General features: G+C 67.7%; 59 protein-coding genes and 1 riboswitch (1 of these 60 only partly in view). Of the genes, 37 read left to right on the top strand and 22 right to left on the bottom strand.

Going from position 1 to position 45,530, the window contains the following annotated elements; translation table 11 throughout:
* Positions 1-476 precede the first annotated feature (476 nt).
* Positions 477-752, top strand: coding sequence for a BrnT family toxin (locus tag WG902_RS16810; RefSeq protein ID WP_340061286.1), 276 nt, complete (start codon positions 477-479; stop codon positions 750-752).
* Complete coding sequence (locus WG902_RS16805; RefSeq protein WP_340061285.1) at positions 709-984, top strand: BrnA antitoxin family protein; 276 nt, start codon at positions 709-711, stop codon at positions 982-984. The genes WG902_RS16810 and WG902_RS16805 overlap by 44 nt, the downstream gene beginning before the upstream one ends.
* A 283-nt stretch (positions 985-1,267) precedes the next feature.
* Here WG902_RS16805 and WG902_RS16800 read toward each other — a convergent pair whose 3' ends face one another.
* Entirely contained in the window at positions 1,268-2,320 is a 1,053-nt protein-coding gene (locus WG902_RS16800; RefSeq protein ID WP_340061284.1) for an IS110 family transposase, read from the bottom strand.
* 235 nt (positions 2,321-2,555) lie between these two features.
* Between WG902_RS16800 and WG902_RS16795 the strand changes: the two genes are divergently transcribed.
* The 18 genes from WG902_RS16795 to WG902_RS16715 all read left to right on the top strand — a co-directional run bounded on the left by WG902_RS16795 (position 2,556) and on the right by WG902_RS16715 (position 12,693).
* On the top strand, positions 2,556-2,789 hold the full coding sequence (locus tag WG902_RS16795; protein WP_340061283.1) for an addiction module protein: 234 nt from the start codon (positions 2,556-2,558) through the stop codon (positions 2,787-2,789).
* Positions 2,786-3,088: a type II toxin-antitoxin system RelE/ParE family toxin gene (locus WG902_RS22505; protein WP_445263699.1), complete on the top strand. Its 303-nt coding sequence runs from the start codon at positions 2,786-2,788 to the stop codon at positions 3,086-3,088. Before WG902_RS16795 ends, WG902_RS22505 begins: the two co-directional genes overlap by 4 nt.
* A gap of 158 nt (positions 3,089-3,246) precedes the next feature.
* The gene (locus WG902_RS16790) at positions 3,247-3,522 is read left to right on the top strand and encodes a BrnT family toxin (protein WP_340061282.1); all 276 of its coding nucleotides are present in this window, start codon (positions 3,247-3,249) and stop codon (positions 3,520-3,522) included.
* Complete coding sequence (locus tag WG902_RS16785) at positions 3,440-3,754, top strand: BrnA antitoxin family protein (RefSeq protein ID WP_340061281.1); 315 nt, start codon at positions 3,440-3,442, stop codon at positions 3,752-3,754. The genes WG902_RS16790 and WG902_RS16785 overlap by 83 nt, the downstream gene beginning before the upstream one ends.
* Before the next feature lie 137 nt (positions 3,755-3,891).
* Complete coding sequence (locus tag WG902_RS16780) at positions 3,892-4,203, top strand: type II toxin-antitoxin system RelE/ParE family toxin (protein ID WP_340061280.1); 312 nt, start codon at positions 3,892-3,894, stop codon at positions 4,201-4,203.
* Positions 4,187-4,501 carry a helix-turn-helix domain-containing protein gene (locus WG902_RS16775; protein WP_340061279.1) on the top strand — a complete coding sequence of 105 codons (315 nt, stop codon included), beginning with the start codon at positions 4,187-4,189 and terminating at the stop codon, positions 4,499-4,501. The genes WG902_RS16780 and WG902_RS16775 overlap by 17 nt, the downstream gene beginning before the upstream one ends.
* A gap of 138 nt (positions 4,502-4,639) precedes the next feature.
* Positions 4,640-5,116, top strand: a complete 477-nt coding sequence (locus tag WG902_RS16770) for a VOC family protein (RefSeq protein ID WP_340061278.1) — start codon at positions 4,640-4,642, stop codon at positions 5,114-5,116.
* Between the two features lie 6 nt (positions 5,117-5,122).
* Positions 5,123-5,662 carry a GNAT family N-acetyltransferase gene (locus WG902_RS16765; RefSeq protein ID WP_340061277.1) on the top strand — a complete coding sequence of 180 codons (540 nt, stop codon included), beginning with the start codon at positions 5,123-5,125 and terminating at the stop codon, positions 5,660-5,662.
* 84 nt (positions 5,663-5,746) lie between these two features.
* The gene (locus WG902_RS16760; RefSeq protein ID WP_340061276.1) at positions 5,747-6,178 is read left to right on the top strand and encodes a hypothetical protein; all 432 of its coding nucleotides are present in this window, start codon (positions 5,747-5,749) and stop codon (positions 6,176-6,178) included.
* A gap of 150 nt (positions 6,179-6,328) precedes the next feature.
* Entirely contained in the window at positions 6,329-8,413 is a 2,085-nt protein-coding gene (locus WG902_RS16755; protein WP_340061275.1) for an MASE1 domain-containing protein, read from the top strand.
* A gap of 135 nt (positions 8,414-8,548) precedes the next feature.
* A complete protein-coding gene (locus tag WG902_RS16750) occupies positions 8,549-8,725 on the top strand; it encodes a hypothetical protein (protein ID WP_340061274.1) in 177 nt (58 codons plus the stop codon).
* A 104-nt stretch (positions 8,726-8,829) separates the two neighbouring features.
* On the top strand, positions 8,830-9,015 hold the full coding sequence (locus tag WG902_RS16745; protein ID WP_340061273.1) for a hypothetical protein: 186 nt from the start codon (positions 8,830-8,832) through the stop codon (positions 9,013-9,015).
* Positions 9,016-9,081: 66 nt separating this feature from the next.
* A complete protein-coding gene (locus WG902_RS16740) occupies positions 9,082-9,369 on the top strand; it encodes a hypothetical protein (protein WP_340061272.1) in 288 nt (95 codons plus the stop codon).
* A 9-nt stretch (positions 9,370-9,378) separates the two neighbouring features.
* The gene (locus WG902_RS16735) at positions 9,379-9,936 is read left to right on the top strand and encodes a dihydrofolate reductase family protein (RefSeq protein ID WP_340061271.1); all 558 of its coding nucleotides are present in this window, start codon (positions 9,379-9,381) and stop codon (positions 9,934-9,936) included.
* Between the two features lie 21 nt (positions 9,937-9,957).
* On the top strand, positions 9,958-10,305 hold the full coding sequence (locus tag WG902_RS16730) for a GFA family protein (RefSeq protein WP_340061270.1): 348 nt from the start codon (positions 9,958-9,960) through the stop codon (positions 10,303-10,305).
* Between the two features lie 163 nt (positions 10,306-10,468).
* On the top strand, positions 10,469-11,656 hold the full coding sequence (locus WG902_RS16725; RefSeq protein WP_340061269.1) for a methyl-accepting chemotaxis protein: 1,188 nt from the start codon (positions 10,469-10,471) through the stop codon (positions 11,654-11,656).
* 49 nt (positions 11,657-11,705) lie between these two features.
* The gene (locus tag WG902_RS16720) at positions 11,706-12,251 is read left to right on the top strand and encodes a DUF4256 domain-containing protein (RefSeq protein ID WP_340061268.1); all 546 of its coding nucleotides are present in this window, start codon (positions 11,706-11,708) and stop codon (positions 12,249-12,251) included.
* 16 nt (positions 12,252-12,267) lie between these two features.
* A complete protein-coding gene (locus tag WG902_RS16715) occupies positions 12,268-12,693 on the top strand; it encodes a hypothetical protein (RefSeq protein ID WP_340061267.1) in 426 nt (141 codons plus the stop codon).
* A 19-nt stretch (positions 12,694-12,712) separates the two neighbouring features.
* Here the strand turns inward: WG902_RS16715 and WG902_RS16710 are convergent, their stop codons facing one another.
* Complete coding sequence (locus tag WG902_RS16710; RefSeq protein WP_340061266.1) at positions 12,713-13,756, bottom strand: VWA domain-containing protein; 1,044 nt, start codon at positions 13,754-13,756, stop codon at positions 12,713-12,715.
* A 56-nt stretch (positions 13,757-13,812) separates the two neighbouring features.
* Entirely contained in the window at positions 13,813-14,415 is a 603-nt protein-coding gene (locus tag WG902_RS16705; RefSeq protein WP_340061265.1) for a M15 family metallopeptidase, read from the bottom strand.
* Positions 14,416-14,517: 102 nt separating this feature from the next.
* Here WG902_RS16705 and WG902_RS16700 point away from each other — a divergent pair, with 102 nt between their 5' ends.
* Complete coding sequence (locus WG902_RS16700; RefSeq protein ID WP_340061264.1) at positions 14,518-15,723, top strand: MFS transporter; 1,206 nt, start codon at positions 14,518-14,520, stop codon at positions 15,721-15,723.
* Positions 15,724-15,747: 24 nt separating this feature from the next.
* Positions 15,748-16,689 carry an acetamidase/formamidase family protein gene (locus tag WG902_RS16695; RefSeq protein ID WP_340061263.1) on the top strand — a complete coding sequence of 314 codons (942 nt, stop codon included), beginning with the start codon at positions 15,748-15,750 and terminating at the stop codon, positions 16,687-16,689.
* A gap of 5 nt (positions 16,690-16,694) precedes the next feature.
* Here the strand turns inward: WG902_RS16695 and WG902_RS16690 are convergent, their stop codons facing one another.
* From WG902_RS16690 to yghU, 3 genes are read right to left on the bottom strand one after another with little or no spacing between them, the layout of a single operon-like run.
* A complete protein-coding gene (locus WG902_RS16690) occupies positions 16,695-17,525 on the bottom strand; it encodes an aldo/keto reductase (protein WP_340061262.1) in 831 nt (276 codons plus the stop codon).
* Positions 17,526-17,537: 12 nt separating this feature from the next.
* A complete protein-coding gene (locus WG902_RS16685) occupies positions 17,538-18,170 on the bottom strand; it encodes a glutathione S-transferase family protein (RefSeq protein WP_340061261.1) in 633 nt (210 codons plus the stop codon).
* Complete coding sequence (gene yghU / locus WG902_RS16680; protein ID WP_340061260.1) at positions 18,167-19,033, bottom strand: glutathione-dependent disulfide-bond oxidoreductase; 867 nt, start codon at positions 19,031-19,033, stop codon at positions 18,167-18,169. Before yghU ends, WG902_RS16685 begins: the two co-directional genes overlap by 4 nt.
* Before the next feature lie 72 nt (positions 19,034-19,105).
* Here yghU and WG902_RS16675 point away from each other — a divergent pair, with 72 nt between their 5' ends.
* The 3 genes from WG902_RS16675 to WG902_RS16665 are packed head-to-tail and all read left to right on the top strand — an operon-like array spanning position 19,106 to position 21,706.
* Positions 19,106-20,119, top strand: coding sequence for a serine hydrolase domain-containing protein (locus WG902_RS16675; protein ID WP_340061259.1), 1,014 nt, complete (start codon positions 19,106-19,108; stop codon positions 20,117-20,119).
* On the top strand, positions 20,116-20,850 hold the full coding sequence (locus WG902_RS16670; RefSeq protein ID WP_340061258.1) for an RNA pseudouridine synthase: 735 nt from the start codon (positions 20,116-20,118) through the stop codon (positions 20,848-20,850). The genes WG902_RS16675 and WG902_RS16670 overlap by 4 nt, the downstream gene beginning before the upstream one ends.
* Before the next feature lie 16 nt (positions 20,851-20,866).
* Positions 20,867-21,706: a 5'-3' exonuclease gene (locus WG902_RS16665; protein ID WP_340061257.1), complete on the top strand. Its 840-nt coding sequence runs from the start codon at positions 20,867-20,869 to the stop codon at positions 21,704-21,706.
* A gap of 8 nt (positions 21,707-21,714) precedes the next feature.
* Here WG902_RS16665 and WG902_RS16660 read toward each other — a convergent pair whose 3' ends face one another.
* The 3 genes from WG902_RS16660 to WG902_RS16650 form a co-directional block, all read right to left on the bottom strand.
* The gene (locus WG902_RS16660) at positions 21,715-22,158 is read right to left on the bottom strand and encodes a hemerythrin domain-containing protein (protein WP_340061256.1); all 444 of its coding nucleotides are present in this window, start codon (positions 22,156-22,158) and stop codon (positions 21,715-21,717) included.
* Positions 22,159-22,253: 95 nt separating this feature from the next.
* Positions 22,254-23,219, bottom strand: coding sequence for a threo-3-hydroxy-L-aspartate ammonia-lyase (locus WG902_RS16655; protein ID WP_340061255.1), 966 nt, complete (start codon positions 23,217-23,219; stop codon positions 22,254-22,256).
* Between the two features lie 54 nt (positions 23,220-23,273).
* Complete coding sequence (locus tag WG902_RS16650) at positions 23,274-24,170, bottom strand: LysR family transcriptional regulator (RefSeq protein ID WP_340061254.1); 897 nt, start codon at positions 24,168-24,170, stop codon at positions 23,274-23,276.
* A 54-nt stretch (positions 24,171-24,224) separates the two neighbouring features.
* Between WG902_RS16650 and WG902_RS16645 the strand changes: the two genes are divergently transcribed.
* The 3 genes from WG902_RS16645 to WG902_RS16635 all read left to right on the top strand — a co-directional run bounded on the left by WG902_RS16645 (position 24,225) and on the right by WG902_RS16635 (position 25,745).
* Positions 24,225-24,566: a hypothetical protein gene (locus WG902_RS16645; protein ID WP_340061253.1), complete on the top strand. Its 342-nt coding sequence runs from the start codon at positions 24,225-24,227 to the stop codon at positions 24,564-24,566.
* 1 nt (position 24,567) lies between these two features.
* On the top strand, positions 24,568-25,299 hold the full coding sequence (locus tag WG902_RS16640) for an ABC transporter substrate-binding protein (protein ID WP_340061252.1): 732 nt from the start codon (positions 24,568-24,570) through the stop codon (positions 25,297-25,299).
* A gap of 152 nt (positions 25,300-25,451) precedes the next feature.
* Positions 25,452-25,745, top strand: a complete 294-nt coding sequence (locus WG902_RS16635) for a GYD domain-containing protein (protein WP_340061251.1) — start codon at positions 25,452-25,454, stop codon at positions 25,743-25,745.
* A 109-nt stretch (positions 25,746-25,854) separates the two neighbouring features.
* Here the strand turns inward: WG902_RS16635 and WG902_RS16630 are convergent, their stop codons facing one another.
* A complete protein-coding gene (locus WG902_RS16630) occupies positions 25,855-26,514 on the bottom strand; it encodes a VWA domain-containing protein (RefSeq protein WP_340061250.1) in 660 nt (219 codons plus the stop codon).
* Between the two features lie 10 nt (positions 26,515-26,524).
* Positions 26,525-27,970: a hypothetical protein gene (locus WG902_RS16625; protein ID WP_340061249.1), complete on the bottom strand. Its 1,446-nt coding sequence runs from the start codon at positions 27,968-27,970 to the stop codon at positions 26,525-26,527.
* 221 nt (positions 27,971-28,191) lie between these two features.
* Between WG902_RS16625 and WG902_RS16620 the strand changes: the two genes are divergently transcribed.
* The 5 genes from WG902_RS16620 to WG902_RS16600 all read left to right on the top strand — a co-directional run bounded on the left by WG902_RS16620 (position 28,192) and on the right by WG902_RS16600 (position 31,293).
* The gene (locus tag WG902_RS16620) at positions 28,192-28,866 is read left to right on the top strand and encodes a dihydrofolate reductase family protein (RefSeq protein ID WP_340061248.1); all 675 of its coding nucleotides are present in this window, start codon (positions 28,192-28,194) and stop codon (positions 28,864-28,866) included.
* Between the two features lie 23 nt (positions 28,867-28,889).
* Positions 28,890-29,351 carry a hypothetical protein gene (locus tag WG902_RS16615; RefSeq protein ID WP_340061247.1) on the top strand — a complete coding sequence of 154 codons (462 nt, stop codon included), beginning with the start codon at positions 28,890-28,892 and terminating at the stop codon, positions 29,349-29,351.
* A gap of 12 nt (positions 29,352-29,363) precedes the next feature.
* The gene (locus tag WG902_RS16610; protein WP_340061246.1) at positions 29,364-29,810 is read left to right on the top strand and encodes a VOC family protein; all 447 of its coding nucleotides are present in this window, start codon (positions 29,364-29,366) and stop codon (positions 29,808-29,810) included.
* A 4-nt stretch (positions 29,811-29,814) separates the two neighbouring features.
* A complete protein-coding gene (locus WG902_RS16605; protein ID WP_340061245.1) occupies positions 29,815-31,008 on the top strand; it encodes an FAD binding domain-containing protein in 1,194 nt (397 codons plus the stop codon).
* 108 nt (positions 31,009-31,116) lie between these two features.
* Positions 31,117-31,293, top strand: coding sequence for a hypothetical protein (locus WG902_RS16600; protein ID WP_340061244.1), 177 nt, complete (start codon positions 31,117-31,119; stop codon positions 31,291-31,293).
* A gap of 7 nt (positions 31,294-31,300) precedes the next feature.
* Here WG902_RS16600 and WG902_RS16595 read toward each other — a convergent pair whose 3' ends face one another.
* The 5 genes from WG902_RS16595 to WG902_RS16575 all read right to left on the bottom strand — a co-directional run bounded on the left by WG902_RS16595 (position 31,301) and on the right by WG902_RS16575 (position 37,448).
* On the bottom strand, positions 31,301-31,741 hold the full coding sequence (locus WG902_RS16595) for a DUF7673 family protein (protein WP_340061243.1): 441 nt from the start codon (positions 31,739-31,741) through the stop codon (positions 31,301-31,303).
* 32 nt (positions 31,742-31,773) lie between these two features.
* Positions 31,774-32,892 carry a patatin-like phospholipase family protein gene (locus tag WG902_RS16590; protein WP_340061242.1) on the bottom strand — a complete coding sequence of 373 codons (1,119 nt, stop codon included), beginning with the start codon at positions 32,890-32,892 and terminating at the stop codon, positions 31,774-31,776.
* Between the two features lie 110 nt (positions 32,893-33,002).
* On the bottom strand, positions 33,003-33,791 hold the full coding sequence (locus WG902_RS16585) for an SAM-dependent methyltransferase (RefSeq protein WP_340061241.1): 789 nt from the start codon (positions 33,789-33,791) through the stop codon (positions 33,003-33,005).
* A gap of 35 nt (positions 33,792-33,826) precedes the next feature.
* On the bottom strand, positions 33,827-34,732 hold the full coding sequence (locus WG902_RS16580) for an alpha/beta fold hydrolase (RefSeq protein ID WP_340061240.1): 906 nt from the start codon (positions 34,730-34,732) through the stop codon (positions 33,827-33,829).
* A 7-nt stretch (positions 34,733-34,739) separates the two neighbouring features.
* Complete coding sequence (locus WG902_RS16575) at positions 34,740-37,448, bottom strand: response regulator (RefSeq protein WP_340061239.1); 2,709 nt, start codon at positions 37,446-37,448, stop codon at positions 34,740-34,742.
* A 129-nt stretch (positions 37,449-37,577) separates the two neighbouring features.
* Here WG902_RS16575 and WG902_RS16570 point away from each other — a divergent pair, with 129 nt between their 5' ends.
* The 3 genes from WG902_RS16570 to WG902_RS16560 all read left to right on the top strand — a co-directional run bounded on the left by WG902_RS16570 (position 37,578) and on the right by WG902_RS16560 (position 41,085).
* Positions 37,578-38,057, top strand: coding sequence for a hypothetical protein (locus tag WG902_RS16570; RefSeq protein WP_340061238.1), 480 nt, complete (start codon positions 37,578-37,580; stop codon positions 38,055-38,057).
* Positions 38,058-38,106: 49 nt separating this feature from the next.
* Positions 38,107-39,516 (top strand): serine hydrolase domain-containing protein, encoded by a 1,410-nt coding sequence (locus WG902_RS16565; RefSeq protein ID WP_340061237.1) that lies wholly within the window; start codon positions 38,107-38,109, stop codon positions 39,514-39,516.
* A 117-nt stretch (positions 39,517-39,633) separates the two neighbouring features.
* Positions 39,634-41,085, top strand: a complete 1,452-nt coding sequence (locus tag WG902_RS16560; RefSeq protein WP_340061236.1) for an RNB domain-containing ribonuclease — start codon at positions 39,634-39,636, stop codon at positions 41,083-41,085.
* Here the strand turns inward: WG902_RS16560 and WG902_RS16555 are convergent.
* The 6 genes from WG902_RS16555 to WG902_RS16530 form a co-directional block, all read right to left on the bottom strand.
* A complete protein-coding gene (locus WG902_RS16555) occupies positions 41,063-41,359 on the bottom strand; it encodes a hypothetical protein (RefSeq protein WP_340061235.1) in 297 nt (98 codons plus the stop codon). The two genes, WG902_RS16560 and WG902_RS16555, sit on opposite strands and share 23 nt — an antisense overlap.
* Before the next feature lie 73 nt (positions 41,360-41,432).
* Positions 41,433-42,113: a M23 family metallopeptidase gene (locus tag WG902_RS16550; protein ID WP_340061234.1), complete on the bottom strand. Its 681-nt coding sequence runs from the start codon at positions 42,111-42,113 to the stop codon at positions 41,433-41,435.
* Between the two features lie 98 nt (positions 42,114-42,211).
* Entirely contained in the window at positions 42,212-42,982 is a 771-nt protein-coding gene (xth, locus tag WG902_RS16545; protein ID WP_340061233.1) for an exodeoxyribonuclease III, read from the bottom strand.
* A 3-nt stretch (positions 42,983-42,985) separates the two neighbouring features.
* Positions 42,986-43,762 carry a thiazole synthase gene (locus WG902_RS16540; RefSeq protein ID WP_340061232.1) on the bottom strand — a complete coding sequence of 259 codons (777 nt, stop codon included), beginning with the start codon at positions 43,760-43,762 and terminating at the stop codon, positions 42,986-42,988.
* Between the two features lie 5 nt (positions 43,763-43,767).
* Entirely contained in the window at positions 43,768-43,974 is a 207-nt protein-coding gene (gene thiS, locus WG902_RS16535) for a sulfur carrier protein ThiS (RefSeq protein WP_340061231.1), read from the bottom strand.
* Positions 43,971-44,987: an FAD-dependent oxidoreductase gene (locus WG902_RS16530; RefSeq protein ID WP_340061230.1), complete on the bottom strand. Its 1,017-nt coding sequence runs from the start codon at positions 44,985-44,987 to the stop codon at positions 43,971-43,973. The genes thiS and WG902_RS16530 overlap by 4 nt, the downstream gene beginning before the upstream one ends.
* 31 nt (positions 44,988-45,018) lie before the next feature.
* Positions 45,019-45,129, bottom strand: a riboswitch (TPP riboswitch).
* A gap of 49 nt (positions 45,130-45,178) precedes the next feature.
* On the opposite strand from WG902_RS16530, the gene WG902_RS16525 reads away from it, so the two are divergent.
* On the top strand, positions 45,179-45,530 hold the 5' portion of the coding sequence (locus WG902_RS16525; protein WP_340061229.1) for a (2Fe-2S)-binding protein. 125 nt of this gene lie beyond the right edge of the window; only the first 352 of its 477 coding nucleotides appear in the window; the start codon lies at positions 45,179-45,181; the stop codon falls past the right edge of the window.

Raw genomic sequence — 45,530 nt, 5'->3', positions numbered from 1 at the left:
GCCCCAGGGCGTCCGCGCCTCCGGCGCTCCTGTTCCTCGGTCGCCGCTCACCTCCAACGTTAGACCGCATGAGGGACAGGCCCGTGTTCGGGTTACGCACCCTCCACCACTTCGATTCGCCCGTCCTCCCCAGTCACGCAACGCTCGCGGGCGGGCTTGGTCACTTCTCTGGGGGCCGGTGGTCGGTAAGCCAAGAGCACGCGCCCGTTGGGCGCAGCCTGCATTTGCGCGATTCCACCCGATGTGGGGTTGGCAAGCCACGACCGGAACGCTAAGGTTGAGTCCTATGCCGCCCTCTGCGCACCACCATTCCGTGAGTTCCACCAGGGCTTGGTCTAACTGGTCGTTCGACACGGACGCCCAACGGCGGTCCTTCGCTTCGCTCCGTCCCTCTCCGTCGGTCGCCGGTCAACTCCAACGTTAAGTCTCACCGAACAGCCGCCCTTGACGCGCGAGTTGTTGTAGCTACAATAACCATGCGCGTGACCTACGATCCCGAGAAACGCGAGCGCACCCTTCGAGAGCGCGGATTGGATTTCGAAGACGCTGCAATCGTGTTCGCCGGCGTGACGCTTGAGGTCGAGGACACACGGAAGGACTATGGGGAAGAACGGATCATCTGCTTCGGCCTGCTGGCAGGCCGGATGGTGGTGGTCGGCTATACACCGCGTGGCGCGGATCGTCACGTCTTTAGCATGAGGAAAGCGAATGCCCGCGAGCAAGCCCGCATCGCGCCACTCTTTGAAGTCTGATCTGGCGCGCGTAGATGCGCACCGAATCAAAAAGACCGAGTACGAGGAACTCCCCGAACTCACCGACGACATGTTGGCGCGCGCCAAGATCAGCAAGGGAGGTCGGCCTCCTTCGGAGAACCCGCGCAAGCAACTGACGCTTCGGCTGCCCGCCGATGTGATCGAGCGTTGGAAGGCAACCGGCCCAGGTTGGCAGACTCGCATGGCCGATCGTCTGAGCAAGGTGCGGTGAGACTTAACAGGTCTACAAGGACTTCCCGTTAGTTCAAACTCTTCACTTCCTCAGCGCGCGTGGATGCAGGTTCGAACGAAGGTCAGACCGCACATCTACAAACGGCCTTGTTGCACGGAGTGCGGGCCCAGATACCAACCGCTCAGCGGGGCTCCATTCGATCGGCGCGGTCGCGGTGCCGCTGCCTGTTAGCCGAGTTCACCCGCTGCCGGTCTAACCTGTTTGGTGCATCTTCGCTTGCGCGTCTGAAGTGAAGAAACGATCAACCTATATGTCGAATGCCTCAACCCGACGCAACGCGTGCGCTGACGTGGTGCGGGTCAAAGGGCCTGCCACGCACCAGGACAGCCCAGATGATCCGGGCGTTCTTGTTGGCTACGGCCACCAGCGTGCGCTGCCAGCCGATGCGCTGCTGCAGCTGCAGGATCCATCGTGACACCGCGTCGCCATGGCGCGCCGCGTTGGACACCACCGAGCGCGCTCCCTGGATCAGCAGCGTGCGCAGGTAGTCATCGCCTCGTTTGGTGATTCCGCCCAACGAAGTCTTGCCTCCGCTGGAGTTCTGCCGGGGTACGAGGCCCAGCCAAGCGGCGAACTGCCCGGCACTGCGGAACTGGCGCAAATCGCCTACCGACGCGATCAACGCACTCGCACTGACGGGCCCGATGCCAGGGATCGGCTGGAGCTGCCTCGCCTGGCCATCTTCCTTGGCGTGCATTGCGATCTGGGCGTCGCACCAGGCGACTTCTTCATCGAGAGCCCGCCAGTGCGTGAACGCTCGATCAAGCACCAGCCGCGCCGAGCCGGGCAGCTCGTTGGAAGCATCTTCCAGCGTCGCGCTCAAATGTGTCCGCAGCGCTGCTGGGCCCTTGGGAAACACCAGGCCGAACTCACTCAAGAGCCCACGGATGCGGTTGATGCAACCCGTGCGCTCCTCCTTGTACGCCTCGCGGAGTCGGTGGACGCACACCACACCTTGCTGGGCGCAGCTCTTGACTGGAACGAAAGCGCATCTTGGGTCGTGAGGCTGCTTCGCAGATCGCAGAAGCATCGGTCGCATCGTTCTTGCCACCTTTGCCTTCCATGCGGTAAGGCGTGACGAAATGCGGTGCGACCGCGGCTGCAGGCCCAGCGCCATGAGTCTTCGCGCCCAATGGTGGGCGCCGGAGCAGGCCTCCATGGCCACCACGCAGCCGGCCGGAAGCTGGGCGCACCAGGCGGCAAACTTTTGGCGGCTCATCCCGCGGGCGATCACCACCCGCTCCGTTGCATCCACGCCGTGCACCGGGATGACATGCTTTGCCAAGTCGACGCCCACTCGTGTAATCTCGCTCATGGACTTCCCCTTTCGAAGGTTCAGATTGACTTCCACACACTTCAATCTTGGCACTCCGATGCCGTTTCTTCGATTGCGGGAAGTCCCTTCGTATTCGTTCGACTCGGACGCCCCGGTGCGCCCGTGCTCTTCGCGCACACGCGTGCCGGTCGCCGGTCAACTCCGACGTTATACGTCGCTCAAAGCGCTTGCGAGCGGCACCGAGTAAACTGTGCCGAAGCATGTGGAGGTCGCAATGTCCACCCTAGTCGACGAACTTTCAGCCCGAGCCAAAGCCTTGTCGGCTGAGGATCGCGCCCGCCTCGCAGAAGAGCTCCTTGAGTCTCTGCAAGGCGAGGCTGATGCCGATTCTGATGCCGCCTGGGATCGAGAGATTGACCGCCGGGTTGCTGAGATCGAGTCGGGCGCGGTTCGCCTCATTCCTGCCGAAGAAGTCCACACTGAAGCCCGCCGTTTGATCCGGCGGTGAGGTCCGTCCGCTACCACCCAGAAGCCAGTGCAGAGTTTCTGCATGAAGTCGAGTACTACGCCGCCATCAGCACTCGGCTTGCGGAACGCTACGACAGGGCGGTTCATGCTGCCGAAACGCAGGCGGCGGCTACTCCCGAGGCTTGGCCGAAATACGGGCGGCAGACGCGCCGAGTCATTGATCGTAGATTCAACTTCTCGCTGGTGTATCTGCACAGCGAGGATGAAATCTATGTGGTCGCAATTGCGCCTACGAATCGAAGGCCAGGCTACTGGAAAAGGCGGGTCCGTGACGTATAACAGGTCGTTCGACTCGGACACGCAGCGGCATTGGGCCGCGAAGCGTGCTGGTGAGATTACGCCTCGCGGCCCAATGTCGCTGCGTGCCGGTCAACTCCGACGTTATACCGCTGGGCCAGGCCGTTGACGCCACTACGTCGTGTATATACACTGAGGTCATGGAGTTCACCTGGTCCGAGGCGAAGCGCGCAGCGAACCTCAAGGTACACGGGCTCGACTTTGTTGATGCACCCTTGATGTTTGAGGGCGTGACGTTCACGTTCGAAGACGATCGGTTCTCCTACGGCGAGCAGCGCTTTGTGACGCTGGGCCTACTTGCCGGCATTCCCGTCTCAGTAGTTCACACGGAGAGTGAAAGTGAAATCCGCATCATCTCGTTCCGACAAGCCACAAAGCGCGAAGCGCAAATCTACTTCAGTGAAATCCAAAACTGACTGGGAGCGCCTGAAGGCCACTAAACCGGCCGCTTCTCCGGAGCATCCGGAGGCAGACGTTAAACACATCGTCCGGGGAGTGGTGAGGCGCGGCTTGCAACCGCTTCCTTCGAAGGCGTCCATCTCATTGCGCGTGGACCAAGACGTTCTTGAGTGGTTCAAGGCGCAAGGCCCTGGTTACCAAACTCGCATCAACAGTGTGTTGAGGGCGTTTCGGGATGCATCGGTATAACTGGTCGTTCGACACGGACACCCAGGTGCTTCCGTGCGCTTTGCGCACGCGCCTCCCGGTCGCCGGTCAGCTCCAATGTTATGCCTCAGCTAAACCGGCGACTGGACAGCTATGCGCCTTAGGCGTATAGTTGATGCATGCTCACGGTCGTCGAGACCCTTCTCTTTCAGAAGCAATGGCCTCTTTACTGGAGTGAGGAGGACGGGGCGAGTTCGCCGCGTTCATCGCGGAGCGCCCTGAGGCCGGAGATGTGGTTTCCCGGTTCTGGTGGCATACGTAAAGTGCGCTGGAGCCGGGCTGGTACGGGCAAATCCGGTGGCGTGAGAGTCATCTCCTACGTTCGCACCGCGCAGGAAGACCTCGTTCTCCTAACGCGGTACGCGAAGTCGAAGACCGACAACCTCACCGGCGCGAAATTGAAGGAGATCCGCCGTGCCCTCGAAGAGTAAACCCCTGACCGATGCGCAGTTGCGCGCATACGAATCCAAGCGCGACCTGGCAGCCGAGTTGCTCGAGTCAGTGCAGCAGATGAAGGCCGGAAAGACCCAGGTGGTTTCTTCGCCCGCCATCGAGGCACGTGAGCGCACCGGGCTCTCACAGTCGCAATTCGCCAAGCTCCTTGGAGTCTCTGTGCGCACCCTTCAGGGCTGGGAGCAAGGTCGCAAGCAGCCGAGCGGGGCTGCTCGCACTCTACTCGCCATCGCCCGCAAGAATCCCAAGGCGTTGCTGGCGGTCGCTGGCGAGTAGCGGGCGTGAGGCATAACAGGTCGTTCGACGCGGACACGCACCGGCAAGGCGCCGCGAGCCGGGCGCGCGAGCATACGGCTCGCGGTGCCTTGCCGGTGCGTGCCGGTCAATTCCGACGTTAGACGCCAAGGAGGCATCATGACCGTCAAGCGTATGGACAACGTCGGCATCGTGGTGGAGGACATCGATGCCGCCATTGAATTCTTTACCGAACTCGGCCTTACCCTCGAAGGCCGCATGCCCATCGAAGGCGAATGGGCTGGCCGCGTCACCGGAGTCCGCGGTCAGCGCGTCGAGATCGCAATGATGCGCACCCCCGACGGCCACAGTCGCCTCGAGCTCTCGCGCTTCGACGCCCCCGCCATCGCCTCCGATCACCGCGCAGCCCCCGTAAACTCGCTGGGATACTTGCGCGTCATGTTCACCGTCGAAGACATCGACGACACGCTCGCCCGGCTCAGCAAGCTTGGTGCGAGGGTGGTCGATGAAGTCGTCAATTACCAGGACGTCTACCGGCTCTGCTATATCCGGGGTCCCGAAGGCATTCTCATCGGGCTCGCCCAACAACTCGGGCAGCAGACCTCCCGAGCGAATCCCGTGGAGCGTAAGCGTTGAGACCGCATGACCTCACTTCCGTCGCTCTCCTGCCGTGAGGTATCGGCCGCAGATGATCTTGCTGCCCTCACGCACTTGATCCGCTCCGCATATGCCCCGCATGCGGCCAGCGGATTGCGCTATTGGGCCACCCATCAGTCCATGGAAGATACCGCCAGGCGCCTTGCATCAGGCCGTGGCTTCGTAGGCGAACTCAATGGAAGGGTGGTAGCAACGGTCACCCTCAAGCGAGCAGAGCCTGACTCTCCGGTCGAACTTTTGCGCGAGCCTCACACGTGGTCCTTTGGGCAGTTTGCCGTCGCGGCGGAGCACAAAGGCAAGGGCTTCGGCAAGCAAATCCATGACTTCGCCCTCGGCTATGCCGCCGCGCATGGCTGCACCAAGATGGCGCTGCACACGGCACAACCTGCAGCAGCCTTGATCGCCATGTACCAGTCTTGGGGTTACGCATTGGTGGGCACCTGTGACTGGCGGCCCCATACAAACTTCCTGAGCGTACTGATGTCCAAACCACTTGCGGCAACGCCCAGTACAAATGCGGCCTAATCCCTCCATCGAGCGGACGTTTCCAAGGCCGCTTCGCGCCCTTTGGCCCGCCGCTCGTGTCGAACGTTAGGCTCCACTCAACATATGAGTGCCCTCACTACTGTCCTGCTCGCGCTGGCGTTGTTCGTCAGTGCTGGGCTTGCCTGGAACCACTTTTTCGGCGGTTTCGCGCCGGCTCCCTTCGGAAGTCGCTCGTGCCAGGGGACTGCATGGAAACGGGCATTCCCGGCCGCTTCGAAAGAGCAGATTCGCGGCTTTCTGTCCACGTTCACCGATAGCTTTGCGTTCCGGGCCAGCGAGCGGCTCCAGTTTGCGCCGGACGATCGCATCATGTCCGTGTATCGGGCCATGTACCCGGACAGCGGCGGCATGGATGCCTTGGAACTGGAGACGCTCGCCATGCTGACCGAGCGCCGATACGGAGTACGACTTGCGGAACTCTGGTCCGATCGACTTACCTTCGGTGAGCTGTTTGCCGCCTGTGCAGGATCGAACTCGCGAGGAAGTGATGCCTGACACACGGAGTCGCCGACGTTAGGGGCGGATCGTCGGCATTCGCCAGCGCCGCCAGCTTGCGCTGGGGCTTCAGGCATTTCTTCAGCAGTTCAATCCGCGGATTCCGCCCGGTATCACAATACGGCACCTCGACATTGGGTGACGGGCGTGATGGGCAGGAACACGATTTCTCACTGGGACGGCAAGCCGGAAGTCCGCGCTGGCGCCTGGCCTGGCGGGCAGGCCGCGTTGTCCCTGCGCTGGGCATTCTGGCTCCTGGCCACAGGGGCGTGCTACTACCTGGCCACTCGCATCGCCTGGACGCTCACTTTCCCAGGCAGCAAGGTATCCCTTCTCTTCCCGCCGCACGCGGTCCTGGTTTCCATCCTGCTGCTGGTTCCCACCCGGCAGTGGTGGGCCTATGCGCTGGCCGCCGCCGGCAGCCACTTCTTCGCCACGCAGCAGGAGCAGTGGCCGCTGCTCTATGCACTGCAGAGCGAGGCTTTCGACGTCGCGAAGGGTGTCCTGACGGCCGCGGGCATTCGCCTGTCGATCCAGTCGCCGTTCGATCGCATCAACCTGCGCGAGGCCATTGCCTTCTTCCTGGTCGCGGTGGTCGTCGTTCCCGCCGGGACAGCCTTCTGGGGGGCGGCCATCACTGTTTCCAATCACTCTGGAACCGAGTACTGGACCGAATGGCGCAACCTTTGCATCTCCAACGGAGTGACGGCGATGGTGCTGGTGCCGGCGATCCTGATCGGCGCCCGTCGAATCGTCACGGGGAGATTCAAAGTTACACCGTCGCGCATCCTGGAAGCCGGCGTGCTCGCTGTGGCCGTTGCAGCGGTGGGATGGCTCTCCTTCGACCGCTTGCCCGCGGGGCCGGACACGTCGCCCGCGCTGCTCTATGCGCCGGTTCCCTTGCTTATCTGGGCGGCCCTGCGCTTCGGCCTTGGAGGCATCAGCGCGTCCGTGCTGGTCATCGCGGCCCAGGCGATCTGGGGAACGATGCAGGGACGCGGGCCGTTCCTGACGCAAACCCCCGTGGAAAACGCAGTGGCCCTGCAGCTGTTCCTCCTGATGGTGGCGACTCCCCTGATGTTGCTCGCGGTCGCCATCGAAGAGGAAAGGGGCTCCAAGGAAGCATTGCGCGTCAGCCAGGAACGCATGAGCCTGGCGGTGGACAGCGCGCAGTTGGCGCTATGGGACTGGGACGTGGTGAACGACCGGGTCTGGATGACGGACGAAGGACGTAAGTTTTTCTGCTTCGCGCCGGGCGAGCCCCTCCACTACGCCAGCCTGGCCGGCCGTGTCCATCCCGACGACGCCGCCGTGCGGGCGACGGCGATCCAGCGCGCGCTGGAGATGGGCGGCTCGTATGAGGCGGAATACCGCGTCATCCTGCCGGATGGCTCGGTGCGATGGATCGCTGCGCGCGGCCGCCGAAGCCCCGTCGTCGATGGCGCGCCTGCGCGGATACTGGGCGTCTCGATGGACGTCACGGTCCAGAAGCAGGCTCGCGCGGAGGCGCAGCGGCAGCGGGAAGAACTGGCGCACCTGTCCCGCGTGGGAACATTGAGCGCGCTTTCGGGTTCCCTCGCGCACGAGTTGACCCAACCACTGGCCAGCATCCTCTGGAACGCGCAGGCGGGCCAGCGCTTCACGTCGCAAGACGCGCCGGACATCGGCGAGCTCCGCGCCATCTTCGCGGACATCGACAGCGGGGCCTCGCGCGCCGGAGAGATCATCGGGCGCCTGCGTACCATGCTGCGGCGCGGAGAGGTCAAGCTCCAGCCCGTGAGCGTCAAGGAAAGCCTCCAGGAACTGCTCGACCTCACCCGGGGCGTTCTCGTTGCGCGCGGTGTCTCCGTCTCGAACCTTGCCACCGGCGAGCTTCCGCCGGCGCTGACGGATCGCGTGCAACTCCAGCAGGTCCTCCTCAACCTGATCCTCAACGCGTGCGACGCCATGGAGGCGAATCCACCCGGAGATCGCAACCTCACGCTCACGACGGCCACCGCGCAGAACGAGGTACGCATCGGTGTGCTGGATTGCGGGATCGGCTTGCCGGACGACATCGAGTCGATGTTCCAGCCGTTCCACACCACCAAGGCGGATGGCCTGGGCATGGGCCTGTCGATCTGCCGCACGCTGGTGACCTCGCACGGCGGCAGGGTGTGGGCGGAGCGCGGGGCCGAACGCGGCGCCGCGTTCTATGTCGCGCTGCCCCTGGCGCAGCAGGATGCGCAAGGGTAATGGGGGTCAGACCCCATTGTCGAATCTTTCACGTCAGGGGGCACGCGGTCCCCAGCCATGGATGAGTGGGACTTCAATCGACAGCAGCTTTCGAGCACAATCGCGCTTCCACGTTAGACCAACCGCGGAGGCTCCATGTCAAGACAACTGGCGCTCGGCCTGATTGCGATTGCCTTGCTTGCTCTGGCCAGCACGGTGATCGTGCGTCAAGCCCTGCAAGTTGAAAACCTTCAAGCACGCGTCGCGAACCTTGAGAGCCGTATTGCGGACATCGCTGCGCTGAAGCTCCTTCCCGTGGAGTCGGGTAAGTAGGCGACAGTCGAGAGCGGACCCGCAGTGCGTTCGCGCGAGCCCGATGCCACTGCGTGCCGGCCAACTCCGACGTCAGACCGCTATTGCGTAAACGGAGCCACTCGATGAAGCCATTCACCACCGCCGCCGTCGTGCTCTTGTCTTTGGTTGCCTTGCTTCAATTGCTGCGCGTTGCAATGGGTTGGGAGGTGGTTGTCGGTGGATTGCCTATTCCGCCCTGGGGCAGTGTGGTCGCCTTTATCGTCGCAGGAGGGCTTGCGGTGCTGGTGTGGCGGGAGAATCGCTCGTGAAAATCAGGTGAACGTGACGATCTCACTCGTCTCTCGCGTTGCTCTCGCTTCCACGTTAATCCGCCAATGCGCCTTCCCCGGCCTCTCCTGCTGTCGCTGTTCGTGGTCCTCGCCGCATCCGCGTACTACCTGGTGCTGTTCACGGGCGCTGGCAATCCGTATCGTGGGGGCACCTTCCGCGGCGCGATACTGATGGACGCGGTGGCGGTGCTTGCCGTCTTTGCCGGGGTGGAGATCATCCGGACGGAGCGGGAAATCGCCATACGTGCTCTTGCCGGCGCACTCAGCTTCCCGTTGGCATTGGTCGTCGTTGTCACATTTGGTTTTGGCGTTCAGAGGTACATCGCGGCGTAACAGGTACACATGGGACTCCTCACCTTCAGCATCAACGTCACCCTGGACGGCTGCGTCGACCACCAGGAAGGAATCGCCGACGACGAGACACATGCCTTCTTCACCCGCCTGCTGGACCAGGGCGGGGCGATGCTGTGGGGCCGCGTCACCTACGAGATGATGGAGAACTACTGGCCCGCGGTTGCCCGCGGCGATGTGGAGGCACCCGCGGCGCTACGCGAGTGGGCGGTCAAGCTGGATGCCAAGCCGAAGTACGTGGTGTCCTCGACGCGCAAGGACTTCCGCTGGACCAACAGCCATCACATCGCAGGCGACCTGCGCACCGGCGTCCAGAAGCTCAAGGACGCGACCCCGGACGGGGTGCTCCTCGGGAGCGGCAAGCTCGCGACCGCGCTGGACCGGCTGGACCTGATCGACGAATACATGTTCCTGGTCCACCCAAGGATCGCCGGCCACGGTCCGACCCTGTACGACAGCGGGCTGCCCGGCACGCGCCGGCTCGCATTGATCTCGGCGACGCCGCTTCGCAACGGTGCGGTCGCCATGCACTACCGGCGCGCGCGCTGACCATCGACCAGGAGATCCAGCATGAAATACCGAGGAAGTTGCCACTGCGGCGCAATCGCCTTCGAAGTCGAAGGCGAGATCAAGAGCGCCATGTCCTGCAATTGCTCCATGTGCCAGCGCAAAGGTTCCCTGCTCTGGTTCGTCCCCAGGGCCTCGCTCCAGCTCTCCACCCCGGAGGAGAGTTCGCGCGTCTACACCTTCAACAAGCACCGCCTGAAGCATCACTTCTGCCCCACGTGCGGAATCCACCCGTATGCGGAAGGCCAGGACCCGAAGGGCAACGACATGGCGGCCATCAATATCCGTTGCCTGGAGGACATCGAGCTCTCGTCGATCCCCGTCACCCACTTCGACGGCCGGTCCAAGTGAAGTTCTCGGACCGGGCAGCGAATCGTGGACCGAAAGCTGCCGTGTCCGCCTGAAGGTGTCTCTCGCCGGACGGAAGGCTGTCGCAATTCGTCACATCGCTTGGCACCAACTCTGTGCGCTCGAATAATGGGTACTCACTTCCTATCCATGCGCCGAGGGCGATATGAAACTGATTTTCTGGCCTGCGGTCCTGCTGATGCTGCGGCTTCCCAACGAGAAGAAGCTGCCGCTGATGCTGGTGATCTTCTACCTGCCGCTCGCGCTGTTGTACTTCGAGGTCGGTCACCAGCTCTCGCCGGCCGCCCAGGCCTGGCTCGCAGGCGGCGTCCTGCTCGGGGTCTACGCGATGGTTGCCTTCTACCTGCAGGCCAACGAAGGCTGGACGCGGGTGCTCGGCCCGTTCCGCCGGCTCGCGGATGGCGACCTCACCGGCAAGGTGGACGCCACCGGGCTGGGCGGCCACTTCGGGCTGTTCCTGCGGCTGCTGGGTGACATCAACCGCAACCTGGGCCAGATCGTCACGCAGGTGCGCCACAGCTCCCACGCAGTGGCGCACTCGGCGCAGGAAGTGACCGAGGGGAGCACCGACCTGTCGCGCCGCACCGAGCAACAGGCGGCGACGCTGGAAGAAACGGCGTCCGGGATGGAGGAGCTTGCGGCGACCGTGGAGCAGAACGCCGAGAACTGCCGTGTGGCCTCCCAGCTCGCGCAGCGCGCCGAGACCGTCGCCCGCGACGGGGCGCAGGAGGTGCACGCGGTCGTCCAGGGCATGGGCCGGATCCGGCAAGGCTCGCAACGCATGTCGGACATCATCGGCACGATCGAGGGCATCGCCTTCCAGACCAACATCCTCGCGCTCAACGCCGCCGTTGAAGCCGCGCGGGCGGGCGACCAGGGGCGCGGCTTCGCGGTGGTGGCCACCGAAGTGCGCGCCCTGGCGCAACGCAGCGCCGACGCCGCCAAGGAAATCCGGCAACTCATCGAGCAATCGGCCAGCGAGATCCTCGAGGGCAGCCGGCAGGTCGAAGCCGCGGGCAAGGTCATCGACGAGATCGTGACCAGCGTTCAGCGCGCCAATGAGCTGATCGGCACCATCGCCACGGCCTCCGCCGAGCAGAGCGTCGGTGTCGGCGAGATCAACCGGGCGATCGTGCAGCTGGAAAGTGTCACGCAGGAAAACGCCGGCCTGGTGCAAGCGGCCGCACAAAGTTCCCATTCCTTCCAGGACGAGGCGCAGCGGCTCACCGAGGTGGTGGCGCGCTTCCGCATCGGCGACGAAGCGCCGACCCCGAGGCATCGCGAAAGCCCGTCCGTGACCCTGCCGCGGCTGGCGCAGCGGCCCGCCGCCTGAGGCGGCCGGCGCCCTTTGCGGCGCGCGGGGGTTGCGGCACACTCGCTGCATGAAGACCCCCCGAGGCAATGAACTGGCGGCCGTCCTGAAGGCGCGCTTCGAGAAGAACATGCACCGGCACGCGGGTGTGGCATGGGCGGCCGTCCAGGCAAGGCTGGATGCGAATGCCGCCGCGCTGAAGTCACTTGCCGCCATGGAGGCGTCCGGCGGCGAGCCGGATGTGGTCGGACCCGCGGCGAAGAAAGGCGAGGTCACTTTCGTCGATTGCGCCGCCGAAAGCCCCGCCGGCCGCAGGAGCCTGTGCTACGACCGTGCGGCCCTGGATGCGCGCAAGGAAAACAAGCCGCAGGGCAGCGCCCTCGAGATGGCGGCCGACATGGGCATCGCGTTGTTGACGGAGGAACAGTACCGCGCCCTGCAGGCGCTGGGCGAGTTCGACCTCAAGACCTCCAGCTGGATCCAGACGCCGCCTGCGATCCGATCGCAGGGAGGGTCGCTGTTCTGCGATCGCCGCTACGGCCAGGTCTTCGTTTATCACAATGGGGCGCAGTCTTACTATGCCGCGCGGGGTTTTCGCGGCGCGCTTGTCGTGTGAGCGGCCCGGTCGCGCCATGACGCATTCGCTCATCCCCGCGCTGTTCTTCACGGTGGCGCTTCTCGTCACCACCGCGTACTTCCTGCTCGGCGCCGTGCCCTTGCTCGTGCTGGAGCACGACACGCCGCTCGACGGCCGTTTCGTGCGCGGTTTCTTCAACACCTACTACCTGGCCGTCATGTTCACGGCCAGTGGAGCAGCATTGAGCTATGCGTGGGTCGGCAGGTTCGGCTTCGGCGCCGGCGCGGCCGGCCTCGCGCTGCTGGCCGCCATGCTGCGCAAGAAATTCCTGCCGCGGATGGACCACCTGCGCGCGCGGATCGAGGCAGGGCATGCGGAAGCGATCGCGGGCTTCCGCCGCCTCCACGTGGCCGCGATCCTGATGAACGTCACGCAGCTCGCGCTGATCGTCTGGACGCTGATCGCCTTCTCGCTCAAGTGAGCGGCCTCGGCGGCAAACCTCAGCCGATCCGCCCGAACCACACGACCGACAACCCCGCGGCAGTGATCGCCAGCAGCGCGGCCAGCAGCGCGATCAGCCCGGTCAGCTCCGTCTCGCGTGTCTGCACCTGCACGCTGGAGCCCAGGGTTCCATAGACGTCGCGCAGCTTTTCGGCCGTGCCGGCGTGGTGGTATTCGCCGCCGGTCATGCGCGCCACCTCCTTCAAGGTGGTTTCGTCCAGCTGCATGTAGATCGACATGCCCTCGGGCATTTCGGCGGCGCCGTTCACCACGCCCAGGCCCACCACGTAGATGCGCACACCGCGGTCCGCTGCCATCTTGGCCGCGGCCAGCGTGTCGATGCCCACGGTGCGGCGGCCGTCACTGAGCAGGATGATGGCGGCGGTGTTGTACGAGCCGGGCTTCACGGGGGTGATCTGTTTCGGCTGCCTGGCCTTGTCGTCCAGGCTGCGGCTGGGCCGCCTGCTGCCGCCGCCGCCGAATGTCATGTCGCCGACGTCGATGCCGTGGTCCGGGAACAGCTCCGACAGCGACATCACGATGGCGTTGCCCACCGCGGTGCCCCGCTGCATCTGGAAGCCCTCGATGGCGGCCACCAGCGATGCGCGGTCCAGGGTGGCTTGCTGCGCCACCTGGGTGCTGCCGGCGAAAGTGACGAGCCCGACTTCCACGTTCTTCGGCAGGTCGCGCAGGAACAGCTTGGCCGCCTCCTGCGCGGCCTCCATCCGGGTCGGCTTCACGTCGGCCACGCGCATGCTCAGCGAGACGTCGATGGCCAGCATGATCGTGGTGCGCGCCCAGGGCAGCGGGATCCGCGCCATCGGCCGCGCCGAGGCGAACAGCAGCGCGCCCAGCGCCAGCAGCAACAGCGCCGGCGGCACGTGGCGGCGCCAGTGGCGCCCGGCGGCCGCGGCCGTGACGACGGCGATGTTGCTGTAACGAACGGCGGTCTTGCGCCGGCGGCGCAGCAGCCAGACGTACGCCAGCGGCAACAGCGGCAGCGCCAGCATCAACCAGACGAATTCGGGCCAGAGGAAGAACATGTTGCTTTCGCGTGCATCCATCGTGCCCGGGAAGCACGGCCGCCGCAACCGCCGGGTTATTCCACTCGCGTGAAATGCGCGCGCACGTGCTTGCGGTCCAGCAGATCGAAGTGCCACCATTCATTGGCGATGCCCTGGAAGCCGCCGGCGTCGATCAAGGTCCGCCTGAGCAGCTGGCGATGGGCCTGCTGTGCCGGGGTGAGTTCCCCGCTGGCCAGGAATTGCGCTTCCAGCCGCGGGTGCGAGAGTTCCACCATCTCGTCGAAGCCGCTGCCCATGTCGAGCTCGCGGCCGGCGTCGTCCACCAGCGTCGCATCCAGCGCCATGCCGAAGGAGTGGATCGAGCCGAGCGCCGGGTTGGCCACGTACTGGCGCAGCTCCGTGCCCTCCAGGTGGTCCCACAGCTGGACCTGCACCCGGTGCGGCCGCAGCGCGTCCAGCACCAGCAGGCGGTGCCCGGGCGCCTCGCGGGCGAGCAGCGCCACCGCGCGCTCGACGCCGGCGGCGGCGACGCGGTGCAGCCAGGCGCAATCGAGCGACCCGTACAGGTCGCGGCCGACGAAGTTGTTGGTACCGGCGTAGCGCAGGTCCACCGCGATGCCCTCGATGGTGGACAGGCGCCGGAAATCAGGATGGGAGCCGATGTCTTCGCAATGCATCTGGTACAAAGGATGAGCACATGGCCACAGGATAGCCGCTCGGGACGAGGTGTCCGGATCCGGCCAGCGCACCGCGCGGCGTGCCCGCATCATCCAAACCGAATGTCCTTCCCCGCATCGTTCAACCGTCTCGCGGCCGCCAACCTGGCGGCGCAATCCGCCGAACAGCTCAGCCTGGCCGCCGTGCCGCTGGTGGCGGTGCTCGTGCTCGGCTCTGGGGCCGGAGAGATCGGCTTCCTGGCGGCGGTGCAGACGCTGCCCTTCCTGCTGCTGTCCATCCCGCTCGGCCTGGCGGCCGACCGCCTGCCGCGCCGCACCTTGATGGTGCTGGCGGAGGGCTTGCGCGCGGCGTCGCTGCTCGTGCTGCTGGCGATGGTGCTCACGGGAGCGATGACGATCCCCTGGCTCGCCGTCGTGGGCTTCCTCGGTGCGGTGGGAACCGTGGCCTTCAGCGTGGCCGCGCCCGCGCTGGTGCCCGCCCTGGTGCCGCGAGAATCGCTCGGCCGCGCCAACGGCCGCCTCGAACTCGCGCGCAGTACGGCGTTCGCCGCCGGACCGGCGCTGGCCGGGGCGCTCGTCGCGTGGGTGGGCGGCGCCGCGGTGTTCGTGCTGGGCGCGCTGTTGTCGGCCGCTGCGGTGGCACTGCTGGTGCGCATCGTGGAGCCGGCCCGTCCGGCGCCACCGGATCGCCATCCGCTGCGCGAGATGCACGACGGGGCGCAGTTCGTCTGGCGCCACGAGCACCTGCGCCCGATGGTGCTGGCGGGCGTGGTGTGGAACATCTCCTGGTTCGTGCTGCAGGCCGCCTATGTGCCTTATGCGGTGCGCGCGCTCGGCCTGGGTTCGGGCGCGGTCGGCGTGACGCTGGGTTGCTATGGCGCCGGCATGGTGCTGGGCGCGCTGCTGGCGCCGCGGCTGGTGGGCCGCATGCCCTTCGGGCGCGCCATCCAATTCGGCCCGGTCGTGTCCGTGTTCGCCGCGGCCACCATGGTGATGACCTTGCTGGTTCCCCACGGTGCGCTGGCGGGCCTGTCCTTCTTCCTGTTCGGCGCCGGCCCGATCATCTGGACCATCACCACCACGACGCTGCGGCAGGCCGTCACGCCGCACGGCATGCTGGGCCGCGTCGGCGCGGTGTTCCTCACGCTGAATGCAGGAGCGCGGCCCGTCGGCGCGGCGCTGGGCGGCGTGGTCGGCGCGGCCTGGGGCGAGGCCGCGTGCCTGTGGCTGGCCTTGGGCGGATTCGTCCTGCAGGCCACGATCATCCTGTTGTCGCGCGTGCGCGGGCTGCGGGAACTGCCGGCCTGATGGAGCCGGCGGTATAAAGCCCGCATGCACCACCACCTGCCTTCGTCCCCGGAAACAGTTCATTGGGGTTGGTTCGACGCGGCGCTGCCGCACCTGCTGACGGTCGACAGCGGCGACCGGATCACCATCGACACGGTGTCCGGCGGGCCGGCCAACCTGCCGGGCGAAGGTTTCCACGTCCCGCCGGAGTTGCTGCAGGTGCATGCGAAATCACAGCGTCGCCTGCCCGGCCACATCCTCACCGGCCCGGTGGCCATCCGCGGCGCGGAGCCGGGCGACGTGCTGGAAGTGCGCATCGTGGACGTGCAACTGCGGCAGGACTGGGGCTACACCTTCGTGCGGCCGCTGGCGGGCGCCTTTCCCACGGAGATCACGGCCTTCGAGCAGATCATCACGCGGCTGGACCGCGAGCGGAGCGTCGGCCTTTTGCCCTGGGGACTGGAGATTCCGCTGCGCCCGTTCTTCGGGGTGATGGGCGTGGCGCCGCCGCCCGCCTGGGGCTCCATCTCCACCATCCAGCCGCGCGCGCACGGCGGCAACCTCGACAACAAGGAGCTGGTGCCGGGCGCGACGCTGTACCTGCCGGTGTTCAACCAGGGGGCAGGCTTCTCGGTCGGCGACGGGCATGCCGTGCAGGGTGATGGCGAGGTCTGCACCACGGCGATCGAGACCGCGCTCAGCGGCACCTTCGAGATCCACCTGCGCAAGGACCTGCGCATGGACTACCCGCGCGCCGAGACGCCCTCGCACGAGATCACCATGGGCATGGATCCGGACCTGGACACGGCCGCCAAGGACGCCCTGCGCCGCATGATCGACCGCGTGGTGCACGCGACCGGGTTGTCGCGTGAACGGGCCTTCATGCTGATGAGCCTGCAGGCCGACGTGCGCGTGACGCAACTCGTCAACGACCACAAGGGCATCCACGTGATGATGCCGAAGACCGCGCTGCGCAAGGCGGCTTGACCGGCTTACAACATCGCCAGTGGCGAAGCTCCGCTCGGCGGCGCAAACAGCCGGTCGAGTTCTTCCAGTTCTGGCTGCGTCAGGGGCCGGGCGCGTGCTGCGGCGTTTTCCTCCACGCGCTGCGGACTTCCGGCCTTGGGAATGGCGATCACGCTGTCCTGTGCAAGCAGCCACGCGGTGGCAGCCTGCCCCGGCGTCATCCCATGGTTGCCCGCAAAGGTCTTCAGCGGGCGGGAAGCCAGCAAGCGGCCCTGGTCGAAAGGCGAGTACGCCATGACCGGAACACCGCGCTCGCGTTGCGCGGGCAGCAGGTCCCATTCGATGCCGCGCTCGCCCAGGTTGTAGAGCACCTGGTTGGCCTGCGCCGCGGCGCCGCCCGCGGTCTTCCAGAGTTTGTGCATCGCCCTGGCGTCGAAGTTGCTGACGCCCCAGTGCCGGATCTTGCCGGCACGGCGCAGCGCTTCGAATGCTTCCACCGTCTCGGCCAGCGGCACCGAGCCGGGCCAGTGCAGCAGGTACAGGTCGATCACGTCCACGCCCAAGCGCTTCAGGCTCGCGTCGCAGGATTGCGGCATGGCGCGCCGCGACGCGTTGTGCGGATAGACCTTGCTGACCAGGAACACCTGGTCGCGCAGGCCTGCAATGGCTTCACCCACCAGCAGTTCGGACCGCCCGTCGCCGTACATCTCTGCCGTATCGACCAGGGTGAGGCCCAGCTCGATGCCGCGCCGCAGCGCTGCGAGCTCTTGCCCGCGCAGGCGCGGGTCGTCACCCATGTTCCAGGTGCCTTGGCCGAGCGCCGGCACGCTTTCACCGCAAGGAAGGACGCGTTGCATGAAAGGGTCCGGCTAGAGGGACATCGACGGCCGCAGCGCCATGGCCGCGCGCCAGCGCTGCAGGTTGGCGTGCTGTTCGCCCGGCTTGACCTTGACGGCGCGGGCGAAGTCCACGGCCACCACGGCGGTGATGTCGGCGATGCTGAACGTGCCCGCGGCGATGAACTCCCGTCCCGCCAGGTGCGCATCCAGCGCGTCGAAGAAGTCCTGCACGCGCTGGCGGCCGCGCTGCGCCAGCTCGGGGATCTGCGCGTAGTTGCGCGGCCCCGGCAACGCGCGGTCCACCATGGCGGGCGATCCATTGCGCAAGCCCTCGGCGATGGCGAGAAACCCCTCGAACTCGACGCGCCAGTTCCAGCTCGCGATCTCGGCCTTCTCCATCGGCGTGCGGCCCAGCAACGCAGGCTCGGGTCGCAGCGCTTCCACATAGGCGGCGATCGCCGCGTTGTCCGCCAGCACCTGCCCTTCCTCGGTCGCCAGCGCGGGCACGGTGCATTGCGGATTGATGCGCCGATAGGCATCGCCCATCTGCTCGCCATTCCTCAGGTCCACCTGCACCGTTCGGTGATCGATGCCTTTTTCCGCCAGCAGGATGCGGGCGCGACGCGGGCTGGGCGCGGTGGCACAGTCGTACAGGGTGATCATTGCTGCTTGTCCTGCGTCTTCGTGTCGAAATCGCCGGCATCGTGCCGCTCGTGCAACTGGCTCGCCGGCTCACCCCAGGTGCGGTTCACCATGCGGCCGCGCCGGGCGCCCGGCCGCTGTGCGATCTCGTTGGTCCAGCGCAGCACATGGGTGTACTCCTGCACCTGCAGGAACTCGCCCGCTCCATACAGCTGGCCCTTGGCCATCGCCCCGTACCAGGGCCAGATGGCCATGTCGGCGATGGTGTAGTCGTCGCCGGCGACATAGCGCGTCTCCGCCAGCCGCCGATCGAGCACGTCGAGCTGCCGCTTGACCTCCATCGCATAGCGGTCGATCGCATATTCGATCTTCGTCGGCGCGTACGCGTAGAAATGCCCGAAGCCGCCGCCCAGGAAAGGCGCGCTGCCCATCTGCCAGAACAGCCACGACAGGCATTCGGCGCGTGCCGCGCCTGCCTCGGGCAGGAAGGCCTGGAATTTCTCGGCCAGGTAGAGAAGGATCGCGCCGGACTCGAACACGCGCACCGGCTGCGGCCCGCTGCGGTCCATCAGCGCGGGGATCTTGGAATTGGGGTTGATGGCGACGAAGCCGCTGCCGAATTGCGCGCCTTCGCTGATCGGGATCAGCCAGGCGTCGTACTCCGCGCCGGCGTGGCCGAGTTGCAGCAGCTCCTCCAGCAGCACCGTCACCTTCGCGCCGTTGGGCGTGCCCAGCGAATAAAGCTGCAGCGGATGCCGGCCGACCGGCAGTTCCTTCTCGTGCGTGGCGCCGGCGATCGGCCGGTTGATGCTGGCGAACTTGCCGCCGTTGTCCTTGTTCCAGGCCCACACGGCCGGCGGGGTATAGGCAGGGGAGTCGCTCATGCGATCGAGTATAGGCAGGCAGCGCCGGATGAGGGAACGGCTATAGTGCCGCCTCTTCACACACGGATTGGCATGGGCGCAGGAACGTCGTCGCTGGAGTCGCTCCTGGGCTCGCTGGTGGCCAAGCACGGCATCACTGGCGCGTCGCTCGCGTTCGTGCGCGAAGGCGCGATCGAGCTGGCCGTTGCGGGCGTGAAGGACGCGCGCACCGCGGAGCGCGTCGGCACGCAGACCATCTTCGATGCGGCCTCGCTCACCAAGCCGCTGGTGGCGCACGCCGCACTGCAGCTCGTCGATGCGGGCACGATGCAACTCGACGAACCGCTGGCGCGCTGGACGCCGCCGATCGTGCCGGACGATCCGGCGGCGTCGCTGATCACGCTGCGCCACGTGCTCACCCACACTTGCGGCCTGCAGAACCTGCCGGGCAAGGAGCCGTTGCGCATCTTCTTCGCGCCCGGAAGCCGGTTCAGCTATTCCAGCGTGGGCTTCATGCTGCTGCAGCGGGCGATGGAAGCGGCGACCGGCGAGCCGCTGGAAGTGACGTTGCGGCGCCTGGTCCTCCTTCCCTTCCGGATGCAATCCTCCAGCCTGGAGTGGAACGACCGCTTCCTGCTCGACTTCGCAGTTCCGCACGAAGGCGCCGATCCGCTGGTCAAGCACCGCCCGCCGGCCGCCAACGCGTCCTATTCACTGCAGACCACGGCCGCCGACTACGGCGCATTCATCGCGGCCGTGCTGCGCGGCGACCGGCTGGTGCCCGCGACCTGGCAACAGTGGCAGTCCGCGGCCGTCATGGTGCCGCTGGGCGAGATCGTCTACGTGCAGCCCGAGGCCAGGCCGACGGAGCCCGGCATCGGCTGGACGCTCGGCTGGGGCATCGAGCCGCGTTCGGGCACGCTGTTCCAGTGGGGCAAGGTTCCGGGCGCGCGGGCGTTCGCGATGGTCGACCCTGGGCAACAATCGGGCATGGTCCTCCTCACCAACTCCAACACCGGCCTGCGCCTGATGCAAGGTCTGGCGGATGCGCTCCTGCCCGGCGAACATCCCGCCATCCCGTGGTTGTCGAAGGGCGTCTCCGAATGAATGACGATGCACCGGGCGGCCAGGAGCCGCAGCGACTGTCGAAGGTCGTCGCAGCGCTGGTTCCATGCTCGCGCCGCGAAGCCGAGCAGTACATCGCCGAAGGATGGGTGCGGGTGGATGGGCGCAAGGTGGAGGAACCGCAGTTTCGCGTGACCAGCCAGCAGCGCGTGGAGCTGGACCCGCAGTCGTCGCTGCAGTCGCCGGAACCGGCGACCTTCATCGTCCACAAACCCGCGAGGATGGACACGCAACAGGCGCTGGCCTTGCTCGGCGCTGAAAATCGCTGGTCCGGTGATGTCTCGGGCATCCGCCGCGTCAAGAGCCACGGCGTCGGGCTCATCCCGCTGCTGGCACTGCCCGCGCCCGCAAGCGGCCTCGCCGTCTTCAGCCAGGACCGCCGCATCGTCCGCAAGCTCGACGAGGACGCGAAGGTGATCGAGCAGGAACTGATCGCCGACGTCACCGGGACCGTCGCTCCCAACGGCCTGGCGCGCCTGGGCCGCGGCCTGGTCTACGAAGGAAGGGCGATGCCGCCGGCGCGCGTGAGCTGGCAGAACGAAACGCGTCTGCGCTTTGCAGTGAAGGGCATCGCGCCCGAGTGGGTGCCATGGATGTGCGAGGAGGTCGGCCTGAAGCTGACGGCGCTGCGGCGCATCCGCATCGGCCGCATCGCGATGGCCGGCCTGCCACCCGGCCAGTGGCGCTACCTGTCGCCGGGCGAACGTTTCTAGCGCCGCAAGACGCCGCATGGTCATCGATCTCATCGACGGCACCTACGAGCTGTTCCGGCATTTCTATGGGCTGCGCCGGTTCACCAAGGACAAGGACCGGCCGTACGGGGCGGTGACGGGTGTGCTGAACGGCGTGCTGGAGATGGTGGAGCGCGGCGCCACGCACGTCGGCGTCGCGACGGACCACGTGATCGAGTCGTTCCGCAACCAGCTGTGGGCGGGCTACAAGACCGGCGCGGGCATCGAGCCGGCGTTGCTGGCGCAGTTCCATCCGCTGGAGGAAGCGCTGGCAGCGATGGGGGTCGTGGTGTGGCCGATGGTCGAACTCGAAGCGGACGACGCCCTGGCCTCTGCCGCGCGGCTGGCGGATGCGGACGAACGCGTGCAGAAGGTGCTGATCTGGACACCGGACAAGGACCTTGCGCAGTGCGTGCGTGACGAGCGCGTGCTGCAGGTCGATCGCAAGGGCAAGAAGATCCGCGGGGCCGCCGACATCCGCGAAAAGTTCGGCGTGGAGCCGGCGCTGATTCCGGACTACCTGGCGCTCGTGGGCGATGCAGCCGACGGCTACCCGGGCATCGAGGGCATCGGCCCCGTCGGCGCGCGCCGCCTTCTCAACCAGCACGGACCGATCGAGTCTTTCCCCGCCAAGGTGCTCGGAGAGCACCTGCAGCACGCGCTGCTGTTCAAGCGCCTGGCCACGCTGGACGCCGATGCGCGCCTGTTCGACAACGTGGATACCTTGCGCTGGCGCGGCCCGACCGGTGCATTCGCCGCGTGGGCGGAACGCATGGGTGCGCCCAAGCTGTTGCAGCGGGCGCAGGCTGCGCAGGCGAAAGTCGAGGCCGAGGCGTAGGCCGCGCGTCAGGCGTCCTGGCCTGCCATCAATTCCATCTTGCGCGCCTGCAGCTGCTGGGCCAGCGCCATCAGGTCCATGCCCTGGGTCTTGCGCGCCTTGGGGAACATCTTTTCGCGCTCGTCGTTCACGTGGTGCAGGATGCCGTCTTCCAGCTCCAGCATCAGCCTGGCGTCGACCGGCGCCTGCTCCAGCTTGCGGATCAGCTCGCGCGCTTCCTGGTGTTCTTCCAGGCCGTCCTTCAGGTTCTCCCGGTCGCCGGTCGCCTTGATGTACGCGGGATAGAAGATCTCTTCCTCGATCTGCATGTGGACCAGCAGTTCCTGGCAGATCTGCCGGGCCAGCACCTTCTGCCTGGCCGGGTCCTTGGCGGACTTGTACTGTTCGAACATGCGGATGACTTCGTTGTGGTCTTCGTCGAGCAGGACGGTTGCGTCGTCGTGTTGGGACATGGGTTCTCCTGGTGCGTGGATGCAGCCAAGGTAACGTCGTCCCGCCGCGAAGGCGACCTCCGGTCCTCGGGGGACGCTGTAGTCGGTTGCCTACGTCAGGCGAGCAAGCTGCAGAAGCGCGCGAGGTCGACGTTGCCGCCGCTGAGCAGCACACCGACGCGCTTGCCGCGCAGGTCGGCTTTCATGCGGCGTGCCGCCGCCAGCCCGAGGCTGCCGGTCGGTTCCACCAGCAGCTTCATGCGCGACGCCATGAAGCGCATGCCCTCCACCAGCTCGGCGTCGGTGGCGGTGAGCACGTCGTAGACATCGCGGCGAATGATGGGAAAGGTGATGGCGCCCACATGCTGCGTCTGTGCGCCGTCGGCGATCGTCCTGGGTGTTTCGATGTGGACGATGGAACCCTTGCGAAAGGATTGCTGGCCGTCGTTGCCGGCTTCCGGCTCCACGCCATACAGCTTGCACGCCGGCGACAACGCGCGTGTCGCGAGGGCGCAGCCGGACAACAGGCCGCCGCCGCCGAGCGGGACGAAAAAGGCGTCGAGCGGGCCGACGTCCTCGAACAGCTCCTTGGCCGCGGTGCCTTGGCCGGCCAGCACGTCCGCGTGGTCGAAGGGCGGGATCAGCGTCATCCCGCGCTGTTCCGCCAGGGCGCGGCAGAGCTTTTCGCGGTCGTCCTTGAAGCGGTCGAAGATGACGACCTCGGCGCCGTAGCCTCGGGTGGCGTCGATCTTCGAGGCCGGCGCGTCCTGCGGCATCAGGATGGTGGCCGGGATGCCGAGCAGCCTGGCCGACAAGGCGATGCCCTGCGCGTGGTTGCCCGACGAGAACGCCACCACGCCGGCCTTGCGTTGCTGCGGCGTGAACTTCGCCAGGGCGTTGAAAGCGCCGCGGAACTTGAAGGCCCCCATGCGCTGCAGGTTCTCGCATTTGAGGAACACTTGCGCCCCGATCTCCTCGTCGAGGATGCGCGAGGTCAGCACCGGCGTGCGGTGCGCATGGCCCGCGATCCGGGCCGCCGCGGCAATGACGTCGTCGTAGGTGGGAAGGGCGGTGTCGGCCATGCGAATCTGCGGTGTTCTGGAGGTGAGCCAGTATGCAGCAGCGCTGCGGTGCCCTCAGCCGGTGACCGGCGGCTCGCGCCGCGCCAGTTCCCAGAAGGCACGGGCCGCGGGGGACAGGCGCGCCGAGTCGAGGCAGGCCAGTGCCACCCGGCGCGAGGTGCGCGGCGTGATCGGGCGGAACACCAGGCCCTCGCGCTGCTCGGGCAGGGCCAGCGATGCCAGCACCGACACGCCGTTGCCATGGGCGACGAACTCGAAGATGGAAAGGACTTGCGACAGTTCGTGGGCCACCTTCGGCCGTACGCCGGCGCGCTCGAACATGCGCATCACCATGTCCTGCGAGCCGGCCTGCGTCAGCACCAGCGGGTATTCGGCCAGGTCCTTGATCGCCACCGTCTTGCCGCGCGCCAGGGGGTGGTTCACCGGCAGCACGGCGACCATGTCGTCGGTGGCGAGCGCGAGTGTGTCGAACGAAGGCTGCGGCAGCCGGACGACCCCGATCTCCACGTGCCGGTCCAGCAGGTCGCGTTCGATGTCGGGGTCGGCGCGCTCGGTGACGTTGACCTCCACGCCGGGATAGCGCCGGCGGAACTTGTCCAGCAGCGGCGGCAGCAGCTTCAGCGACGTGCTGGTGCCGATGGAGCCGATCCGCAGCCGGCCGGTGCGCAGGCCTGCCGCGGCGGCCGCGGCCGCCTGCACCTGGTGCAGCGAGGCGAAGACGTCGCGCGCGTGGGGCAGGGCGAGTTCCCCGGCATGCGTCATGGCGACCCCGGCCGCCATGCGGTCCACGAGCGCGCACCCGAGCCTGTCCTCCATGGCGCGCAACGCATGGCTGGTCGCCGACGCACTCATGCCGACGCGGGCGCCCGCCGCCGCCAGGCTGGACGCACCGGGCAATGCCAGCAGCAGCTCCAGTTGGCGCAGCGTGAGAAGGTTTTCGTCCGTCCGCATGTTGAATTCGTCTTCAATTGAATGTGAAGGCTGTTGAATCCTAAACTGTCATCCATGAACACGCAAACCCAGCTCCACGCATTGCAGGCGGGCGAGGCCCTTGCCTTCCCCGGCTCCTCGAAGGGCCGGGTCATCCTGATCGAAGGCGAGGTGCTGGTCCAGGCGCCGGCGCTCTACCTCGCAGGCACCGCAATCCTGCCGCCGGAGCGCCGCCTGTCGGCCCCGGCCACCTTGACGATGGCGGAGGCGGGCTCGCTGCGCGTCACGCGTTCCGCCCGCCTGGTGGTCGAGGCGGCGCCGGGGCTCGGCGCGACGATCAAGTCGGCCTTGGCCCGCCTGCGCCGGCGGTATCCTGTCGCGATCGCATCTGCTGGAGCGGGCGCGCAAAGGACCTGACATGAAGATCGCCCCGGACGTCGTTCGCGCTTTCACGCCCACCGGCAAGCTGCGCGCGTCCATCAACACCGGCAATCCCATCCTGGCTGCGGCCGACGCCACCCACGGCGCGAGAGGGGTCTCCGTGGACCTGGCCCGGGGCTTCGCCCAGCGGCTGGGGGTGGAGCTGGAACTGCTGGTGTTCGACACCGCGATCAAGTCGGTGGAGGCGGTCACGCAGGAACAGGCGGACATCGGCTTCTTCGCGATCGATCCGAAACGCGGCGAAGGCATCCACTTCACCGCGGCTTACGTCTTGATCGAGGGTTGCTACGCGGTGCGCAACGACTCACCCATCCAGGCGAACGAGCAGGTGGACCGCCCCGGGACGCGCGTCGTCGTCGGCAAGGGCAGCGCCTACGACCTGTTCCTCACCCGCGAGCTGAAGCAGGCGACCATCCTGCGTGCCCCCAGTTCGCAGGCGGTGGTCGAAATGTTCCTGGACCAGGGCGCGGAGGTCGCCGCGGGCGTGAAGCAGCAGTTGGAGGCGGACGTGCTGCCCCTGGGCAACCTGCGGCTGCTGCCCGGACGCTTCATGGTGATCCAGCAGGCGATGGGCTGCCCGCGCAGCCGCGGCGCCGAAGCAGCGGCAGCATTGGCGTCCTATGTCGAGGAGATGAAGCGCAGCGGCTTTGTCGCCGAGGCGCTGCAGCGGCATGGGATCACCGGGGCGGCGGTGGCGCCGGCGGCTTAGGTCGCCATCCCCTGCGCAGTTGCGGCAACTGGCGGCAAGGGACCGTTCGTGAAGTTGCCTTTGAAAAGGCTGGCGGTCTCGCCTAAATTGAAAAACCGTGCTCGTCCGTCCGCACGTCCGGCAGCGGGTCCGGTTTCAACGAAGGGGAAATCATGCCCAGCTATATCGCACTCGCGAAGTTCACCGACCAGGGTATCCGTACCGTCAAGCAGACGGTCTCGCGCGCCGACGCCGCGCGCGAAGCCGCCTCCCGCTTCGGCGTGCGCATGGAGACCATCTACTGGACCCAGGGGCAATACGACATCGTCACCATCTGCGAAGCGCAGGATGAGGCGGCGATGAGCGCGTTTTCCCTCGCGGTCGCCGCGTCCGGCAACGTGAAGTTCGAGACGCTGCGCGCGTTCTCGCGCGACGAAATGGCCAACATCCTGAAGAAGCTGGCCTGATCCCGGCGATGCCTGAGAAGCTGCGTGGCAGCTTCTCGTGCCGGCGCCACGCCCGCACGCAAAGGAGAAACCATGAACGCTCGTACTGCCGTGAGCAGCAAGGCTCTCGCTAGCCCTTCACCAGGATGCGGTCCAGGCGCTCCAGGTCGTTGATGACGCGCCATTCGGATGCGCCCGCTGCCATCACGCGCTTCTCCCATGCGTCCAGCCGGCCGAGGTAGAGACGCGGATCGACGTTGTCGGTGTTGAGCTTGACGACGTTGACCGCCACCACGCGGATGTTCTTCAGGCTGATCGGGAAGTCGCGCTTCGTCGCCTTGTCGAGCTCCTCCTGCATGTCGGAGAAAACGATGATGGTCCGCGTGCCCGCGCCGGTTTCGTTCAGGTAACCGGCGCCCTGCAGCAGCCCGCCCGTGATGTCGGTGTAGCTGCTGCCGCCGATACCGCGGAATGCCGCGGCGATGCGCTCCTTGAATATGCGCTTCTGCGCATTGGCGTGCGACGGCCGCGTGTCGAACGTCGCCTTGGCCAGGATGTCCTTCTCGTTGAAGCTGCGGCTCGTGACGCGCGCCACGGCCAGCGAATCGCCCGGCTCCAGCGTGCCCAGCAGGTAGCTGATGACGAGTTGCGCCTTGCCGGACTCCTGCGCGTAGGTGCCCGAGGTGTCGACCAGCATGTAGACCGCATGCGCGTGGTCGCGCGGGTTGCCGCAACCCGTGCCGGCCAGGGCCAGCGCGGGGACGGCGACGAGGAACTGTCGCTTGTTCATGGCGGTGCTCCTAGGCGTGGGTGTGTTCGAACGTGGGTACCTTGCCCCCGCCGGCGACGGCCGGGCGCCGCTTCACCAGGCTCTCGACCAGCAGCGGCACGGCGATGACGACGTCATACAGGCGCACCAGCAGCCGACTGGCGTTGCGCACCAGGTTGGCGGCCATCCGCAGCGTCACGGCCGCCAGGCGCACGCACGCCATCAGCAGCACGCCGCCGACGGTGCGCCCCGAGTGGATCAGGGACTCGAGCGGGATGGCGATGAAGGCGAGTGCGAACGGCAGGATGAAACCGAGCAGCATCTGGCCGGCCATCGGGATGGTGCCGACCCAGCCGTTGACGGCGCTCTGCGCCTGCACCGTGGCGAGCGACTGGATCAGCGCCTGCTTGTCGGCGATCAGCAGGTCGCGCATCAGCGCCAGCGCCGCCTCCACGCCTGCCAGGATCACCAGCAGCGTGAAGGCGATCCACATCATGCGCTTGCGCATGCGCTCGTTGAGGTTGGCGATGCTCGGAAAGAGGTGGGTGATGCGCATCGCCTCCAGCAGGAACAGGCCCATCGAGGCTTCGATGCAGACGATCACCAGCGCCGCCACGTCCGACGTGCGCAGCGTGCTGGTGATGTAGTCGCCCGCGCCCACCATCTCGGACATCGGCAGCGCGATCAGCTTGCAGTTGATGAAGGCGCCGCCGGCGGCCACCAGCATCACCAGCAGCGAGACGGTGAACTGCGTGAACGCCGACACCGTGAGCGCGTGCTGCGCCTTGTCGGTCCCGGCCGCGATCTGCTCGTACTTCGCCATGTGGGCGTCGACGCCCTTGACGCTGTTCTTGACGTCGGCGACATTCTTTTCCACCAGCTGCAGGTTCTTGTCCACCGAGCGCCAGGAGGGCATGAAGCGGCCAAGGATCTTGTGGCGCGACTCGTAGGCCCTGCGGTACTCGCCCATCGCGTCGTCGTGGGCGGCGGTGATCGAACGATTCAGCTCCTCCAGTACGTCGGCGATCACTTCGTTGCCGATTGCCTGGACCTTGGCCATGGCAGCCACCGCCTCGGCCCAGTCCGGCGGCGTCGGCGGCACCTCGCCGCATTTCTTGTAGTCGTCCTCGAAGCGGGCGATGTCCTCCAGCAGCTTGCGTTGCAGCGCCGGATAGCCCTGCAGCTCTCGCGTCACCAGCGCGCCCAGGCGTTCGAACTCGCGCTCGATGCGCTTGCCGGTTTCCTGCCTGCCCTGCGCGAGCAGCACCACCTTGTTTCGCTGCTGCATCTCCGCCACGGCGGTGAACAGCCAGCGTGCGCCCATGCGCAGCGGTCCGCCCACGGCGTGGCCCATCGACCGGATCAAGGCATGCATCGGCATGCGGGCGGCGTACATGAAACCCATGGCCAGCACCGCCAGGACCAGCACGGAGGCGGCAAAGTTGTCGGGCCAGACCATCCAGGATTGAGCGCTCATTTCTGATTCCCCCTTTTCGACTACGAAACGTAGTGCGGAAAGGCGATGAACGCTCCACCGGACTGATGAGTGGTGGTGAACTATGCCTCGGGCGTCGCGTAACCAAATGCCTTGTGGGCTAATCGATACGTCCGCTCGGTCGTTACGAAATGTGATTCAATGCCCGTCAGATCGCAGCGATCGTCGAAGCCTGGTCCCTGGCAGCAACCTGGTTGGAACACATGAACAAACCCCGCGTGCGCGTCGAAGCCTTCACCATCTCGCTGGACGGATACGGCGCAGGTCCGGAGCAGGGCATCAACCATCCGCTTGGCGTCGGCGGAAGTGACTTGCACCAGTGGATGCTCCCGACCCGCACCATCGTGCGCACCCTGTTCGGCGGTGACGGCGGAACGACAGGAGTCGATGACGACTTCGCAGCGCGCGGCTTCGACAATGTCGGCGCCTGGATTCTCGGGAGAAACATGTTCGGACCGATCCGCGGTCCCTGGCCCGACCAGAACTGGAAAGGCTGGTGGGGGGCCAACCCGCCGTATCACGTCCCGACCTTCATCCTGACGCACCACGCGCGCGCGCCCGTCCAGATGGAGGGCGGGACGACGTTCCACTTCGTCACGGGCGGCATCCACGAGGCGCTCGACCGGGCTCGCGAAGCCGCCGGAGACAAGGATGTGCGTATCGGCGGCGGGGCCCAAACGATCCAGCAGTATCTTCGTGCGGGCCTGATCGACGAGATGCATGTGGCGATCTCTCCCGTCCTGCTGGGACGGGGCGAGCGGCTGTTCGAAGGGGTCGATGTGCGCGCCCTGGGATACGAATGCGTCCAGCACGTTGCCACGGAGAAAGCCACCCATGTCGTGCTCCGGCGCCAGGACCACAATGCCGGTCATCCGTAACGCCAGCCATCACTGGAACGTCCATGAGAACTGCTGAAGTCAAACTGCTGATGCGCGAAGTGCTTGCCAACCTGCCCAAGCCGTACTCCGAGGACGTGATCGACGACGTGTTCGGCGCCGTCGAGCGCAACCGCGGGTGGAAGCAGCGCTACGAAGCCCAATGCGACAGCCTGGGCAGGAGCGTGGTGAATGCGTGGGGCGGCTACTGGGTGGCCAACGCCGTGGGCAAGGCCGGTGAACGCCAGGTTCCCAGCAAGCAGAGCTCGCTGATCGGTTCCTATTCCGTCCTGGACACGGATGCGATCCAGGTGACGCGCAAGCCGAAGGACGGGGAAGCGCGTGAGCTGATGGCCGATTACTATCGAGTCCACCAGGCCGAACTTCCGGCGGAGATCCGCAAGCATCGTGAGTTGATCGTGGAACTGCTGATGGAAGGCATGCCGGTCGAAAAGGCGTTCCAGATGGTCCTGAAGGCTGCCACCTGAGGAGGCCGGGTCATGACACTCACGCTGAACCACTTCACGGTGCGCACGCTCGACCTCGACGCGACGCGCGACTTCTACCAGCGCGTTCTGGGCCTCACCGTCGGCCCGCGTCCCGCCTTTCCATTCCCGGGCGCGTGGATGTACCGCGGCGACCACGCAGACATCGCGAACGCGGTGGTGCACCTGATCGGATTGGACTCCAGGGATCCCGACGGCCTCAAGGCGTATCTCGGCGACCGCGACGCGGCCTCGCTGCAGGGGAGCGGCGCGGTGGACCATGTCGCCTTCTTTGCCGACGGCCTGGCAGCCATGCTGGCGCACCTGCGCGAGCAGGGCGTGCCGGTGCGCGAACGCACGGTGCCCGACCTCGGACTGCACCAGCTGTTCCTGGAAGATCCGAACGGCGTGATGGTGGAACTGAATTACCCAGCCGCCGAGAAAGCTGCGCTCCAGGCCTGAACCCATGCCGCGTGTCCTGATCGCGGGTGGCTCGCTCGGGGGCCTCATGGCGGCCAGCCTGCTGGCCCGCGCCGGACATGAGGTGGTCGTCCTGGAACGCACGGCCGGGGCCATGGACAGCCGCGGCGCCGGCATCGTCACCCACGCTTCCCTCATCGCCGGCCTGCAGCGCTGCGGCATGCCGCAAGGCCATGAACTCGGCGTCGCCATTCCGGGGCGCGTCACGCTCGACGGCACGGGAGCCGTGCTGGGTGAGCTGCCGATGCCGCAGGTGCTGACCTCCTGGAGCCGGCTCTATCAATTGCTGCACGGCCTGCTGCTGCAGTTGCCGGCGGCGCAGTACCGCCAGGGCGTGGCGGTGCAGCGGGTGGAACAGCACGCGGGCGGCGTGCGGGTGCAGACCAGCGCGGGGGTGTTCGAGGGCGACTTGCTGCTGGCCGCCGACGGCATCCGCTCCACGGTCCGCCATCAGTTCTGGCCCGGGGTGCAACCGGAATATGCCGGCTACGTGGCCTGGCGGGGGCTGTGCGACGAAGGCGTGCTGTCACGCGGCGGGCGCGAGGCGGTGTTCGAGCGCTTCGGTTTCTGCCTGCCGCCGGGCGAGCAACTGATCGGCTACCCCGTCGCCGGACCGGGGAACCGCACGGAGCCCGGCCACCGTGCCTGGAATTTCGTCTGGTACCGTCCCGCCCCCGCGCCGCAGCGCCTGGCGGAGTTGATGACGGATGCCGACGGCGAGCATCACCCCCAAGGCATCTCGCCGAACAAGGTGTCGTGGCGTGCCATCGCCGCCATGCGCTCGGATGCCCGGCGCTTGCTCGCGCCCGCCTTCGCCGAGATCGTGGAGAAGTGTCCGCAACCTTTCCTGCAGCCGATCTACGATCTCTATTCCAGCGAGCTCGCGTCCGATCGCGTGGCGCTGCTCGGGGATGCGGCTTTCGTGGCCCGCCCCCACGTGGGCATGGGCGTCACCAAGGCCATGCACGACGCGCTCGCGCTCGAAAGCGCACTGGCCGGTGCCGACGATGTTGCAGCTGCACTGCGCGCCTATGCGCAAGCCCGGCTCGGTCCCGGCCAGCAAGTGGTGCAACGCGGCCGCCGGCTCGGCGCCTACATGCAGGCCTGCGGCCAGGACGGCAACACGGCGCAGCCGCGCGATGCTGCGAAGGTGATGGCCGAGACTGCCGTCGAAGGGTAGGGCCGCGATGCGACGTCGCAGGTCGCGCGCTTTGTGACAAGATGGCCGGGTACCGAGACTTCATCGCGTTTTCGCGCGAGCCCTGAAGTTTCCTTTCAAAGGCATTCCATGCGTAATTCCGGCAAGGCCCCGACCTTCGTTGTCTGGGTCATCTCGCTCGTCCTGTTCCTGGTGGCGCTGGCCGCACAATTCGGGCTCGTCAGGATTCCCGAGCCCTTTGCCACCTGGTCGTGGATCATCGGCTTCGGCCTGCTGCTGGCCGCCTGCCGGATCCGCGGCCTGTAGCGATCCGCTACCGACCCCGCACCCGCACCTTCTCCAGCGCCTTCCCCACCCGCCGCGCCCCGCCTTCCACATGCTCCACGAGGCTGACGCGCCCGTAGCGGAAGGCGTCCAGCACCGCCAGCATGTCGTCGGCGGTCGCCACGTCCGGCCCGCGCAGCGTTGGCAGCGGCAGCGGCGTGACGTCGCGGATGGCGGTGACGAAGGCCGCGGCCTCGCGCACATGCGGCGACATGCCTTCCTCCAGCAGGTGCAGCAGCCGCGCCAGCGCGGCGAGGCCGGCCTCGGTGGCGCGATGCGAGCAGATCTCTTCCTCGAGCATGCGGGCCTGCTCGATCAGCGTGCCTTCATGGTCGATGCGCGTGCGGTCGCCCACGCCCACCAGTTGCTGCACATGCTGGATGCGCTGCAGGTTCTGTTGGTGGCGCCGTTCTCGTTCGGTTTGCTTCATCGCAGTCCCCTCCATCGACGCTGCCCCCTCGCCTAGGCGAGCGGATATCCCGGATACGGCAACCTGGCCTCCGCCTGCACCGCGATCACCTGCGCCGCATAGGCGCGGATGGCCGCGTCGCTGACGGCGTAGCCCCAGTTCACCAGCTCGCATTGTTCCTGCTCCTTGAAGCGGTCCAGCCGCGTGCGGATGGCGCTCAGGTCGGAGATCTTTTCAGGCGACACGGGCAGGCTCGCGGTCTTGTAATCCTTGATCGGCGTGTTGATCGCCCAGAACGCGCCCTTCGTGCGCCCGGCCTGGTACTCGTTGATCAACATGCGCTTGCGCAGCGCCAGCGCCTGGTTCAGGCCGATGTCCATGACGCGGAACAGCTGCTTGGGGGCGAACGCGCCCACGCCCGCATCCAGCTCGAACGGCTTGCCCGCATCGCTGCACAGCACCGTCTCGTAGCGGCCCCAGACCGTCTCCAGGGCCAGGTTGTCGTAGACGCCGCCGTCGGCAAGCTGCAGGCGCTTGCGGAAATCCTCCCTCTCCCACAGGTCGGCTCCGGGGGAATGCTCGAAGAGGTTCGGGTCCACGTCCAGTTCCAGCGGCGCCAGCAGCGGTGGAAAGGCGCTGGAGCAGGCGACCGCCGTCGCCACGTCGAACTTCGGCCGCCAGATCAGCCCGATGCGGTAGTCGCCCGCATACGGCCTGGAAAAGCGGAAGCTGGTGCCGGTCGCATAGTTGGTGGAGTTGAAGACGAAGCGTGGCGCATCGGGCAGCGTCTGGAGGGACACGCCCATGCCCAGGTGCTGGCGGTAGGCGTCGGCCACTTCCTCGCCGGCGCTCTTGAACGGGTTCAGCGCGCCGGCGATCACCGACGTCACGTCGATGGTCAACCCGCAGAACTTGCGCAGCGGACCGACGATCTCCTCGTCGAAGTTGGTGGCGACGCCTTGCGCATCGAAGTGCAGCATGTCCCAGCGCACCGCCAGCAGGCCCGAAGCGATGGAGCCGCCGGAGACGCTGGAGATGCGTGACAGCTTCTTCAGCACGCCCAGCTGGTTCAGGCGCCACAGCACGCCGACGTGGAACAGGACGGCGCGAAAGCCGCCCCCCGAGAGTGCGAGGGCGATGCCCGCTTCCTTCCCTTCGTTGCCGAACGGCATGGTGCACTCCTTGACCCCTTGCCATCGCAGGATAGCGATCGCACGGAATCTGTCATCCGGGCATCCCCTGCACCGGCAGGGTCAGCGAGCGAGCCGCGGCGGCGTTGCCTTCAGCAGCGGCCGCCCTGGGCCCGCGCGAATTCCACCGACCGGCCGCTGAAGCGCAGCTTGTCGCCTTCGAGTTCCAGCACCGTGGGGCCCGACCCGGCGGCGGTGAGCCTGACCGTCTTGCCTTCGACGCGGCCGGTGAGCGCCAGTTCCGAGCCGCCGTCCGCGATGCGCGCGTCCACCTGCTGGTACTTCTGCGTGACCTGCAGCGATGCGCTGCCCGAGCACCACAGGCCGTCCACCTTGGCGGGCACCACCCACAGGTGCACCTTGCTCGATTTCTCCAGCCCCACCGCCTTGTTCGGCACCTGCAGCACCGTCGTGCGGTCGGGCAGCCAGTCGCCCATGTCCCAGTCGTGCGACACCACGCGGGTGCCTGGCCGCAGGGCGAGCAACGACGGCCGCAGTTGCAGGTTCACCTCCGGCAACAGGTACATCGTGATCACGGTCGCCGGCGTCAGGTCGGTCTGGAACAGGTCCTGCTCGCGAAATTCCACCAGCGAGGCCACGCCCGCGTCCTGCGCGTTGCGGCGGCTCTGGAGCACCAGGTCGGGCACGATCTCCACGCCCAGGCCGGTGGCGCCGAAGCGCCGGGCCGCCAGGATCACGATGCGGCCGTCGCCCGAGCCCAGGTCGATGACATGGTCGGCGCGGGTGACGTCCGCCATGCGCAGCATCTCCAGCGTGACGTTGTCCGGCGAAGTGATGAAGGGGACTTCCTCGGTCGCCTGCGCAAGCGCGGCAACGCAGGTGAGTCCGAGGCAGGCGGAAGCGATGAGGGAGCGGAGCATGCGCAAAAGATAGCAGAGTGGAGGTGTCGAGCTTCTCAGTGCGCCGCGCGCACGAGCGCCAGCACGGCGTCGGCGAACACTTGCGGCACTTCCTGCGGCATGTTGTGGCCCACGCCCGGGATGATGCGATGGTCGCGCTGCGTGAAGCGGTGCGCATGCGCCGAGGCCGGTGCGGGCGGGCGCACGCCGTCATCGGCGCCGTCGAAGGTGATGGCGGGCACCGTGATCACGGGCTGGGCCGCCAGCCGGTCCTGGATCCGTGCATAGGCCGGGTCCCCCGCCTCCAGCCCGTAGCGTTGCCGGTACGAATGGATCACCACGTCCACGAAGTCCGGATTGTCGAAAGCAGCCGCGGAGCGCGCGAAGGTGGCCTCGTCGAACTTCCAGGTCGGTGACCAGAGCTGCCACAGCAGCCGCGTGAGGTCGCGCCGGTGCCTGGCCAGCCCGGCACGGCCACGCTCGTTGTGGAAGTAGTACTGGTACCAGAGGCTCTGCTCGTTGCGCGGCGTGTCGGGCTCCATCGCCCGCGCGATGTCGTGGATGTTGTAGCTGTTGTACGAGACCAGCCCCGCACAGCGCTGCGGCCACAGGGCCGCCACCACGCACGCCGCGCGGCCGCCCCAGTCGTAGCCCGCCAGCACGGCGCGCGGGATGTGCAGCGCATCCATCAGCGCCAGCAGGTCGGCGCCGAGTGCGGCCTGCTCGCCGGAGCGCGGCGTCCCGGCATCGAGAAAGCGCGTCGCGCCGAAGCCCCGCAGGAAGGGCACGAGCACGCGGCAGCCCGCGGCGGCGAGCCGGGGCGCCACTTCGGCGTAGGAATGGATGTCGTACGGGAAGCCGTGCATCAGGAACACCGGCGGCCCGTCCGGCGGACCCGTCTCGTACAGCGCGATGTCCAGCACGCCGGCCGTGACCTGCCGCAGGGGCTTCATGCTGTCCATTGTGGCCTCACGCCGACTCGATGCGCACATTGCGCAGGTGCTCGCGCAGCCCCACGATCCGGCGCTGCACGGCTTCCGCGGGCACCGTCAGCGCGTCGCGCTCGATCATCCGGCACTGGCGCGCGGCCCACTGCAGGCCCATCGTGCCCAGGCCGCCGGAGGCGCGGTGCGCCAGGAACTGCACGTCCTCGCGATCCCCCGCGGCAAGGGCGCGTGCCATCGCCTCCACCGTGTCGCGCTGCGACTGCACGAAGCCGGGGAAGACATCCATCCAGTCCGGATCCACCACCAGCACTTCGTCCGGCACGCTGGCAAAGTCGGTGGTGGGCGCCAGGCCGGCGGGAGCGGTGGCCAGCGGCGCGGGACCCGAGCCGTTCAACTCCAGGTCGCGCAAGGTCGAGAGCAGGGCCTCGCGGCTGACCGGCTTGACCAGGAAGCGGTTGGCGCCCGCCGCCAGCGCGCGCTTGGCGGACGCGGGGTCTTCGTTGCCGGACAGCATGATGACGAGGCAGCGCGGCTGGCCGTGCTCGGCTTCCTGCTGGCGCACCCAGCGCACGGTGTCCAGGCCGTTCTTGACCGGCATCTCCATGTCCAGCAGCAGGAAGTGCGGCCAGTGCCGTGCCATCGCCTCCGTCGCGGCCAGGCCGTTGGCGGCGGTTTCCACGGTGAAGGGCGGGCGTGGCAGGAACCGGCGCGTGACCAGCCGGGTGTACTCGTCGTCGTCCGCCACCAGCACGTCGCGCGGCGGGATGTCGCTGACCCATTCCGCGGCAGGCCGTTCGGACAGCGTTGCGGGCAGGGGCTTCGGCGGTTCTTCCTTCAGCGGGCGCATCGTCAGCGTCAGCGTCGTGCCGGTGCTGTCGCTGTGCAGTTGCAGGTCGCCCAACTGCGCGCGCGCCATCAGCCGGGCCGAGTAGGTGCCCAGGCCGGTGCCGCTGCTCTTGCCGCTGGTGACGTACTTCTCGAAGAAGTGGTCGGCGATATCCGGCGGCACCTCGCCCGGGTTGTGCACGGCCAGCACCACCGGCTCGCCGCGCATCAGCGTCACGGAAACCAGGTGGCCCGGCCCCGCGGCTTCCACCGCGTTCTTCACCAGGTTGGCCGCGATGGAGTAGCACAGCAGCTCCTCGCCGCGCACGTACACCGGCGTGCGGTCCGAGCCTTCCATGTGCAGCGTGACGGCCGCGGCCTCGGCGTAGGAGTGCAGGTCCACGAGCACCCGCGTGACCACCTCCCGCAGGTCCACCGCCTGCGGCCGGAAGTCGTAGGTTCCGGTCTCCATCTTGAACAGGCCGAGTGTCAGGTTCACCATTTCCAGCATGCGGAAGCCGGAGCGCTGCAGCACGCCCACCAGCTCACGCTGCTCGGTCGTCAGCCGGGTGTCGTCGCGCAGCAGCCGCGTGGCGCCCAGGATGCTGTTCAGCGGGGTCTTCAGGTCGTGCCGGGACATGCGCTCGACGTCCTCGCGCAACCGCGCGTTCTCTTCCAGCGCCAGGTTGCGCTCCTCGGCGTTGAGCGCATGGCTCAGGCGCCGGGCAATCACCACGGCGGGCGACAGCATGAACAGCGCGAAGCCGATCGGCGCGAACTTGCGGTCCGGCCCCGGCGCGTCGATCAGCAGCAGGTCGAGGGCCAGCGTGACCAGGATGGCAAGCATGCCCACCAGCACCACGGTGGCATCCACCGGCGTGCGGCGGCGCGCACGGAGCATGGCGACCGCCACGTAGACGCCCACCATGACGGCGACGACGAGTCCCGGCGTGGCGACGTGGGAATACACGCCCGGCGGCAGCACGAAGAAGGCGACCGCGCCTGCCGCCAGCAGGCCGACCGTGGCTTGCACGAGGCGGCGGTGGATTTCCTGCGGGAACAATCCGCGCAGCGTCAGGAAGAACAGCGCCATCGCGGTCACCCACGACACGTACTCGACCCGCATGTAGGCCAGCCAGGACACCTGCGGCGGGAAGGGGCGCAGCAGCAGCCGCTCGCCGATCATGTCCGTGTAGACGGCCATGGCGACGCAGAACAGGCCGAATACCAGGGGCACCCGCTCGCGATGCCGTACCGCGAAGAAGATCAGCGCGACGAGGCCGGTGATCAGGTAAGTGGTCATGAGCGCGGAGTCGTAGACGATCCGCGCCTCGCGCCCCCGCACCAGCACGTCGACCGGGGCCACCCAGACCGGCCGCACGAAGCCGCCGACGCGATGGTCGAAGTTGCTGACGTGCAGCGTCAGCCGCAGCGGGCAGGCGAATTCGCGGGTGATCGGCACCCGGTTGTGCACCGCCGCCCAGGTGGTGGCAGCCGACACACCGGGTTCCCCGTGCTGCGCGACCAGCGTGCCGTTGACGAACAGGCGCGATGCCGTGCGCTGGCCGAACGCCTCCACCGCCAGCGACTGCCCGGCCGGGCAGTTCACCTGCAGCGCATAGCTGCCCCAGCCGTTGTTCTCGCGCTCGGGCTTGCCATCCGCCGTGGCGGCGTTCCACCCGGCAGGCACCGCGACGAAGGCCGTCGTGGGCAATTGCTGCCAGGACGGGTCGACGAAACGTTGCCACGCAAACGCCCACTCACCTTGCAACGGAACGGGCCGGGAGGGCACCTCCAGCGTCACCTGGCCCTGCACCGCGGCGGGAAGGGCTGCGCTGGCCCGACCCGTGGCCGGAAGCAGACACAAGAGCAGCGAAAGGGCGAGCAGGGCTCGGCCGTAGGACATGCGGGGAGTTTAGAGGCAGTGCAGCGAATGCCCGATGGGAAGGCTTCCAACCTTCGGGTTAAGCCATTGACTACTGGCCCCCGCAGTTGCCCGCAGGGAAACTCCGGCCACCTCATCAGTGGAGCTGGGATGGATCACGAGCAGAACTTTCGTCCGACCCAATCGGCCGTCCTCACGGACCTGGGACCGTTGCCGGACGTCCTGGAAAGCAACAGCGAAACGACGTGGCGGATGTTCACCGAACTGCAGGCGCAGGACAGCGGCCGCTTCATGAAGACGCAGCCTTCGTCGCTGGTTCCTCTCGGCGATGCCCCATCCCAGGCGCGGCGCATTCTCAGCGTGGACGAGGTGATGTACGAGGTGCGCCGCTACAACCGCGTGTGTCCGGTCGAATCGCAATGGCGTCTCCTGGGCGACCTGTTGCGGGAGGCTGGAGCCGAAACGCCGGCCTCGCTCTCGGGCCCCGAATTCCGCCGGACCCCGCCGCTGGCCAAGCGGTCTCGCGTGCGCGAACAGGTGGAGTGGGCCGCGCAGCACGGCCTGCTGCGCGAGGTGTTCAGCTTCTTCACCTCGCTGCCGGAAGGCGATTGGGTGCACATCGGCGATTGAGCAGCGGGAGTCCCCCGGGCCGTACACTCGCGGGCCACGGAGGGCTCCCATGAAGAAACAGCAGCAGCCGGCCTGGCTGTCCCCCGCGCTGGCGTACGTCCAGGACTGGCTGGCGTTCCAGGTGGAGCGCTACGAGCAACCGGGTTGCACCGTGGCCATCGCGCAAGGACCGGACCTCCTGGCGGAATACGCGTTCGGCCAGGCGAACCTGCGCACGGGCGAGGCGCTGACGCCGCGGCACCGCTTCCGCATCGCCTCGCATTCCAAGAGCTTCACCGCTGCGGGCGTGCTGCTGCTGCGCGAGCAAGGCAAGCTGGGGCTGGACGACCCCATCGGCCGCTATGTCGGCGGCCTGCACAAGGACGTGGCCGGTGCGCGGATCGCCGAGCTGCTGTCGCACGGCGCCGGCGTCACGCGCGACGGCATCGACAGCGGCCAGTTCCTGGACCGGCGCCCGTTCCTGTCGCGCGAGGAGGTGCTGGCGGACCTGGCGCGCAAGCCGCCGCTGGAAACAGGCGTGCAGTTGAAATATTCCAACCACGGCTTCGCGCTGCTGGGGCTGGCGATGGAGCAGATCACCGGCTCCGATTACGCCGACTGGATCACGCGCCACGTCATTCGCGCGGCCGGGTTGCGGGAAACCGTCCCGGACATGCCGTTGCTGCCGAAGCGTGCGCCGATGGCCGCCGGGCACAGCACGAAATTTCCTTTCGGCCAGCGCCTGGTCGTGCCCGGCGACAACGTCTGCGATGCCATCGCGCCGGCCGGCGGATTCGTCGCGACGGCGGCCGACACCGCGCGCTTCTTCGCGCAGCTGGACCCGCTGTGCGCCCAGAGCATCCTTTCGCCGGCGAGCCGGCGCGCGATGGTGCAGCGCCGCTGGCGCGATGACTGCAGCACGCAGGAGTCGTACTACGGGCTGGGCACGATGATGAACGGCCCCGGCCCCAAGGAGTGGTTCGGCCACACCGGGGGCCTGCAAGGCTTCGTGTCCCGCACCTCGCGCTTCACCGCTTCCGGCCTGACGATCACGGTGCTGTGCAACGCGCTGGACGGACCGTCGTGGCTGTGGGTGGACAGCATCGCCAGCATCCTCGCGGCCTTCAGCCAGCACGGTGCGCCGGCCAGGCGGCTGCAGCCGTGGCGCGGCCGCTGGTGGAGCATGTGGGGCTGCACGGACCTGGTGCCGCTGGGCAAGGTGGTGATGCAGATCGCGCCGGTGATGAACCCGCCCTTCGACGGCGCCAACACCGAGTTCGACGTGACCGGCAAGGACCGCGCGGTGATACGCCGCACCTCCGGCTACAACAGCCCGGGACAGGACGTGCGCGTGGTGCGCAACGGCCGCGGCAAGGCGACGGAACTCTGGGCCGGCGGGACGAAACTGCTGCCGCGCGAGGCGATGGTGGCGGAGGCGACGCAGCGCTATCGCGGCACGCGGCGCAAGGCCGGGGCATGAGCCGCCGGGCCGTTCCCAAGGCGAATAGCGCCGCAGTGCGTAGCACGGAGGCTTCCGAATGAGCCGCCGGGCCGCCCCAAGGCGAATCCCGCAGCGCCTGGCGCGGAGGGTCGTCCAGTGAGTCCGGCGGACCTCCACCGCATCGCCGTCGACGCAATGCGCGCGCGCGGGCTGTTGCCGGCGTTTGCGCCGCAGGCATTGCGCGAAGCCGAAGCCGCGCGCAGCGCGCAGGCGGGGCGCGGCGGCGACATCCGCGACCTGCGGCAGCTGCCCTGGTTCTCGATCGACAACGACGACACCCGCGACCTCGACCAGCTCAGCGTGGCCGAGGCGCTGGCCGGTGGCGCAACGCGGCTGCGCGTGGCGATCGCGGATGTCGATGCGATGGTGCGGCCCGGCGGCGCGGTCGACGGGCACGCCGGCGTGAACACCACCTCGGTGTACACCGCGGCCGGCGTGTTCCCGATGTTGCCCGAGGTCCTGTCCACGGACCTGACCTCGCTGCACGAGGGCCAGGAGCGGCTGGCGGTGGTGGTCGAGATGCAGGCCCAGCCCGATGGGACCGTGGGCACCTCGGAGATCTACCGGGCCGTCGTGGTCAATCGCGCCAAGCTCACCTACGACCATGTGTCGGCGTGGCTGGACGGCGCCGCACCGCCGCCGGCGCAAGCGCGCGCCTTGCCGCAACTCGAGGAGCAGGTGCGGCTGCACGACGTGCTGGCCACGCAGATGCGGCAATGGCGCCAGAGCCGGGGCGCGCTGAACGTGAAGACGCTGTCGGCGCGGCCGGTGTTCGAGGACGGGAGATTGATCGATCTCCAGCCGGACGAGAAGAACCGCGCCAAGGACCTCATCGCCGACCTGATGATCGCCGCCAACTCCGCCACCGCGCGCTACCTCGCCGAGCAGGGCTTCCCGTCGCTGCGCCGCTTGCTGCAGTCGCCGCGCCGCTGGGACCGGATCGTCGCCTTGGCCGCATCGCACGGCGTCGGGTTGCCGGCACAGCCTGACCCGCGCGCGCTGGACCGCTTCCTGCAAGAGCGCCGCGCCGCCGACCCGGACGGCTTCGCCGACCTGTCCCTGGCCATCGTCAAGATGCTCGGCTCCGGCGAGTACGCGGCCGCCGGCGCGGGCCTGCCGGCGTTCGGGCACTTCGGCCTGGCGGTCAACGACTACGCGCATTCGACGGCGCCGAACCGGCGTTACCCCGACCTGGTCACGCAGCGCCTGCTCAAGGCAGCGCTGGCCGGCGATGCGCCGCCCTATACCGCGGAAGCGTTGACGGCGATCGCGCGGCACTGCACCTTGCAGGAGGACAACGCCAGCAAGGTGGAGCGCACGGTGCTCAAGGCCGCGGGGGCGTTCCTGCTGCATGGGCGCATCGGCGAGAGCTTCGACGCCATCGTCACCGGTGCGGCGCCCAAGGGCACGTTCGTGCGCCTCGCCCGGCCGCTGCTGGAGGGCCGCGTGGTGCGCGGCTTCGAGGGGCTGGACGTGGGGGATGCGGCCCGGGTCCGCCTGGTGGCGGTGGACCCGGAGCAGGGCTTCATCGATTTCGAGCGGGCGTAACGCGCTCGCGCGCGTCGACGGAAGCCGACGGCGCCTTGCCGCGGCGGCCACCCGGATCCTGGTGCGTGGTTTCCACGGGCTGCTTGCGGCCTTCGGACGGCCGCTCGGCGCGCGTGCCGAGGCCGCCGGTGCGGCCGGCGCGCGGCGCGATGGCGTCGTGCGGCTTCTTGCCCGTCGACGGATCGGCCGGGTCGGTTTCGGTCGGCAGCGAGGCCTGGGACGCGGAGGGAATGTGTTCTCCGCGCGGGGCCGCTCGACTGGATTTCCGCGTCATGGCATTTCCCCTGTTGGTTGCGTGAAGCCAGCGTCGCAGGCTTGCGCAGGCTCTGGCGCAGGCGCAAGCGAACTCAGCGCGTCGGACGGCCCCCACGCTGCTCGACAGTGGCATTGGAGGCCACCGTGTCGTCGCCGACGAGGGCCGCGTACGGGTTGAGCGCCTCGCCGCCCCACCAGCGCCGCTCCTGCGTCATCAGCAACACCGCGAAGTGCAGGTGCGGCGCGCTCTCCGGCGCGTTGCCGGTGCTTCCGACGTAGCCGATCAGCTGGCCGCGCTTGACGGCCTGTCCCTCGCGCAGGCCCGGTGCATAGCCATCGAGGTGCGCGTAGTAGTAGACCAGGCGTCCGGAGGGGTCGACCAGGTAGGCCGACAGGCCGCCGCCCTGGTTGCTGGAGATCTTGGCGACGCGGCCTTCGTCCGCGGCGAGCACCGGCGTGCCACGCGGCGCCATGATGTCGATGGCCTGGTGGCGGCGGCCCTTGCCGCGGCCGGAGTGGAAGGTGTCACGCAGCTCTGAAGGCCGCACACCCTCGACCGGAACCACCAGGCGGCGGCCGGCCAGCAGGTCGTCGATGGCGCGGGCGGGCCTGGTGTCGGCATCGCTCGCTGCCGCGGGCGCCGCCTTTTTTGCAACTTTGGGGCGAACCGGCTCCGGCACGGCGGCTGCCACCTCCGGCGCGCGCACGGGATCGCCGCTGGACGGACCGAGCACCAGCAGAGCGAGCATCAGGAAACCCCAGGCAACTCCCATGCCCCACGGTAGCTTTGCGGTCGAGGCACCGCTGTCAGCACCGGCGGCGCTAGCGCGTCAGTGCGGGGCGTACGCTTGTCGGTCTCTCGTGCACGAAATCACGGTTTCAGCCGGATCCATACCGGCGCATGGTCGCTGGGCTTGTCCCGACCGCGATGTGCGGCATCGACTTCGGCCTCCAGCAAGCGCGGCGCCAGGGCCGGGCTCAGCAGCAGGAAGTCCATGCGGAAACCGGCGTTGCGGTGGAATGCGGCCTCGTTCACCCAGAAGGTGTAGATGCGCTCGTTGGGATGCAGTGCGCGCGTGGCATCGACCCAGCCTTGGGCCAGCAACCGTTGGTACAGCGCGCGCGTCTCGGGCTGCAGCACCGCATCGAAGCGCCAGGTGCCGGCGTTGTAGATGTCCGCGTTGGTGGGCACCACGTTGAAGTCGCCTGCCAGGACCATTGGCCGGCCCGCGTCGGCCAAGGTCTGCGCATACGCCACCAGCCGCTCGAACCAGGCCAGCTTGTATGCGAAGTTGGGGCTGCCGGTCGGATTGCCGTTGGGCAGGTACACCGAGGCGATGCGCAGGCCGCGCACGTCGGCCTCGAGGTAACGGGCCTGGCCGTCGCTGTCGTCGCCCGGCAGTCCGCGCCGGACTTCCACCGGCTTCTCACCGCGCGCCAGGATGGCGACGCCGTGGTGCGACCGCTGGCCGTGCCAGATCACCTGGTAGCCCGCTGCCTCGATGGGCTGGTGCGGGAAGGTCGCATCGCCGGTCTTGATCTCCTGCAGGCAGGCGACGTCCGGCCGCGACTCGGCCAGCCACTCCAGCAGCCGCGGCATGCGCCCCTTCACGCCGTTGACGTTGAAGGTCGCGATCTTCATGGTTCAGAGCACGAAGGGGCGGCCGGTCACTTGCGTCGAAGGCACCGCCATCTCCTGGCGCGCCATCACGCCGGCTTCATAAGCCAGGCGGCCCGCCTCGATGGCGAGCTTGAACGCGCGCGCCATGGTCACCGGGTCGTGCGCCTGCGCGACGGCGGTGTTAAGCAGCACGGCGTCGAAGCCGAGTTCCATCGCCTGCACCGCATCTTTCGGCGAGCCGATGCCGGCGTCCACCACCAGCGGCACATCCGGCAGCCGCGCGCGCAGCGTGCGCAACGCACTCGGATTCAGCAGCCCCTGGCCGGAACCGATCGGCGCGCCCCAGGGCATGAGGATGCGGCAGCCCGCGTCCAGCAGGCGCTGGCAGGCGACCAGGTCGTCGGTGCAATACGGGAAGACCTCGAAGCCCTCCCTGGCCAGCACGCCCGCCGCTTCCACCGTCTCGAACATGTCGGGCTGCAGCGTGTGGGCGTCACCGATCACCTCCAGCTTGATCCAGTGCGTGTCGAACAGTTCGCGCGCCATGCGCGCCAGCGTGATCGCTTCGCGCGCGGTGTGGCAGCCCGCGGTGTTGGGCAGCAGGCGAGCGCCGCTGGCGCGGATCATGCGGAAGAAGTCGTTGGGCGCGTCGGATGCGCCAAGCTGGCGCTTGAGACCGACGGTCACCACCTGCGCACCGGAGGCGGCAATGCTGTCCTGCAGCACCTGGGGCGACGGATAGCGGGAGCTGCCGATGAAGAAGCGGCTGTCCAGCGTGGTGTCGGCGATCTGCAATGCCATGGGGTTCATCCTCCGGTGATCGGCTGGAACGTGAAGACCGCGTCGCCTTCGCGCAGGCGCGTTTGCGCGCGGGCCGCGCGGGCGACGAATTCGCCGTTGACGGCGGTGGCCAGCGACTGCGGCGGCTGGCCGAGCGCGGCGACGAGATCGGCCAGGGTCTCGCCTTCGGTCACCGTGCGCGCTTCGCCGTTGAGCGTGATCTGCAGCGTCATGCCAAGACTCCGGACAACGCCTGTTCCACCAGCGCCGGGGCGATCAGCCAGCCGTGCCGGAACAAGCCGTTGATGCGCACCAGCCCGTCGGCCACTTCCAGGTGCGGCAGGTTGTCCGGCAGCGCAGGGCGCAGGTTCGACTCGCTGTGCACGATGCGCGCCTCGGCCAGTTCGGGCACCACGCTGTGCGCGGCGGTCAGCAGCTCCACGGTGCTGCGCAAGGAGACGGGCGAGCGGTCCTCGCTTTCGATCTCGCTCGCGCCCACCACGACGATGTCATCGGCGCGCGGCACCAGGTACACGCGATGGCGCGGATGCAGCAGGCGCACGGCCCGCTGCAGGGCGACGCCGGGCGCGTGCAGCCAGAAGATCTCGCCGCGCACGCCGCGCACCGGCAGTTGCGGCCGCGCACCGGTGCCGCGCACGTCGAACGCGACGTCGAAGCGCAAGTCGCCTCCGGCGGTGCGCAGCACGCCGGGCTCCACCGCGGCCACCGGGGTGCCCCAGTGCCACTGCGTCCCGCCAGCGCCGGCGGCCAGCGCGTGCATCGCCTGCACGGAATGGATGCGGCCTTCGCAAGGCAGCAGCCACGCGTGCGGCGGGCCCTGCACGGCAGGCTCCAGCTCGCGCAGCGCTGCAGGCGTGAGCAGTTGCGGCGCGTGCGTCGCAGGCGCCTTGCGCAGCAACAGGTCGACGATGCCGCGCGCAGTGCCTGCGTCGCCGCGATGCGCCACCAGCAGGCTGCCGCGGGTGTCGAACTCCACCGGCAGCGGCAATTGCGCCAGCACCTGCGGCCACAGTTCCAGCGAGCGCAGGCCCATGTGGAACACGGCCTCGTCGGCGCATTCCAGTTCGGCGATGGGGCTCAGCATGCCGGCCGCGGTCCAGCCGGCGGCGCCGCGCGCCTCGGCGTGTGCTGCGGGGTCGAAGACGTGCACCTCGTGGCCCGCCGCGCGCAGGCGGAACGCGAGCAGGCGGCCGAGCAGGCCGGCGCCGGCGATGCCGATCTTCATCGGCAACCCGCCGCGTGCAGTGGAGAGTGTAGGAACTTCATGTGCCTCTTCTTACGCCGGTACGAACCGGATCAAGTTCACGGGTTTGGTGTCGCCATCTCAGCGAAGCGGCCTGCGGCCGATCGCACCCCGGAGCGGAAACAAGTATACCGGCGTCGCCTCGACTAGACTGCGCGCCAGGAGACAAGACCATGCCGGTGACGAGCTTCCGTTTGCAGGTGAACGGCCAGGAGCGCGAGGTCGAGGCAGACGAACAGGCGCCCTTGCTCGACCTGCTGCGCAACGCCTGCGGCCTGAAGGGCACGCGGTTTGGCTGCGGCACCGGCGAGTGCGGCGCCTGCCATGTGCTGGTGGACGGCGCTTCGGTGCCGGCTTGCGACACGCCGGCCTGGGCCGTGCGTGGCAAATCGGTGGTCACCGTGGAGGGGCTGTCCGAAGGTGGAACACCGTCGCGCCTGCAGCAGGCGTTGATCGACGAGCAGGCGGGCCAGTGCGGTTACTGCCTCAGCGGAATCCTGGCCAGCGCCACCGCGTTGCTGGCGC

This window comes from Ramlibacter sp. PS3R-8 (genome assembly GCF_037572435.1).
In the GTDB taxonomy this organism is placed as follows: domain Bacteria; phylum Pseudomonadota; class Gammaproteobacteria; order Burkholderiales; family Burkholderiaceae_C; genus Ramlibacter.
This window is presented reverse-complemented; position numbering and strand designations above follow the sequence as displayed.

Bases quoted from the DNA above. Each gene is read 5' to 3' on its own strand.
- WG902_RS16810 (WP_340061286.1), top strand. From the start codon at position 477: ATGCGCGTGACCTACGATCCCGAGAAACGCGAGCGCACCCTTCGAGAG.
- WG902_RS16805 (WP_340061285.1), top strand. From the start codon at position 709: ATGCCCGCGAGCAAGCCCGCATCGCGCCACTCTTTGAAGTCTGATCTG.
- WG902_RS16800 (WP_340061284.1), bottom strand. From the start codon at position 2,320: ATGAGCGAGATTACACGAGTGGGCGTCGACTTGGCAAAGCATGTCATC.
- WG902_RS16795 (WP_340061283.1), top strand. From the start codon at position 2,556: ATGTCCACCCTAGTCGACGAACTTTCAGCCCGAGCCAAAGCCTTGTCG.
- WG902_RS16790 (WP_340061282.1), top strand. From the start codon at position 3,247: ATGGAGTTCACCTGGTCCGAGGCGAAGCGCGCAGCGAACCTCAAGGTA.
- WG902_RS16780 (WP_340061280.1), top strand. From the start codon at position 3,892: ATGCTCACGGTCGTCGAGACCCTTCTCTTTCAGAAGCAATGGCCTCTT.
- WG902_RS16770 (WP_340061278.1), top strand. From the start codon at position 4,640: ATGACCGTCAAGCGTATGGACAACGTCGGCATCGTGGTGGAGGACATC.
- WG902_RS16765 (WP_340061277.1), top strand. From the start codon at position 5,123: ATGACCTCACTTCCGTCGCTCTCCTGCCGTGAGGTATCGGCCGCAGAT.
- WG902_RS16760 (WP_340061276.1), top strand. From the start codon at position 5,747: ATGAGTGCCCTCACTACTGTCCTGCTCGCGCTGGCGTTGTTCGTCAGT.
- WG902_RS16755 (WP_340061275.1), top strand. From the start codon at position 6,329: ATGGGCAGGAACACGATTTCTCACTGGGACGGCAAGCCGGAAGTCCGC.
- WG902_RS16750 (WP_340061274.1), top strand. From the start codon at position 8,549: ATGTCAAGACAACTGGCGCTCGGCCTGATTGCGATTGCCTTGCTTGCT.
- WG902_RS16745 (WP_340061273.1), top strand. From the start codon at position 8,830: ATGAAGCCATTCACCACCGCCGCCGTCGTGCTCTTGTCTTTGGTTGCC.
- WG902_RS16740 (WP_340061272.1), top strand. From the start codon at position 9,082: ATGCGCCTTCCCCGGCCTCTCCTGCTGTCGCTGTTCGTGGTCCTCGCC.
- WG902_RS16735 (WP_340061271.1), top strand. From the start codon at position 9,379: ATGGGACTCCTCACCTTCAGCATCAACGTCACCCTGGACGGCTGCGTC.
- WG902_RS16730 (WP_340061270.1), top strand. From the start codon at position 9,958: ATGAAATACCGAGGAAGTTGCCACTGCGGCGCAATCGCCTTCGAAGTC.
- WG902_RS16725 (WP_340061269.1), top strand. From the start codon at position 10,469: ATGAAACTGATTTTCTGGCCTGCGGTCCTGCTGATGCTGCGGCTTCCC.
- WG902_RS16720 (WP_340061268.1), top strand. From the start codon at position 11,706: ATGAAGACCCCCCGAGGCAATGAACTGGCGGCCGTCCTGAAGGCGCGC.
- WG902_RS16715 (WP_340061267.1), top strand. From the start codon at position 12,268: ATGACGCATTCGCTCATCCCCGCGCTGTTCTTCACGGTGGCGCTTCTC.
- WG902_RS16710 (WP_340061266.1), bottom strand. From the start codon at position 13,756: ATGTTCTTCCTCTGGCCCGAATTCGTCTGGTTGATGCTGGCGCTGCCG.
- WG902_RS16705 (WP_340061265.1), bottom strand. From the start codon at position 14,415: ATGCATTGCGAAGACATCGGCTCCCATCCTGATTTCCGGCGCCTGTCC.
- WG902_RS16700 (WP_340061264.1), top strand. From the start codon at position 14,518: ATGTCCTTCCCCGCATCGTTCAACCGTCTCGCGGCCGCCAACCTGGCG.
- WG902_RS16695 (WP_340061263.1), top strand. From the start codon at position 15,748: ATGCACCACCACCTGCCTTCGTCCCCGGAAACAGTTCATTGGGGTTGG.
- WG902_RS16690 (WP_340061262.1), bottom strand. From the start codon at position 17,525: ATGCAACGCGTCCTTCCTTGCGGTGAAAGCGTGCCGGCGCTCGGCCAA.
- WG902_RS16685 (WP_340061261.1), bottom strand. From the start codon at position 18,170: ATGATCACCCTGTACGACTGTGCCACCGCGCCCAGCCCGCGTCGCGCC.
- yghU (WP_340061260.1), bottom strand. From the start codon at position 19,033: ATGAGCGACTCCCCTGCCTATACCCCGCCGGCCGTGTGGGCCTGGAAC.
- WG902_RS16675 (WP_340061259.1), top strand. From the start codon at position 19,106: ATGGGCGCAGGAACGTCGTCGCTGGAGTCGCTCCTGGGCTCGCTGGTG.
- WG902_RS16670 (WP_340061258.1), top strand. From the start codon at position 20,116: ATGAATGACGATGCACCGGGCGGCCAGGAGCCGCAGCGACTGTCGAAG.
- WG902_RS16665 (WP_340061257.1), top strand. From the start codon at position 20,867: ATGGTCATCGATCTCATCGACGGCACCTACGAGCTGTTCCGGCATTTC.
- WG902_RS16660 (WP_340061256.1), bottom strand. From the start codon at position 22,158: ATGTCCCAACACGACGACGCAACCGTCCTGCTCGACGAAGACCACAAC.
- WG902_RS16655 (WP_340061255.1), bottom strand. From the start codon at position 23,219: ATGGCCGACACCGCCCTTCCCACCTACGACGACGTCATTGCCGCGGCG.
- WG902_RS16650 (WP_340061254.1), bottom strand. From the start codon at position 24,170: ATGCGGACGGACGAAAACCTTCTCACGCTGCGCCAACTGGAGCTGCTG.
- WG902_RS16645 (WP_340061253.1), top strand. From the start codon at position 24,225: ATGAACACGCAAACCCAGCTCCACGCATTGCAGGCGGGCGAGGCCCTT.
- WG902_RS16640 (WP_340061252.1), top strand. From the start codon at position 24,568: ATGAAGATCGCCCCGGACGTCGTTCGCGCTTTCACGCCCACCGGCAAG.
- WG902_RS16635 (WP_340061251.1), top strand. From the start codon at position 25,452: ATGCCCAGCTATATCGCACTCGCGAAGTTCACCGACCAGGGTATCCGT.
- WG902_RS16630 (WP_340061250.1), bottom strand. From the start codon at position 26,514: ATGAACAAGCGACAGTTCCTCGTCGCCGTCCCCGCGCTGGCCCTGGCC.
- WG902_RS16625 (WP_340061249.1), bottom strand. From the start codon at position 27,970: ATGAGCGCTCAATCCTGGATGGTCTGGCCCGACAACTTTGCCGCCTCC.
- WG902_RS16620 (WP_340061248.1), top strand. From the start codon at position 28,192: ATGAACAAACCCCGCGTGCGCGTCGAAGCCTTCACCATCTCGCTGGAC.
- WG902_RS16615 (WP_340061247.1), top strand. From the start codon at position 28,890: ATGAGAACTGCTGAAGTCAAACTGCTGATGCGCGAAGTGCTTGCCAAC.
- WG902_RS16610 (WP_340061246.1), top strand. From the start codon at position 29,364: ATGACACTCACGCTGAACCACTTCACGGTGCGCACGCTCGACCTCGAC.
- WG902_RS16605 (WP_340061245.1), top strand. From the start codon at position 29,815: ATGCCGCGTGTCCTGATCGCGGGTGGCTCGCTCGGGGGCCTCATGGCG.
- WG902_RS16600 (WP_340061244.1), top strand. From the start codon at position 31,117: ATGCGTAATTCCGGCAAGGCCCCGACCTTCGTTGTCTGGGTCATCTCG.
- WG902_RS16595 (WP_340061243.1), bottom strand. From the start codon at position 31,741: ATGAAGCAAACCGAACGAGAACGGCGCCACCAACAGAACCTGCAGCGC.
- WG902_RS16590 (WP_340061242.1), bottom strand. From the start codon at position 32,892: ATGCCGTTCGGCAACGAAGGGAAGGAAGCGGGCATCGCCCTCGCACTC.
- WG902_RS16585 (WP_340061241.1), bottom strand. From the start codon at position 33,791: ATGCTCCGCTCCCTCATCGCTTCCGCCTGCCTCGGACTCACCTGCGTT.
- WG902_RS16580 (WP_340061240.1), bottom strand. From the start codon at position 34,732: ATGGACAGCATGAAGCCCCTGCGGCAGGTCACGGCCGGCGTGCTGGAC.
- WG902_RS16575 (WP_340061239.1), bottom strand. From the start codon at position 37,448: ATGTCCTACGGCCGAGCCCTGCTCGCCCTTTCGCTGCTCTTGTGTCTG.
- WG902_RS16570 (WP_340061238.1), top strand. From the start codon at position 37,578: ATGGATCACGAGCAGAACTTTCGTCCGACCCAATCGGCCGTCCTCACG.
- WG902_RS16565 (WP_340061237.1), top strand. From the start codon at position 38,107: ATGAAGAAACAGCAGCAGCCGGCCTGGCTGTCCCCCGCGCTGGCGTAC.
- WG902_RS16555 (WP_340061235.1), bottom strand. From the start codon at position 41,359: ATGACGCGGAAATCCAGTCGAGCGGCCCCGCGCGGAGAACACATTCCC.
- WG902_RS16550 (WP_340061234.1), bottom strand. From the start codon at position 42,113: ATGGGAGTTGCCTGGGGTTTCCTGATGCTCGCTCTGCTGGTGCTCGGT.
- xth (WP_340061233.1), bottom strand. From the start codon at position 42,982: ATGAAGATCGCGACCTTCAACGTCAACGGCGTGAAGGGGCGCATGCCG.
- WG902_RS16540 (WP_340061232.1), bottom strand. From the start codon at position 43,762: ATGGCATTGCAGATCGCCGACACCACGCTGGACAGCCGCTTCTTCATC.
- thiS (WP_340061231.1), bottom strand. From the start codon at position 43,974: ATGACGCTGCAGATCACGCTCAACGGCGAAGCGCGCACGGTGACCGAA.
- WG902_RS16530 (WP_340061230.1), bottom strand. From the start codon at position 44,987: ATGAAGATCGGCATCGCCGGCGCCGGCCTGCTCGGCCGCCTGCTCGCG.